At 70.1% G+C, this 55,077-nt stretch carries 55 protein-coding genes (2 of these 55 cut by a window edge); 24 read left to right on the top strand and 31 right to left on the bottom strand.

What is annotated here, in order from left to right; all coding sequences use genetic code 11:
• Both HGN31_RS16550 and HGN31_RS12285 read left to right on the top strand, forming a co-directional pair.
• On the top strand, window positions 1-220 hold the 3' portion of the coding sequence (locus tag HGN31_RS16550) for a hypothetical protein (RefSeq protein WP_036700123.1). The gene continues 29 nt to the left of window position 1, outside the view; 220 of the gene's 249 nt are visible here — the last part of the coding sequence; the start codon falls outside the window, past its left edge; it ends in the stop codon at window positions 218-220.
• Window positions 221-222: 2 nt separating this feature from the next.
• Window positions 223-1,452: a UbiH/UbiF family hydroxylase gene (locus HGN31_RS12285; protein ID WP_244961006.1), complete on the top strand. Its 1,230-nt coding sequence runs from the start codon at window positions 223-225 to the stop codon at window positions 1,450-1,452.
• A 56-nt stretch (window positions 1,453-1,508) separates the two neighbouring features.
• Here the strand turns inward: HGN31_RS12285 and HGN31_RS12280 are convergent, their stop codons facing one another.
• The gene (locus HGN31_RS12280; protein WP_168783373.1) at window positions 1,509-2,231 is read right to left on the bottom strand and encodes a hypothetical protein; all 723 of its coding nucleotides are present in this window, start codon (window positions 2,229-2,231) and stop codon (window positions 1,509-1,511) included.
• Between the two features lie 158 nt (window positions 2,232-2,389).
• On the opposite strand from HGN31_RS12280, the gene ilvC reads away from it, so the two are divergent.
• Both ilvC and HGN31_RS12270 read left to right on the top strand, forming a co-directional pair.
• Complete coding sequence (gene ilvC, locus HGN31_RS12275) at window positions 2,390-3,412, top strand: ketol-acid reductoisomerase (RefSeq protein WP_168783372.1); 1,023 nt, start codon at window positions 2,390-2,392, stop codon at window positions 3,410-3,412.
• Between the two features lie 142 nt (window positions 3,413-3,554).
• Window positions 3,555-4,187, top strand: coding sequence for a heme-binding beta-barrel domain-containing protein (locus HGN31_RS12270; protein ID WP_168783371.1), 633 nt, complete (start codon window positions 3,555-3,557; stop codon window positions 4,185-4,187).
• Window positions 4,188-4,191: 4 nt separating this feature from the next.
• Here HGN31_RS12270 and HGN31_RS12265 read toward each other — a convergent pair whose 3' ends face one another.
• On the bottom strand, window positions 4,192-4,446 hold the full coding sequence (locus HGN31_RS12265; protein WP_036700129.1) for a DUF333 domain-containing protein: 255 nt from the start codon (window positions 4,444-4,446) through the stop codon (window positions 4,192-4,194).
• A 52-nt stretch (window positions 4,447-4,498) separates the two neighbouring features.
• Window positions 4,499-7,975, bottom strand: coding sequence for a DNA polymerase III subunit alpha (gene dnaE, locus HGN31_RS12260; protein WP_168783370.1), 3,477 nt, complete (start codon window positions 7,973-7,975; stop codon window positions 4,499-4,501).
• Between the two features lie 115 nt (window positions 7,976-8,090).
• Between dnaE and HGN31_RS12255 the strand changes: the two genes are divergently transcribed.
• From HGN31_RS12255 to HGN31_RS12240, 4 genes are read left to right on the top strand one after another with little or no spacing between them, the layout of a single operon-like run.
• Complete coding sequence (locus HGN31_RS12255) at window positions 8,091-9,671, top strand: ABC transporter ATP-binding protein (RefSeq protein WP_168783369.1); 1,581 nt, start codon at window positions 8,091-8,093, stop codon at window positions 9,669-9,671.
• Window positions 9,658-10,746, top strand: a complete 1,089-nt coding sequence (locus tag HGN31_RS12250; protein ID WP_168783368.1) for an ABC transporter permease — start codon at window positions 9,658-9,660, stop codon at window positions 10,744-10,746. The genes HGN31_RS12255 and HGN31_RS12250 overlap by 14 nt, the downstream gene beginning before the upstream one ends.
• Window positions 10,743-11,630, top strand: coding sequence for an ABC transporter permease (locus HGN31_RS12245; protein ID WP_036700139.1), 888 nt, complete (start codon window positions 10,743-10,745; stop codon window positions 11,628-11,630). The genes HGN31_RS12250 and HGN31_RS12245 overlap by 4 nt, the downstream gene beginning before the upstream one ends.
• 22 nt (window positions 11,631-11,652) lie before the next feature.
• On the top strand, window positions 11,653-12,759 hold the full coding sequence (locus tag HGN31_RS12240; RefSeq protein WP_036700141.1) for a BMP family ABC transporter substrate-binding protein: 1,107 nt from the start codon (window positions 11,653-11,655) through the stop codon (window positions 12,757-12,759).
• Between the two features lie 132 nt (window positions 12,760-12,891).
• Here HGN31_RS12240 and dps read toward each other — a convergent pair whose 3' ends face one another.
• The 5 genes from dps to ndk form a co-directional block, all read right to left on the bottom strand.
• Window positions 12,892-13,365 (bottom strand): DNA starvation/stationary phase protection protein Dps, encoded by a 474-nt coding sequence (gene dps, locus HGN31_RS12235; protein ID WP_168783367.1) that lies wholly within the window; start codon window positions 13,363-13,365, stop codon window positions 12,892-12,894.
• A gap of 167 nt (window positions 13,366-13,532) precedes the next feature.
• A complete protein-coding gene (locus HGN31_RS12230) occupies window positions 13,533-13,769 on the bottom strand; it encodes an acyl carrier protein (RefSeq protein WP_036700146.1) in 237 nt (78 codons plus the stop codon).
• 162 nt (window positions 13,770-13,931) lie between these two features.
• Entirely contained in the window at window positions 13,932-14,669 is a 738-nt protein-coding gene (fabG, locus tag HGN31_RS12225; RefSeq protein ID WP_168783366.1) for a 3-oxoacyl-ACP reductase FabG, read from the bottom strand.
• A gap of 62 nt (window positions 14,670-14,731) precedes the next feature.
• The gene (gene fabD / locus HGN31_RS12220; RefSeq protein WP_168783365.1) at window positions 14,732-15,658 is read right to left on the bottom strand and encodes an ACP S-malonyltransferase; all 927 of its coding nucleotides are present in this window, start codon (window positions 15,656-15,658) and stop codon (window positions 14,732-14,734) included.
• A 189-nt stretch (window positions 15,659-15,847) separates the two neighbouring features.
• Window positions 15,848-16,270, bottom strand: coding sequence for a nucleoside-diphosphate kinase (gene ndk / locus HGN31_RS12215; protein ID WP_036700154.1), 423 nt, complete (start codon window positions 16,268-16,270; stop codon window positions 15,848-15,850).
• A gap of 231 nt (window positions 16,271-16,501) precedes the next feature.
• On the opposite strand from ndk, the gene HGN31_RS12210 reads away from it, so the two are divergent.
• Both HGN31_RS12210 and HGN31_RS12205 read left to right on the top strand, forming a co-directional pair.
• The gene (locus tag HGN31_RS12210) at window positions 16,502-17,020 is read left to right on the top strand and encodes an HdeD family acid-resistance protein (RefSeq protein WP_036706484.1); all 519 of its coding nucleotides are present in this window, start codon (window positions 16,502-16,504) and stop codon (window positions 17,018-17,020) included.
• A gap of 155 nt (window positions 17,021-17,175) precedes the next feature.
• Entirely contained in the window at window positions 17,176-18,483 is a 1,308-nt protein-coding gene (locus tag HGN31_RS12205; protein WP_168783364.1) for a glycerophosphodiester phosphodiesterase family protein, read from the top strand.
• 115 nt (window positions 18,484-18,598) lie between these two features.
• Here the strand turns inward: HGN31_RS12205 and HGN31_RS12200 are convergent, their stop codons facing one another.
• The gene (locus HGN31_RS12200; RefSeq protein WP_036700160.1) at window positions 18,599-18,805 is read right to left on the bottom strand and encodes a cold-shock protein; all 207 of its coding nucleotides are present in this window, start codon (window positions 18,803-18,805) and stop codon (window positions 18,599-18,601) included.
• A gap of 231 nt (window positions 18,806-19,036) precedes the next feature.
• Here HGN31_RS12200 and HGN31_RS12195 point away from each other — a divergent pair, with 231 nt between their 5' ends.
• From HGN31_RS12195 to HGN31_RS12180, 4 genes are all read left to right on the top strand, one after another.
• Entirely contained in the window at window positions 19,037-20,884 is a 1,848-nt protein-coding gene (locus tag HGN31_RS12195; RefSeq protein ID WP_168783363.1) for an ABC-F family ATP-binding cassette domain-containing protein, read from the top strand.
• A 115-nt stretch (window positions 20,885-20,999) separates the two neighbouring features.
• Window positions 21,000-21,752 (top strand): MipA/OmpV family protein, encoded by a 753-nt coding sequence (locus HGN31_RS12190; protein ID WP_036703985.1) that lies wholly within the window; start codon window positions 21,000-21,002, stop codon window positions 21,750-21,752.
• Between the two features lie 88 nt (window positions 21,753-21,840).
• The gene (locus HGN31_RS12185; RefSeq protein ID WP_231555372.1) at window positions 21,841-22,218 is read left to right on the top strand and encodes an SUF system Fe-S cluster assembly protein; all 378 of its coding nucleotides are present in this window, start codon (window positions 21,841-21,843) and stop codon (window positions 22,216-22,218) included.
• A 32-nt stretch (window positions 22,219-22,250) separates the two neighbouring features.
• Window positions 22,251-22,775 (top strand): sugar O-acetyltransferase, encoded by a 525-nt coding sequence (locus HGN31_RS12180; RefSeq protein ID WP_168783933.1) that lies wholly within the window; start codon window positions 22,251-22,253, stop codon window positions 22,773-22,775.
• Here HGN31_RS12180 and HGN31_RS12175 read toward each other — a convergent pair.
• Genes HGN31_RS12175 through HGN31_RS12145 form a run of 7 tightly spaced genes read right to left on the bottom strand, consistent with a single transcriptional unit; the run spans window position 22,772 to window position 29,831 of the window.
• Window positions 22,772-23,461 carry a DUF1523 family protein gene (locus tag HGN31_RS12175; RefSeq protein ID WP_168783362.1) on the bottom strand — a complete coding sequence of 230 codons (690 nt, stop codon included), beginning with the start codon at window positions 23,459-23,461 and terminating at the stop codon, window positions 22,772-22,774. The two genes, HGN31_RS12180 and HGN31_RS12175, sit on opposite strands and share 4 nt — an antisense overlap.
• A gap of 12 nt (window positions 23,462-23,473) precedes the next feature.
• The gene (locus HGN31_RS12170; RefSeq protein ID WP_231565609.1) at window positions 23,474-23,755 is read right to left on the bottom strand and encodes a hypothetical protein; all 282 of its coding nucleotides are present in this window, start codon (window positions 23,753-23,755) and stop codon (window positions 23,474-23,476) included.
• Window positions 23,742-25,160: a DUF6638 family protein gene (locus tag HGN31_RS12165; protein WP_168783361.1), complete on the bottom strand. Its 1,419-nt coding sequence runs from the start codon at window positions 25,158-25,160 to the stop codon at window positions 23,742-23,744. The genes HGN31_RS12170 and HGN31_RS12165 overlap by 14 nt, the downstream gene beginning before the upstream one ends.
• Window positions 25,157-25,678, bottom strand: a complete 522-nt coding sequence (locus HGN31_RS12160; protein ID WP_168783360.1) for a HEPN domain-containing protein — start codon at window positions 25,676-25,678, stop codon at window positions 25,157-25,159. The genes HGN31_RS12165 and HGN31_RS12160 overlap by 4 nt, the downstream gene beginning before the upstream one ends.
• A gap of 14 nt (window positions 25,679-25,692) precedes the next feature.
• The gene (locus HGN31_RS12155) at window positions 25,693-27,618 is read right to left on the bottom strand and encodes an AAA family ATPase (protein WP_425325321.1); all 1,926 of its coding nucleotides are present in this window, start codon (window positions 27,616-27,618) and stop codon (window positions 25,693-25,695) included.
• Window positions 27,618-28,751 carry a hypothetical protein gene (locus HGN31_RS12150; RefSeq protein ID WP_168783359.1) on the bottom strand — a complete coding sequence of 378 codons (1,134 nt, stop codon included), beginning with the start codon at window positions 28,749-28,751 and terminating at the stop codon, window positions 27,618-27,620. The genes HGN31_RS12155 and HGN31_RS12150 overlap by 1 nt, the downstream gene beginning before the upstream one ends.
• Window positions 28,752-29,831: a hypothetical protein gene (locus HGN31_RS12145; RefSeq protein ID WP_168783358.1), complete on the bottom strand. Its 1,080-nt coding sequence runs from the start codon at window positions 29,829-29,831 to the stop codon at window positions 28,752-28,754. It abuts the gene before it with no gap.
• Between the two features lie 123 nt (window positions 29,832-29,954).
• Between HGN31_RS12145 and HGN31_RS12140 the strand changes: the two genes are divergently transcribed.
• The 5 genes from HGN31_RS12140 (at window position 29,955) to HGN31_RS12120 (ending at window position 35,672) form a co-directional block, all read left to right on the top strand.
• Window positions 29,955-31,253 carry an acetylornithine deacetylase/succinyl-diaminopimelate desuccinylase family protein gene (locus tag HGN31_RS12140; RefSeq protein ID WP_168783357.1) on the top strand — a complete coding sequence of 433 codons (1,299 nt, stop codon included), beginning with the start codon at window positions 29,955-29,957 and terminating at the stop codon, window positions 31,251-31,253.
• Between the two features lie 29 nt (window positions 31,254-31,282).
• Window positions 31,283-31,624, top strand: coding sequence for an FtsB family cell division protein (locus HGN31_RS12135; RefSeq protein WP_168783356.1), 342 nt, complete (start codon window positions 31,283-31,285; stop codon window positions 31,622-31,624).
• A 140-nt stretch (window positions 31,625-31,764) separates the two neighbouring features.
• Window positions 31,765-32,829: a pyruvate dehydrogenase (acetyl-transferring) E1 component subunit alpha gene (gene pdhA / locus HGN31_RS12130; RefSeq protein ID WP_244961004.1), complete on the top strand. Its 1,065-nt coding sequence runs from the start codon at window positions 31,765-31,767 to the stop codon at window positions 32,827-32,829.
• An 11-nt stretch (window positions 32,830-32,840) separates the two neighbouring features.
• The gene (locus tag HGN31_RS12125; protein WP_168783355.1) at window positions 32,841-34,283 is read left to right on the top strand and encodes a pyruvate dehydrogenase complex E1 component subunit beta; all 1,443 of its coding nucleotides are present in this window, start codon (window positions 32,841-32,843) and stop codon (window positions 34,281-34,283) included.
• Between the two features lie 12 nt (window positions 34,284-34,295).
• Window positions 34,296-35,672 (top strand): pyruvate dehydrogenase complex dihydrolipoamide acetyltransferase, encoded by a 1,377-nt coding sequence (locus tag HGN31_RS12120; protein ID WP_168783354.1) that lies wholly within the window; start codon window positions 34,296-34,298, stop codon window positions 35,670-35,672.
• A 101-nt stretch (window positions 35,673-35,773) separates the two neighbouring features.
• Here HGN31_RS12120 and HGN31_RS12115 read toward each other — a convergent pair whose 3' ends face one another.
• From HGN31_RS12115 to HGN31_RS12105, 3 genes are all read right to left on the bottom strand, one after another.
• Window positions 35,774-38,836: an efflux RND transporter permease subunit gene (locus tag HGN31_RS12115; RefSeq protein WP_168783353.1), complete on the bottom strand. Its 3,063-nt coding sequence runs from the start codon at window positions 38,834-38,836 to the stop codon at window positions 35,774-35,776.
• Window positions 38,833-40,161 carry an efflux RND transporter periplasmic adaptor subunit gene (locus tag HGN31_RS12110; protein WP_168783352.1) on the bottom strand — a complete coding sequence of 443 codons (1,329 nt, stop codon included), beginning with the start codon at window positions 40,159-40,161 and terminating at the stop codon, window positions 38,833-38,835. The genes HGN31_RS12115 and HGN31_RS12110 overlap by 4 nt, the downstream gene beginning before the upstream one ends.
• A gap of 154 nt (window positions 40,162-40,315) precedes the next feature.
• Entirely contained in the window at window positions 40,316-41,092 is a 777-nt protein-coding gene (locus HGN31_RS12105) for a division plane positioning ATPase MipZ (protein WP_036702781.1), read from the bottom strand.
• Between the two features lie 151 nt (window positions 41,093-41,243).
• On the opposite strand from HGN31_RS12105, the gene HGN31_RS12100 reads away from it, so the two are divergent.
• A complete protein-coding gene (locus HGN31_RS12100) occupies window positions 41,244-42,137 on the top strand; it encodes an MBL fold metallo-hydrolase (RefSeq protein WP_168783351.1) in 894 nt (297 codons plus the stop codon).
• Between the two features lie 62 nt (window positions 42,138-42,199).
• On the opposite strand, the gene rpmE is transcribed toward HGN31_RS12100, so the two are convergent.
• The 10 genes from rpmE to ffh all read right to left on the bottom strand — a co-directional run bounded on the left by rpmE (window position 42,200) and on the right by ffh (window position 48,215).
• Window positions 42,200-42,421 (bottom strand): 50S ribosomal protein L31, encoded by a 222-nt coding sequence (gene rpmE / locus HGN31_RS12095; protein ID WP_036702784.1) that lies wholly within the window; start codon window positions 42,419-42,421, stop codon window positions 42,200-42,202.
• A 9-nt stretch (window positions 42,422-42,430) separates the two neighbouring features.
• Window positions 42,431-42,829 (bottom strand): 50S ribosomal protein L19, encoded by a 399-nt coding sequence (gene rplS / locus HGN31_RS12090; RefSeq protein WP_036702785.1) that lies wholly within the window; start codon window positions 42,827-42,829, stop codon window positions 42,431-42,433.
• The gene (gene trmD, locus HGN31_RS12085; RefSeq protein WP_168783350.1) at window positions 42,813-43,694 is read right to left on the bottom strand and encodes a tRNA (guanosine(37)-N1)-methyltransferase TrmD; all 882 of its coding nucleotides are present in this window, start codon (window positions 43,692-43,694) and stop codon (window positions 42,813-42,815) included. Before trmD ends, rplS begins: the two co-directional genes overlap by 17 nt.
• Entirely contained in the window at window positions 43,691-44,125 is a 435-nt protein-coding gene (locus HGN31_RS12080; protein ID WP_168783349.1) for a hypothetical protein, read from the bottom strand. The genes trmD and HGN31_RS12080 overlap by 4 nt, the downstream gene beginning before the upstream one ends.
• Complete coding sequence (gene rimM / locus HGN31_RS12075; protein ID WP_168783348.1) at window positions 44,122-44,619, bottom strand: ribosome maturation factor RimM; 498 nt, start codon at window positions 44,617-44,619, stop codon at window positions 44,122-44,124. The genes HGN31_RS12080 and rimM overlap by 4 nt, the downstream gene beginning before the upstream one ends.
• 152 nt (window positions 44,620-44,771) lie before the next feature.
• Window positions 44,772-45,221: a 30S ribosomal protein S16 gene (gene rpsP / locus HGN31_RS12070; RefSeq protein ID WP_168783347.1), complete on the bottom strand. Its 450-nt coding sequence runs from the start codon at window positions 45,219-45,221 to the stop codon at window positions 44,772-44,774.
• 25 nt (window positions 45,222-45,246) lie between these two features.
• Complete coding sequence (locus HGN31_RS12065; RefSeq protein WP_052171833.1) at window positions 45,247-45,588, bottom strand: chorismate mutase; 342 nt, start codon at window positions 45,586-45,588, stop codon at window positions 45,247-45,249.
• Complete coding sequence (locus HGN31_RS12060; protein WP_168783346.1) at window positions 45,581-46,198, bottom strand: GNAT family N-acetyltransferase; 618 nt, start codon at window positions 46,196-46,198, stop codon at window positions 45,581-45,583. Before HGN31_RS12060 ends, HGN31_RS12065 begins: the two co-directional genes overlap by 8 nt.
• Complete coding sequence (locus HGN31_RS12055; RefSeq protein WP_168783345.1) at window positions 46,195-46,719, bottom strand: GNAT family N-acetyltransferase; 525 nt, start codon at window positions 46,717-46,719, stop codon at window positions 46,195-46,197. Before HGN31_RS12055 ends, HGN31_RS12060 begins: the two co-directional genes overlap by 4 nt.
• The gene (ffh, locus tag HGN31_RS12050; protein WP_168783344.1) at window positions 46,719-48,215 is read right to left on the bottom strand and encodes a signal recognition particle protein; all 1,497 of its coding nucleotides are present in this window, start codon (window positions 48,213-48,215) and stop codon (window positions 46,719-46,721) included. The genes HGN31_RS12055 and ffh overlap by 1 nt, the downstream gene beginning before the upstream one ends.
• A 160-nt stretch (window positions 48,216-48,375) precedes the next feature.
• Between ffh and HGN31_RS12045 the strand changes: the two genes are divergently transcribed.
• Window positions 48,376-48,984 (top strand): peroxidase-related enzyme, encoded by a 609-nt coding sequence (locus HGN31_RS12045; protein WP_168783343.1) that lies wholly within the window; start codon window positions 48,376-48,378, stop codon window positions 48,982-48,984.
• A 59-nt stretch (window positions 48,985-49,043) separates the two neighbouring features.
• Window positions 49,044-49,586, top strand: coding sequence for a fasciclin domain-containing protein (locus tag HGN31_RS12040; RefSeq protein ID WP_168783342.1), 543 nt, complete (start codon window positions 49,044-49,046; stop codon window positions 49,584-49,586).
• A 63-nt stretch (window positions 49,587-49,649) separates the two neighbouring features.
• Here the strand turns inward: HGN31_RS12040 and HGN31_RS12035 are convergent, their stop codons facing one another.
• The gene (locus HGN31_RS12035; RefSeq protein WP_168783341.1) at window positions 49,650-51,608 is read right to left on the bottom strand and encodes a protein meaA; all 1,959 of its coding nucleotides are present in this window, start codon (window positions 51,606-51,608) and stop codon (window positions 49,650-49,652) included.
• A gap of 288 nt (window positions 51,609-51,896) precedes the next feature.
• Here HGN31_RS12035 and ccrA point away from each other — a divergent pair, with 288 nt between their 5' ends.
• Window positions 51,897-53,192: a crotonyl-CoA carboxylase/reductase gene (gene ccrA / locus HGN31_RS12030; RefSeq protein ID WP_036702800.1), complete on the top strand. Its 1,296-nt coding sequence runs from the start codon at window positions 51,897-51,899 to the stop codon at window positions 53,190-53,192.
• A gap of 845 nt (window positions 53,193-54,037) precedes the next feature.
• On the opposite strand, the gene HGN31_RS12025 is transcribed toward ccrA, so the two are convergent.
• Window positions 54,038-54,595: a lipocalin family protein gene (locus HGN31_RS12025; RefSeq protein ID WP_168783340.1), complete on the bottom strand. Its 558-nt coding sequence runs from the start codon at window positions 54,593-54,595 to the stop codon at window positions 54,038-54,040.
• A 108-nt stretch (window positions 54,596-54,703) separates the two neighbouring features.
• On the opposite strand from HGN31_RS12025, the gene HGN31_RS12020 reads away from it, so the two are divergent.
• Window positions 54,704-55,077, top strand: partial view of an ATP-dependent DNA helicase gene (locus tag HGN31_RS12020; RefSeq protein WP_168783339.1) — the 5' portion only. The gene runs 1,198 nt beyond the window's last position; the window shows 374 of its 1,572 coding nt (coding positions 1-374); the start codon lies at window positions 54,704-54,706; its stop codon lies off the right edge, out of view.

The following is a 55,077-nucleotide window of genomic DNA, read 5'->3' as shown; positions in this document are numbered from 1 at the left end:
CACCGCCGAAGCGATGACCCATGCCGTCAGCGGCGACGAGGCGATGCAGACCAGGCGCGAGCGCCAGATCGCCGGCCGGCTGCTGATCGGCGTGGTGCTGGCGGCGGTGCTGGTGGCGGTACTGGTGGTGCTGTTCGGCCTGCCGGCGCTGACCATGGTCGGGCTGGTCGCCACCGTGCTCGTCTTCGTGGTGCTGATCGCCTACGCCACAGGGTACTGACCGTGGCCGCGCCGGGGGCCACCGCCCCCGCGGGGACGGCCGGCAGCACCGACACGGTCGACGTGCTCGTCTCGGGCGGCGGCGTCGCGGGACTGGCCGCGGCCGCGGCTTTCGGCGCGCAGGGGCTGTCGGTCGTCTGCGTCGACCCCGCCCCGCCGGTGACCGAGGAATCCGCCGCCGGTGCCGACCTGCGCACCACCGCCTTCCTGCAACCCTCGGTCGCGCTGCTCAGGCGCATCGGGCTGTGGGACCGTCTGGCCCCGCACGCCGCCCCCCTGCAGGTCATGCGGATCGTCGATGCCGGCGGGGCCGAGCCCGTCGCCCGGCTGACGCGCGAGTTCGACGCGTCCGAGATCTCGGGCGAGCCGTTCGGCTACAACCTGCCCAACTGGCTGCTCCGGCGCGAGATGACCGCGCAGCTGGCCGAGCTGCCGGGCGTCAGCTTCCGTCCCGGTACCGGCACCGCGGGGCTGGCCGTGCGCGAGGATGCGGCGCTGGTCGATCTGTCGGACGGCGCCCGTGTCCGGGCGCGGCTGGTCGTCGCCGCCGACGGGCGCAACTCGGCTGTGCGGCAGGCGCTGGGGATCGGCGTGAGCACCCTGCGCTACGGGCAGAAGGCGCTGGCCTTTGCCGTCACCCATGAGCGCCCGCACGACAATATCTCGACCGAGATTCACCGCTCGGGCGGCCCCTTCACGCTGGTCCCGCTGCCCGACCGCGACGGGCGCCCCTCGTCGGCGGTGGTCTGGATGGAGCGTGGCCCCGAGGTCGCACGGCTGCGCGCCCTACCGCGCGCGTCGTTCGAGGCGGCGCTGAACGACCGCTCGGCGGGGGTGCTGGGGCGGCTCACGCTTGCCACCGGGCTGACCGAGTGGCCGATCATCAGCCAGATCGCGGATGCCTACACCGGCCCCCGCACCGCGCTGATCGCCGAGGCCGCCCATGTCGTCCCGCCGATCGGGGCGCAGGGGCTGAACATGAGCCTCGCGGACCTGACCGCGCTGCTGGACCTGATGGGGCCGGACCCCGGCGATGCCGCGGCGCTCGACGCCTATGCCCGCGCGCGGCGGCCCGAGGCGCTGGCGCGGCTGATCGGCATCGACGCGCTGAACCGGGCCAGCATGATGCGCCTGCGGCCGCTGCGCGACCTGCGGGCGGCGGCGCTGGGGGGGCTTTACGCGCTCGCCCCGGTGCGGCGGACCATGATGCGGGCGGGGCTGGGGCTGCGCTGAACCGGCGACGACGGTCCCCGCCGGGGCCGTCGCCGGATGTTGGGACAGACAGTCGCCTAGAGGTCGCGCAGCAGCGCATCGAGCTGGCGCCGCCGGGCGCCCTCGACCTGCGGCAGGGGGGCGTCGCCGCGCAGCATCGCCAGCCGGCCGATCACCGTGTCGTCCGAGGTCAGGCGCTGGACGATCTCGGCCACGAAGGGGGTGACGGCCAGCGCCGCGGCCTCGGGGTCGTCCAGCAGGTCGCCGATCCGGCCCAGCAGGTTGTCGACCATGTCGCCGCGCCCGGGCCAGAACGCCTTGAGCCCGTCGAACATCTCATGCCCGGTGGCAAAGCGCTGGCGCGGCGGCCAGGGGCGCGGCGGGTGATAGATGCGGCGCTCCGTCTCGGCCAGCTTGACGAGGTTGGCGAGCCCTGCCCCCAGCATGGCCAGCGTACACTCGGCCAGCGCCCGGCCCGGCAGGTCGGCCACCGTGTCGCAGACCGAGATCAGCCAGCGCAGGCTGAGATCGGCGGCGAGGGGGGCGCCGAGTTCGGCCATCAGCCGCCCAAACAGGGCGGCCGCATGGGCGTCGCCCGGATCGCGGCGCAGTATCACGATGGTGCGGGCCAGCAGATACGCCGCCTCTGAGCGGTCGCCAAACTCGGGCCGCAGCCGGTCGAGATGGGCGGAAAGGTCCCGCTCGCGCCCCGGCCAGCCCTTGGCCCGCGGCCCCGGCAGCCGGCGGGCAATGAGCGCCGCAAGGTCGCAGTCGGGGGACGGCAGATGGGGATGGGTCATCGGCGGATCGGGCTCTCAACGGCGGCGCGGTCGCGGCGCGGGGGCCGTGAAACCCGGCATTTTGCAACCATTGCCGGGCCGGGCGTTCTGGACACCGAAAGTTGCGCGGTGTAGGCGCTCTGCCGACACATCCGAAACCGAAGGGGCGAGATAAGACCATGCGCGTGTATTATGACCGGGATTGCGACGTCAACCTCATCAAGGACAAGAAGATCGCGATCCTCGGCTATGGCTCGCAGGGCCACGCCCACGCGCTGAACCTGCGCGATTCGGGCGCCAAGAACGTCGTGGTGGCGCTGCGTGAGGGCTCGCCCTCGAAGGCCAAGGCCGAGGGCGAGGGCCTGCAGGTCATGGACATCGCCGACGCGGCGAAATGGGCCGACCTGATCATGTTCACCATGCCCGATGAGCTGCAGGCCGAGACCTACAGGAAATACGTCCACGACAACCTGCGCGAGGGTGCCGCCATCGCCTTTGCCCACGGGCTGAACGTGCATTTCGGCCTGATCGAGCCGAAGAAGGGCGTCGACGTCATCATGATGGCGCCGAAGGGCCCGGGCCACACGGTGCGCGGCGAATACGTCAAGGGCGGCGGCGTGCCGTGCCTCGTCGCGGTCCACAACGACGCCTCGGGCAAGGCGATGGACCTCGCGCTGAGCTACTGCTCGGCGATCGGCGGCGGCCGCTCGGGGATCATCGAGACCAACTTCCGCGAGGAATGCGAGACCGACCTGTTCGGCGAACAGGCGGTGCTGTGCGGCGGTCTGGTCGAGCTGATCCGCATGGGCTTCGAGACGCTGGTCGAGGCGGGCTATGAGCCCGAGATGGCCTATTTCGAGTGCCTGCACGAGGTAAAGCTGATCGTGGACCTGATCTACGAAGGCGGCATCGCCAACATGAACTACTCGATCTCGAACACCGCCGAATACGGCGAGTATGTCTCGGGCCCGCGCATCCTGCCCTACGACGAGACGAAGGCGCGGATGAAAGAGGTGCTGCGCGACATCCAGACCGGCAAGTTCGTGCGCGACTTCATGCAGGAGAACGCGGTCGGCCAGCCGTCCTTCAAGGCGACCCGCCGGATCAACGACGAGCACCAGATCGAGCAGGTCGGCGCCAAGCTGCGCGAGATGATGCCGTGGATCTCGAAGGGCAAGATGGTGGACCGCGCCCGGAACTGATCCGGCGGGACCGAGGGGGCCTCGCGCCCCCGGCCGCTCACACCCGGCCAGGAACGAGGGGCGCCCGCCGTGGCGCCCCTTTGCCTTGCCGGGCGGGCGCGGGGGCGGCAAGCTGGCCGGACGAGCGCAGCCGAGGACCGCCATGACCCTGACCCAGCCCCCTCACCCCGGCATCTTCGACGAGCCGCCCGTCGCGGCCGACACGCTGTCCCATCTTGGGCCGCTGCGCGGTCTGGCGGGGCGGTGGCAGGCGGCGAAGGGCGTGGACACCAGCCCGAAGGCCGACGGGCCCGAGACGAAGCCCTATGTCGAGCACGCGAGCTTCGCGGTGATCGACGGCCAGACGAACGGCCCGCAGCTCTTCTACGGGCTGCGCTATCACATGCACATCAACACGCCCGACGAGAAGATCACCTTCCACGACCAGATCGGCTACTGGCTGTGGGAGCCCGCGACCGGGCTGCTGCTGCAAAGCGTGACCATCCCGCGGGGCCAGGCGCTGCTGGCGCAGGGGCACGCCGGCGCAGACGACCGCAGCTTCACGGTCGAGGCGGTGCGCGGGGCCACGACCAACGGCATCGCGTCGAACCCGTTTCTGGACCAGAACTTCCGCACCGACCGCTACCGCTGCGCGATCACGCTGCACGACGATGACAGCTGGTCCTATCGGCTGGACACCACGCTGATGGTCGAAGGCAAGGCGTTCGACCACCACGACACCAACCGCCTGCGCCGGGTCGGGCCGCCGCAGCCGAACCCGCTCGCCGCGGGGTGAGGCGTCACAGGTCGTTGTGGCTGTTGAGCAGCTCGGCGGCCGAGACGGTGCGGCCGTCGCTCATCCGGCACAGATCGGCGCGGCGGCCGCCCGAGGTGCGGTGGATGACCGTCCCGCCCGTCCCCTGACAATAGAGCGCCGCCGGATCGACGATGGCCGACGAGGTCACGCTGCGCTGGGTCGTGGTGGGGGCCGGGGCCCCGCAGGCGGCGAGCGTCAGGACTGCGGCGGCAGTAACGAGGGAAGCGGGGGCGCGCATCGGGTTCCTCCTGCAAGATATCCCTGTCCCAACCGCGCGGGCGGGGAAAGGTTCATTCCTCGGTGACGTCGATCACGCCCTCGACCGCGCGCAGCGTCTGGCGCATCCGCGGCGTCACCGGCACGTCGTCGCCCACGGCGATGTCGTAGACCCGGTGCCCCTCGCGCACCCGCAGCAGCAGCGGCCCGCGGCCCTTGGCCGAGACGGCGATCTCGGCCGAGGCCGCGCGCAGCCGGTCGAGCACCGCGACGGCGGTGGGCGCGTCCGCAACCTCGACGGCCAGCTTGCCCGAGCCCGCATCCGCCACCGCATCCTCGAGACGCTGCACCCCGCGGGCCAGCATCTTAACCTGATCGCCCGAGGGCTCGGCATTGACCGTCAGCAGCACGTTCTGCCCCGGCTCCAGCAGATCGCGGTGGGCGTCGAGCGTGTCCGAGAACACCGTCGCCTCGTAAAGCCCGGTCGGGTCCGAGAGCGTGACGAAGGCATAGCGCGTGCCCTTGGCGGATTTCTTCTCGGCCCGCGCCGCCACCGTCCCGGCGATCTGGGCCGCCAGCGGCCCGTCGAGCGACGCCGCCTGCACCTCGGCCAGCGTCATCGCCCCCTTGCGCCTGAGCGCCGGCAGATAGTCGTCAAGCGGGTGGCCCGAGAGGTAGAACCCGACCGCCAGCCGCTCTTCGGCCAGCTTCTCGGCCGGCATCCAGACCTTGGCGAGCGCCGGGCGTGGCGGCGGCAGGTCCTCGCCCCCGCCGAACAGCGAGGACTGGTTCGAGACCTCGGCCGCCTGCACCGCCGCCGACCACGCCATCAGCCCGTCGAGCGAGGCGAGCACCCGCGCCCGGTTCGCGTCGAGCGCATCGAAGGCGCCGGCGCGGGCCAGCATCTCGAGCGCGCGCTTGCCGATCTGCTTCATCGGCACGCGGCGGGCGAAATCGTTCAGGTCGCGGAAGGGCGTGTCGCCGCGCGCCGTGACGAGGACGCGCATCGCCTCGACCCCCACGTTCTTCAGCGCGCCGAGCGCATAGACGATCCGCCCCTCACTGACCGAGAAGGTCGGCTGCGAGACGTTGACCGAGGGGGCCACGATCTCGATCCCCATCCGGTCCACCTCGCGGCGATAGACGGCGAGCTTGTCGGTCAGGTGGATGTCGCAGTTCATCACCGCGGCCATGAACTCGACCGGGTGGTTCGCCTTGAGCCAGGCGGTCTGGTAGCTGACCACCGCATAGGCGGCGGCGTGCGACTTGTTGAAGCCGTAGTTGGCGAACTTCTCGAGCAGGTCGAAGACCTCGCCGGCCTTCTTGGCGTCCACCCCCTGCGCCACGCAGCCGTCGACGAACTTCGGCCGTTCCTTGGCCATCTCTTCGGCGATCTTCTTGCCCATCGCGCGGCGCAAGAGGTCCGCGCCGCCGAGCGAATAGCCCGCCATGACCTGCGCGATCTGCATCACCTGTTCCTGATAGACGATGATGCCCTGAGTCTCGGCCAGGATGTGGTCGATGGTCGGATGGATCGATTCGAGCGGCCGGACCCCGTTCTTGACGTCGCAATAGGTCGGGATGTTCTCCATCGGACCGGGACGGTAGAGCGCCACCAGCGCCACGATATCCTCGATGCAGGTGGGCTTCATGCGCCGAAGCGCGTCCATCATCCCCGAGGATTCCACCTGGAACACCGCCACCGTGCGGGCGCTGGCGAACAGGCGATAGGACGCCTCGTCGTCCAGCGGGATCAGGTTGATCTCGTCCACCGCCCCCTCGGGCGGGTCGTAGAGGCGGCGCCCGTCCGCCGCGATGTGCAGGTGGCGGCCGCCCGCGCGGATCAGGTCGACGGCGTTCTGGATCACCGTCAGCGTCTTGAGGCCGAGGAAGTCGAACTTGACCAGCCCCGCCTGCTCGACCCACTTCATGTTGAACTGCGTCGCCGGCATGTCCGAGCCGGGGTCGCGGTAGAGCGGCACGAGCTGGTCGAGCGGCCGGTCCCCGATCACCACGCCGGCCGCGTGGGTCGAGGCGTTCCTGAGCAGCCCCTCGACCTGGCCCGCATAGTCGAGCATCCGGCGGACGTTCTCCTCGGCTGCCGCGGCCTCGCGCAGGCGCGGCTCGTCGGCCAGCGCCTTGGCGATCGAGACGGGCTTGACGCCCTCGACCGGGATCATCTTCGACAGCTTGTCGCGCTGCGGGAACCCCATGCCGAGGACGCGGCCCACGTCGTGCACCGCCGCCTTGGACAGAAGCGCGCCGAAGGTGATGATCTGCCCCACCTTCTCGCGGCCGTATTTCTGGCAGACGTAGTCGATCACCTCTTCCCGGCGGTCCATGCAGAAGTCGATGTCGAAGTCCGGCATCGACACCCGCTCGGGGTTCAGGAACCGCTCGAACAGCAGCGAATAGCGCAGCGGGTCGAGGTCGGTGATGGTCAGCGCATACGCGACCAGCGACCCGGCCCCCGAGCCGCGGCCCGGCCCCACGGGGATGCCCTGCGCCTTGGCCCATTTGATGAAGTCGGCCACGATCAGGAAATAGCCGGGGAAGCCCATCTGCTCGATGATCCCCAGCTCGAAGTCGAGCCGCGCCTCATACTCGGCCACGCTGACCGAATGCTCGATCACCGCCAGCCGGGCGGCCAGCCCCTCGCGCGCCTGGCGGCGCAGCTCGTCCACCTCGTCCTCGGCGAAGCGCGGCAGGATCGGCTTGTGCTTGGCGACCGCAAAGGCGCAGCGGCGGGCGATCTCGACGGTATTCTCCAGCGCCTCGGGCAGGTCGGCGAACAGCGCCGCCATCTCGGATTCGGACTTGAAGTCGTGGTTGGCGGTCAGCCGCCGCCGGGGCGCGGCCTGATCAACCAGCGCCCGCTCACGGATGCAGATCAGCGCGTCATGGGCGCCGAACATCGCCGGATCGGGGAAATGCACGTCGTTGGTGGCGACCAGCGGCAGACCCAGCGCATAGGCCAACTCGATCATCCCCGCCTCCGAGGCGACCTCGGCCGGCATCATCTGGCCGTTGTCCATCATGTGCCGCTGCAACTCGACGTAAAGCCGGTCGCCGAAGGCGGCGGTCAGGTCGCGCAGATGCGCCTCGGCATCCGCGCGATGGCCGGCCGCCACCATCTGGCCCAGGGGACCGCCCGCGCCGCCGGTCAGGCAGATCAGCCCGCCCGCGTGGGCCGCAAGCTCTGCCATCGTTACATGGGGAAAGTCGCGGGGCGGCGTGACGTAGAGGCAGGTCGACAGCGCCATCAGGTTCGCCCAGCCCGCCGCGTCCTGCGCCAGCAGCACCACCGGCCCGCAGGCGGGCCCGGCGTCGAGCGTCATCTGGCAGCCGACGATCGGCTGCACCCCCTCGTCCATCGCCTTGACCGAGAACTCGAGCGCCGCGAACAGCGCGTTGGTGTCGGTCAGCGCGACGGCGGGCATCCCCTTCTTCGCGGCCAGCCCGGCCAGCTTCTTGACCGGGATCGCCCCCTCGAGCAGCGAGTGTTCCGAGTGGCAGCGCAGGTGGATGAATCGGGGGGTGTCGGTCGGCATGGGGGATGACTAGCACCCCGGCCCCCGGGGCAGAAGGGGCGGGGGGCCGGCACCTGACCCGCCCGCGCCACGTAAACTCTTTACGCCGCGGCAGAGGCTTGGCAGGACCGCGAGGATGATTGTGCCGCAGCGTTTTCGGGCTAACGTGGGCGGGTTCGACGGCGGGGCTCTCGTGACGACAGACGTGCTTTTCCGGGCCGAGGGCCTGACCAAGACCTATCCGGGCGTGCGCGCCAACGACGCCGTGTCGTTCGACGCGCGCCCCGGCGAGATTCACGCGCTTCTGGGCGAGAACGGCGCGGGCAAGTCCACGCTGGTCAAGATGATCTACGGTCTCGTGCGCCCCGATGCAGGCACCATGACGCTGGGCGGCCAGCCCTATGCCCCGGCCGATCCGCGGGCGGCGCGGGCGGCGGGCGTGGGGATGGTGTTCCAGCATTTCAGCCTGTTCGACGCGCTGAGCGTGGCCGAGAACGTCGCGCTTGGCATGGACGCGCCGCCGCCGCGATCGGAACTCTCGCGCCGGATCGCGGACGTGAGCGCCGCCTACGGCCTGCCCTTGAACCCCGCCCGGCGCATCGCCTCGCTGTCAGCCGGGGAACGCCAGCGGGTCGAGATCGTGCGCTGCCTCTTGGGCGGGCCGCGGCTTCTCATCATGGACGAGCCGACCAGCGTGCTGACACCGCAAGAGGCCGAGATCCTGTTTGCCACCCTGCGCCAGCTGGCCGACCAGGGCACCGCGATCCTCTATATCTCCCACAAGCTCGAGGAAATCCGCACCCATTGCGACCGCGCCACGATCCTGCGCAACGGGCGCGTCGTGGGGACCGTCGATCCGCGCGCCCACTCGGCCCGCGACCTCGCGGCGATGATGGTCGGGGCCGAGATGCGGGTCGTGGACCGCTCGGGCCGCAAGGCGGGGGCCGAGATGCTGGCGGTGTCCGGGCTGACCTCGGCGGCCGGCATCGACGGCACGCCCTTGCGCGACGTGGGGTTCGCGGTCCGCGCGGGCGAGATCCTCGGGATCGGCGGCGTGGCCGGCAACGGGCAGGAGGAGCTGATCGCCGCGCTCTCGGGCGAGACGACCGGCCGGCCCGGCACGGTGACGCTGGCGGGCGCGGATGTGTCGGCGCTCGGCCCCGAGGCGCGCCGGCGCGCGGGGCTTCTGGCGGCGCCCGAGGACCGGCTGGGCCACGCGGCGGTGCCCGAGATGAGCCTGACCGAGAATGCCATCCTGACCGCCGCGACCCGGCAGGGGCTGGCGAAGGGCGGGATGATCGACCACGCCGCGGCGCGCCGCTTTGCCGAACGCGTCATCGCGGGCTTCGACGTGCGGACCCCCGGCCCCTCCACCGCCGCGGGGGCGCTGTCGGGCGGCAACCTGCAGAAATTCGTCATCGGCCGCGAGATCATGCAGGAGCCGCGCGCGCTGATCGTGAACCAGCCGACCTGGGGCGTGGACGCCTCGGCTGCCGCGGCGATCCGGCAGGCGCTCCTGGACCTCGCCGCGCGCGGGGCGGCGGTGGTGGTGATCAGCCAGGACCTCGACGAGCTGCTGGAACTCAGCGACCGCTTCGCGGCACTGAACGAGGGGCGGCTGTCGGCCCCCGTGCCGACCGAGGGGCTGACGCTGGAACAGGTGGGCCTGATGCTCGGCGGCGCGCACGGGATGGAGGTCGCCCATGTTGCGGCTTGAGCCTCGGACCAACGCGCCCTGGTGGCTGGGCATCGCCACGCCGGTCATGGCGGTGCTGGCGACGATGATCGCCGGCGGCCTGCTCTTCGCGCTGATGGGCTTCGACCCGGTGGCGGCGATCCGCACGATCTTCTGGGACCCGCTCTTCGGGCAGGCGGCCGCCTATTCGCGCCCGCAACTGCTGGTCAAGGCCGGGCCGCTGATCCTGATCGCCTGCGGCCTCGCCATCGGCTTTCGCGCCGGGATCTGGAACATCGGCGCCGAGGGCCAGTACATCGTCGGCGGCATCTGCGGGGCGGCCGTGGCGCTGGCCGCCTATCCAGCCGAGGGGGCCTGGATCTTCCCGGCGATGGTGATGGCCGGCGCGGCCGGCGGCTGGGCCTGGGGGATGATCCCGGCGGTGCTCAGGAACTGGTTCGGCGCCTCCGAGATCCTCGTGTCGCTGATGCTGGTCTATGTCGCGCAGCGGCTGGCGGCGTGGATGGCCTTCGGCCCGATGCGCAACCCCGAAGGGTTCGGGATGCCCGGCTCGCGCAACCTTCAGCAATACCCGCCCGCCGCCAACCCCGAGCTGATCGCCGGGACCGGCATCCACTGGGGCGTGATCGCGGCCGCGGTGGCGGTCGTCGTGACCTGGGTGCTGATGACCCGCCACATCCGCGGCTTTCACATCCGCGTCGCGGGCCTCGCCCCCCGCGCCGCCCGCTTCGCGGGCGTGCGGCCCGAGGCGCTGGTCGCCTTCTGCCTCGGGCTGTCGGGCGCGCTCGCCGGGATGGCGGGGCTGTTCGAGGCCGCCGGGCCGGGCGGGCAGATCACCGACAGCTTCGGCTCGGGCTACGGCTTCACCGCGATCATCGTGGCCTTCCTCGGGCGGCTGCACCCCTTGGGCATCCTGCTCGCCGGGCTGCTGCTCGCGCTGACCTACATCGGCGGCGAACTCGCGCAGCTCATGCTGTCGCTGCCCGCTGCGACCGTGCAGGTGTTCCAGGGGATGCTGCTCTTCTTCCTCCTGGCCTTCGACACGCTGGGCCGGTTCCGCATCCGCTGGGGACGACCGGGGGAGGCACGGGCATGATCCTCGACTGGACCACATTGCTGCTGCTGATGTCGGCGGCGACCCCGATCCTGCTCGCCGCCCTGGGCGAGGCGGTGGTCGAGCGCGCGGGCGTCCTCAACCTCGGGGTCGAGGGGATGATGATCACCGGCGCGCTGGCCGGGTTCGCGCTGGCGCACGCCACCGGCTCGCCCGCGCTGGGGTTTCTGGGCGGGGCGCTGGCCGGGGCGGCGCTGTCGATGATCTTCGCGGTGCTGACCCAGTATCTGCTGACCAACCAGGTGGCGACGGGGCTGGCACTGACGCTCTTCGGCCTCGGCCTCACGGCGATGTTCGGCAAGCCCTACGAGGGGGTCAAGGCGCCCACCATGCCGGGCGGCCCGCTGGGGATCAACTGGGTGATCTGGGCGGGGCTCGCCCTCGTGCCGCTGATCTGGCTGGCGCTGAACCGCACCCGACCCGGCCTGATCCTGCGCGCGGTGGGCGAGAACCACGACGCCGCCCACGCGCTCGGCTACAAGGTCCGCGCGGTGCGCGTGGCGGCGATTGCCCTGGGCGGGGCGCTGGCGGGGCTCGGCGGGGCCTATGTCTCGATCGCCACGGTGCTGCAATGGACCGAGGGGATGACCGCGGGCGCGGGCTGGATCGCGCTTGCCATCGTCGTCTTCGCGGGGTGGAGCCCGTGGGGCGTTCTCGCCGGTGCCTGGCTTTTCGGCGGCGTGACCGTGATGCAGCTTCGCCTGCAGGCCGCGGGCGTCGCGGTGCCGGTGCAGCTGCTCTCGATGGCGCCTTATCTTGCCACGATCCTCGTCCTCGTGGTCATATCGGCGCGGCAGAAATACGCGCGCTCGGCCAGCGGCGCGGCCCCGGGATCGCTGGGCCGCAGCTTCCACGCGACGCGATAAGCACCCGACAGAGGAGATCACGATGACCCGCAGACAACTTCTGGCCTCGGCCGCCGCGCTGGCTGTGGTGGCCATGCTGCCCGCCCTGCCCCACGGCGCCGCCGCCGCGACCCCGATCCCCGAGGGCGAGAAGCTCAAGGTCGGCTTCATCTACGTGGGCCCGGTGGGCGACGGCGGCTGGTCCTTCCAGCACGACCAGGGCCGGCAGGCGATCGAGAAGGAATACGGCGACCGGGTCGAGACGACCTTCATCGAAAGCGTGCCCGAGGGCGCCGACGCCGAGCGCGCGCTGACCCAGCTCGCGCTTGCCGGCAACAAGCTGATCTTCGCCACCTCGTTCGGGTTCATGGACGCGGTCATCAACGTGGCCAAGAAGTTCCCGGACGTGAAGTTCGAGCACGCGACCGGCTACAAGCGGGCCGACAACGTGGCGACCTATGACGCGCGCTTCTACGAAGGCCGCGCGGTGATGGGCACCATCGCGGGTCGGATGACCAAGTCGAACAAGATCGGCTACATCGGCTCGTTCCCGATCCCCGAGGTGGTGCAGGGCATCAACTCGTCCTTCATCCACGCCCGCAAGGTGAACCCGGCGGTCGAGATGAAGGTGGTCTGGGCCTACACCTGGTTCGACCCCGCGAAAGAGGCCGACGCCGCATCGGCCCTGATCGCCGAGGGGGTGGACGTGATCCTGCAGCACACCGACTCGACCGCGCCGATGGGCAAGCTGCAAGAGGCGGGCGGGATCGGCTTCGGCCAGGCGTCCGACATGGCGGCGTTCAAGCCGACGCCGCGGGTCAGCGCCATCATCGACAACTGGGCGCCCTACTACGTCAAGCGCGTGGGCGAGGTGCTGGACGGGACCTGGACCAGCTCGGCCACCTGGGCCGGCATCGGCGAGGGCGAGGTCGAGATCGGCGAGATCACCGATGCGGTCCCCGCCGAGGTCAAGGCCGAGGCCGAGGCCCTGCGCGACAGGATCGGCAAGAAGGAATACCACCCCTTCACCGGCCCGCTGAAGAAGGCGGACGGCAGCGACTGGCTGGCCGAGGGGAAGGTGGCGACGGACGAGGAGCTGTCGCAGATGAACTTCTTCGTCGAGGGGATCACCGCCCAGATGCCGAAGTAGGCGCGGGCGGCGCCGCCGGACCGGGGCTCTGCCCCGGACCCCGGGATATTTGGGACAAAAGAGAAAGGGGGGTCGGCGAACCGGCCCCCCTTTTGCTGCGCCGTGTGGCGAGCGCATGACGCAGTCTCGGCGTTATTCGAGGTGGCTCTCGATGAACCACAGGTCCTTGTCGGCCTGCTGCGAGGCGGCCGTCAGGATGTCGGCGGTGTCGGCGTCGCCCGCCTCGTCGGTGGTGTCGATCGCCTCGCGCACCCGCGCGCCATACTCGCGCAGCCGGGCCGAGATCTCGCGGATATGGTCGGCCGACTTGGTGAGGTCGGTCGGATAGGGCTTGAGCTTGGTCGCCTTGGCGACCTCTTCCACGGTGCCGACGGCCACGCCGTCGAGCTGCTGGACGCGCTCGGCGATCGCGTCGATCTGCGGATCGAGCCGCGCCTTCACGGCGTCGAACAGCTCGTGAATGGCGATGAAGTTCGGACCCTTGACGTTCCAGTGCGCCTGCTTGAGCGCCATCGACAGCGACGCCGCATCGTTCATGCAGTTCTGCAGTTCGGTGATCGCGGTCTTGCGGGCGTTGTCCTTGAGACCCTGAAGATTGACGGCCATGTCATGCCTCCTTGAATTGGGACTGTCCCTTAATCAACGGCCCCCCGGCGCCGGGGTTCCGGGCGCATGGCGGCCATGCAGGGCCGGCCCGCCGCCCCAGCCCGCCCCAAAGTGAACGGCGCCCCCCTTGCGGGAGGCGCCGTCGAAAGCATCGCCGAGGCCGAGGATCAGGCCGTGGCGGTCTGGATGAACTTAACCGCGTCGCCGAAGGTCTGGATGGTCTCGGCGGCGTCGTCGGGGATCTCGATCCCGAACTCTTCCTCGAAGGCCATGACCAGCTCGACCGTGTCGAGCGAGTCGGCGCCCAGATCGTCGATGAAGGAAGCGGTCTCGGTGACCTTCTCTTCCTCGACGCCCAGGTGCTCGACGACGATCTTCTTCACGCGATCAGCGATATCGCTCATGTCTCGTTCCTCAGTTGCGGGCGCTCCGCCCGGATGTTGCCGATCCCTGAACCGGCGACAGCCGCGGGCGGTTCCGCGCGGCCTTGGCCTCGGGATATAGCACCGCTCGTCCCCTCTGCAACTGGTTTCACGACGGCGCGATGCGGGCGGCCGGACGGCCGATCAGAGCATCGCCATGCCGCCATTCACGTGCAGCGTGGCACCGGTGACATAGCCCGCCGCGGGGCTGGCGAGATAGACGACGGCGGCCGCGATGTCGTCGGCCGACCCCATCCGCCCGGCGGGAATCTGGGTCAGGATGCGGGCCTTCTGCTCGTCGTTCAGCTTGTCGGTCATGGCCGTCTCGATGAAGCCGGGGGCGACGCAGTTCACGGTGATCCCGCGGCTGGCGACCTCATAGGCCAGCGACTTCGACATGCCCACCAGCCCGGCCTTGGCCGCGGCATAGTTGCCCTGCCCCGGGTTGCCCGTCGCGCCCACGACCGAGGTGATCGAGACGATCCGCCCCCAGCGCGCCTTCATCATCCCGCGCAGCACGCCGCGCGCCAGCCGGAAGGACGAGGTGAGGTTCACGTCCAGCACCTCGGCCCATTCCGCGTCCGACATCCGCATGAACAGGTTGTCGCGGGTGATGCCGGCGTTGTTGACCAGGATGTCGACCGCGCCCATCGCCTCGGCTGCCTTCTTCGGCAGCGCCTCGACCTCGGCCGCGTCGCCCAGATTGGCGGTGACGACATGGGCGCGATCGCCCAGCCGCTCGGCCAGCTCGCGCAGCGGCGCCTCGCGGGTGCCCGAGAGCGTCACCTGCGCCCCCGCCTTGTGCAGCGCGGCCGCGACGGCGCCGCCGATGCCGCCCGAGGCGCCGGTGATCAGAGCCGATTTTCCGGTCAGGTCGAACATCGCGGGTCCCTTTCTTTCTTGTTCAAATATCCCGGGGTCCGGGGCAGAGCCCCGGTCCGACCTCAGCCCCTGAGGGCCGCCAGATCCGCCGGCGCGCCGAAGTTGCGCGTCACCGCGCCCGGCACGATGCGCTTGATCATCCCCGACAGCGCCTTGCCGGCCCCGATTTCCCAGAACTCGGTCACGCCCTGCTCGGCCATGAACGCGACCGACTCGCGCCAGCGCACGGCGCCCGTCACCTGCTCGACCAGAAGTTGCCGGATCGCGCCGGGCTGCAGCACCGCCTCGGCCCGCACGTTGGCGACCAGCGGCACGGCGGGTTCGTGGATGTCCACGCCGGCCAGCGCATCGGCCATCACCGTCGCCGCCGGCTGCATCAGCGCCGAGTGGAAAGGCGCCGAGACCGGCAGCATCAACGCCCGCTTGGCGCCGCGCTCCTTCGCCAGCGCGGCGGCGCGTTCCACCGCGGCCTTGTGGCCCGAGATCACCACCTGCGCGGGATCGTTGTCGTTCGCGGCCTGGCAGACCTCGTCCTCGGCCGCCTCGCGGGCGATCTCGTCCACGGTGGCGAAGTCGAGCCCGAGGATCGCGGCCATCGCCCCCTGCCCGACCGGCACCGCCTCCTGCATGGCCGTGCCGCGGATCTGGAGGAGCCGCGCCGTGTCGCTGAGGCTGATCGCGCCGGCCGCGCAGAGCGCCGAGTATTCGCCGAGCGAGTGCCCCGCGACAAACGCGGCATCGGTGATCGCAAATCCCTCGGCCTCGAGCACCCGCATCGCCGCGACCGAGGTCGCCATCAGCGCCGGCTGGGCGTTGCGGGTCAGCGTCAGGGTCTCGATGTTCCCCTCCCACACCAGCGCCGAGAGGTTTTCGCCCAGCGCCTCGTCCACCTCGTCAAACACCGCGCGGGCGGCGGGATAGGCCTCGGCCAGCTCGCGGCCCATGCCGATGGTCTGGGCCCCCTGGCCCGGAAAGACGTATGCGCGCATCTGTGGCTCCATTGGATTTGCCCCGGGCATAGCTTTTGCGCGCCCGGCAGGCAACGTCCGCGCGCGGCGGCCAAGGTCGCAGGGGGGCGTCGCCCCCGTCCCTGCGGGCCTTCCCCCACGGGTATTTCGGCCACGAAAAAGGCCGCCCTCGCGAAAGGGCGGCCGCAGCGTCTTACGGGTTGGGCGGGATCAGCCGACCAGTTCGAGGCCCGAGAAGAAGAAGGCGATTTCCTCTTTCGCGGTCTCGGCGGCGTCCGAGCCGTGGACCGAGTTCTCGCCGACCGAGAGAGCGTATTCCTTGCGGATGGTGCCCGCGTCGGCGTTGGCCGGGTTGGTCGCGCCCATCACTTCGCGGTTCTTGGCGATCGCGTTCTCACCCTCGAGCACCTGCACCACGACCGGCTCCGAGGCCATGAACTCGACCAGCTCGCCGTAGAAGGGGCGATCCTTGTGGACCTCGTAGAACTTGCCGGCCTGGGCGGGCGACAGGTGGATGCGCTTCTGCGCGACGATGCGCAGGCCGGCATCCTCGAATTTCTGGTTGATCTTGCCGGTCAGGTTGCGACGCGTCGCGTCGGGCTTGATGATCGAGAGGGTGCGTTCGACAGCCATGATGTCCTCGGGAAAAATGTCGGGGTTGCGATTGCGCGGCGCGGTATCACGCGCGCCGGGGGATGGAAACCCCGCCGGCAGGGGCCGCGCCGCCGCGCGCGGGGCGCGCCTTTGCCGCCACAACCGCGCGGTGAAAGCCGCCGCGACGTTACGGTGCAGGTTGAACCAGAGCGGTGACGGGCCGTTACTCTCGAAGGACCGACCGTTCACAACCGGAACTGGAGTGACCTCATGAGAAACTGGGGACTTTGGCTGGCCGCGGGCATCATTTCGCTGCTCGGCGGCATCTTTGCCCTGGCCAACCCGCTGGCGGCGACGCTGACCGCCACGCTGCTGGCCGCCTGGGCGTTCATCGTCGTGGGCATCCTGACCATTGCCTCGGCCTTCGCCGATCAGGGCTGGGGCGGGCGCATCGCCGCCATCCTGCTGGGCATCCTCATGGTGCTGCTGGGCGTCAACCTTGCCGGCGACCCGCTGGCCGGGACGCTGTCGCTGACCATGGCCACCGCCATCCTGCTGGTGGTGCTGGGCATCGTGCGGATCTCGCTGGGGTTCAGCTTCCGCACGCCGGGCGTGCGGTTTCTGCTGATCATGTCGGGGGCGCTGTCGCTGCTGCTCGCGTTCATGATCTACAGCAACTGGCCGCAGTCGGCGGCGCTGGTGCTGGGCCTGTTCCTCGCCATCGAGCTGATCTCGAACGGCATCTCGCTGATCGTGCTGGCGATGGACCGCAAGGGCCACATCGCCTGACCTGCCCCGTTCGGGGCCGAGGCGTGCATCGCCCGGCCCCGAACTTTCGGGTCCGCGCGGGGCGGACCGTCAGGAAGCCGTCACAGCAATGACGTCGATCCGTCATGCGGGACCGTTAGTGCCTCGGGCATCTCAACATGACGAGGCGACTTCCGATGATCTCTCCCCTCTTCCGCTCGGCCGCGCTGGCGGCGTTGATCCCGGCCGCGGGCCTGGCCCAGACGGCGCCGGCCCCGGCCGCGCCCGCGGCCACCGAAACCCCGGCCGCGACCGCCACCCCCGCGTATGACTTCGCGGCGGCCAAGCGGGACGCGTTGACCTACGGGCCGCGGCCGTTCTATCTGATCGACCGGCTGCCGGCGGGGGCGCTCAAGGACAAGCTCAACGCCTGCCGCGGACAAGCGCCGAAAGTCTCGTCCTTCTCGATCGGCCACCGCGGCGCGCCGATGATGTTCCCCGAGCATACGGTGGAATCGAACCTCGCCGCGGCGGCGATGGGGGCGGGCGTGCTGGAATGCGACGTGACCTTCACCAAGGACAAGACGCTCGTCTGCCGCCACGCGCAGAACGACCTGCACACGACGACGAACATCCTGGCCACGCCGCTGGCGGCGAAATGCGTGACCCCCTTCGCCCCGGCGGCCGAGGGCACCGACGCCAAGGCCGAGTGCCGCACCGCCGAGCTGACGCTGGACGAGTTCCGCAGCCTGTCCCCCAAGATGGACAGCGCCGACAAGACCGCCACCACGGTCGAGGCCTACATGAAGGGCAACCCGGGCTGGCGCACCGACCTCTATTCGGACGGCGCGCACCTGATGACCCACGCCGAGTCGATCCAGCTCTTCAAGGCCCTGGGCGCCAAGTTCACGCCCGAGCTTAAAGAGGCGATCGCCGAGATGCCCTTCGACGGCTGGACGAACGAGGATTACGCCCAGGCCATCGTGGACGAGTACAAGGCCGCCGGCATCCCGCCCGCGGACGTGCACCTGCAGACCTTCGAGATGGTCCACATGGACCACTGGCTGAAGGCCGAGCCCGAGTTCGCCAAGACCGCCGTCTATCTGGTCGATCCCGACCGCGTGGACGGGTTCGACCCCGAAAAGCCCGAAAGCTGGGGCGAATACGCGCCGCAGCCGCTGGCCGACAAGGGCATCCGCACGCTGGCCCCGCCGCTCTTCGCGCTGGTCGCGCCGGGCGAAGGGCACGACATGGTGCCCTCGGCCTATGCCAAGGCGATCAAGACGGCGGGGATGGACATCATCACCTGGTCGCTCGAGCGCTCGGGCCCCATCGGGCGCGGCAATGGCGGCTGGTACTACGGCAGCGTCAAGAGCGTGGCGACGGACGACGGCGCGATCTACGAGATGGTGGACACGCTGGCGCAGGAAGTGGGCGTCAAGGGCATCTTCTCGGACTGGCCGGCGACCGTGACCTATTACGCCAACTGCATGGGCATCGAGTGATCCGACACGGGACAGGGCAGCCCCCGGGCTGCCCGACCTCAAACGAAAACGGGCAGCCCCGCAGGGCTGCCCGTCGATCGTTCCACCGAGCCCTCAGGCTCGCAGCGGCTCAGGCTCAGACGAACGCGAGGTTGATCGCCGATTCGCGGCCGTCGCGGCCACGCTCGAGGTCATAGGTGACCTTCTGGCCGTCGGCCGGGGCCGAAAGACCCGCGCGCTCGAGCGCCGAGACGTGCAGGAACACGTCGCGGTTGCCGTCCTGCGGCTGGATGAAGCCGAAGCCTTTGGTGGGGTTGAACCATTTCACGGTGCCGTTGGCCATCGTGAGATCTCCTGTCGTGATGCCGCCCGCGGAATGCGGCGGCCCGGCGCAGTCAGGTCGTAAAAGCAGCCTGCAGCCGGGTAACGGAGACAGAAGGCAGATAGTCGGTAACGTTGCCCGACCCACATGGACCCGTTCGCCAGGGATTACAAGGGGCGTCGCGTTCGCCGACCCCGAGCCCCCCCCCCCGGGCCCGTTGACGCGGCCCTGCGCGTGCGGCAAGGCGCAGCCATGCTGCGGATCGAAGACATCTCCTACTCCATCGCCGGCCGGCCGCTGTTCGAGCAGGCGAGCGCGGTCATCCCGGACGGCCACAAGGTCGGCCTCGTCGGCCCCAACGGCGCCGGCAAGACGACGCTGTTCCGGCTGATCCGGGGCGAGCTGGGGCTGGACGGCGGCGCCATCACCCTGCCCGCCCGCGCCCGGATCGGCGGGGTGGCGCAGGAAAGCCCGGCCACTGACGTCACCGTGCTGGACACGGTGCTGGCCGCCGACACCGAACGCCACGCGCTGATGGCCGAGGCCGAGACCGCCACCGACCCCCACCGGATCGCCGAGATCCAGACGCGGCTGGCCGACATCGACGCCTGGTCGGCCGAGGGGCGGGCGGCGGCGATCCTGCAGGGCCTCGGCTTCTCGACCGAGGATCAGGCCCGGCCGACCGGCGACTTCTCGGGCGGCTGGCGGATGCGGATGGCGCTGGCGGGGGTGCTGTTCGCACAGCCCGACCTGCTGCTGCTGGACGAGCCGACCAACTACCTCGACCTCGAAGGGGCGTTGTGGCTGGAAGGCTATCTGGCGAAATATCCCCACACGGTCATCGTCATCAGCCACGACCGCGGGCTGCTGAACCGCGCCGTGGGCTCGATCCTGCATCTCGAGGATCGCAAGCTCACACTCTATTCCGGCGGCTACGACAGCTTCGCCCGCATCCGCGCCGAGCGCCGGGCCCTGCAGGCCGCCGAGGCCAAGAAGCAGGAGGCCCGGCGCGCCCATCTGCAAAGCTTCGTGGACCGTTTCCGCGCCAAGGCAACCAAGGCCGCGCAGGCGCAGTCCCGCCTCAAGGCGCTGGCGAAGATGGAGCCGATCGCCTCGCCCGAAGAGGCGAAGTTCCACCGCTTCACCTTTCCGCAGCCTGACCAGCTCTCGCCGCCGATCCTGTCGCTTGACGGCGTGTCGGTCGGCTACGGCGACCGCGCGGTGCTGAAGCGCCTCAACCTGCGGCTGGATCAGGACGACCGCATCGCGCTGCTCGGCCGCAACGGGCAGGGCAAATCGACGCTGGCCAAGCTGCTGGCCGGGCGGCTCGAGCCGATGGAGGGGCGGCTGGTCCGATCCGGCAAGCTCCGGGTCGGGTATTTCGCCCAGCATCAGGTGGACGAGCTGCATCTGGACGAAACCCCGCTCGACCACGTGCGCAGCCTGCGGCCCGACGAGGCGCCGGCGCGGCTGCGCGCCCGGCTCGCGGGCTTCGGGCTGATGGAGGCGCAGGCCGAGACGCGGGTGGCCTCGCTTTCGGGCGGGCAGAAGGCGCGGCTGTCGCTGCTGCTCGCCACCATCGACGCACCGCACCTCTTGATCCTCGACGAGCCGACCAACCACCTCGACATCGAAAGCCGCGAGGCGCTGACCGAGGCGCTGAACGACTATACCGGCGCGGTGGTGCTGGTCAGCCACGACATGCACCTGCTGGAGCTGGTGGCGGACCGGCTGTGGCTCGTCTCGGGCGGGGCGGTGACACCCTATGCCGACGATCTGGAAACCTATCGCCGCAGCCTGCTGACCGCCGACGAGCCCGAGCGCCCGCGTGAGGCGGCGAAGCCCGCCTCGCGCCGGCCGAGCCGCGACACCGTGCTGGAACTGCGCGCCGAGGCGCGGCGCTGCGAAGAGCGGGTCGAGAAGCTGACCGACATGCTCGACCGGATCGCGGCGAAGATGGCCGACCCCGCGCTTTACGACGACCCGGCCGAGGCCGAGAAATGGGGCCGCAAGCACGCCGAGGCGACCGAGGCGCTGCCGCGCGCCGAGGCGCTGTGGATGGACGCGCTGGAACGGCTCGAGGCGGCCGAGCGGGGCTGAGGCGGGCGGGCTCGGCTGGAATGAGCCGATGCCGTCGCCCCACCCCGCACCATCGCTGGACAGGCGGCCCGGCAGCCGTCAGATTCCGCGCCAAAACCTGACCGAGGGACAGCCCATGCCAAACCATCTCGCCGCGCTCGCGGCTCTCGCCGTGCTCGCGGCCTCGCCCGCCCTCGCGCAGGAGGGGTGGGGCGTCGCGGCCGACATCGGCCTTGGCGCCGAGGTCGAGCCGGACTGGCTCGGCGCCAAGGACATGAGCACCGGACCGTGGGTGATCTTCCGCAACTTCGACGTGACCGCGCCGGGCGAGACGGCGGGGGACGAGGGGACCGCGGACGGGTTCCGGGTCGGCCCGACGCTCAACTGGCGCGGCGGCCGCAAGGCGGACGATTCGGACGCGCTCGCCGGCCTTGACGACATCGACGGCACGGTCGAGGCCGGGCTGCGCTTCCGCTATACGCAAGGGCCGGCCAGCGCCTATGTCGTCGTCCGCAAGGGCTTCGGCGGGCACGAGGGGATTGCCGGGGCGGTCGGGGCCAAGCTGCGGATGACGCCGCGCGAGCGGCTGACCCTCTGGCCGGGGATCGAGGCCAAGTTCGGCAACGACCAGTTTGCCCGCACCTGGTTCGGCGTCACCGCCGACGAGGCGCAGCGCAGCGGTTATGCCGAGTATTCGCCCCAGGGCGGCATCTATGCCGCCGGCGTCAAGCTTGAGGCGCGCTATGCGCTGACCGACAGCCTCGCGCTGGTGGGTGAGGCCGAATACGCCCGGCTCGTCGGCGATGCCGCCGACGCGCCCTTCATCGAGGAAAAGTCGCAGCCCTCGCTGCGGCTGGGCGTTGTCCACCGCTTCGACCTGCGGTTCTGACCGCGCCTGCCATGCAGCGGCCGGGGGTTTCCCCGGCCCGGCGGGTCCCCTATATAATCCCTCAGCTATTCGAGGGGAGCCGTCCCGCATGACCCAGCAGGCCCAGAAACAGGTCGAACCGATGATCGAAGGCGCGCCGCTGATCGCGCCCTCGACGACCGACCATCCGCTTTACGACAGCGTGGTCGAGGCCTGCCGGTCCGTCTACGACCCGGAAATACCGGTCAACATCTTCGATCTCGGGCTGGTCTACACGATCACCATCGACGACACCGACGCGGTACGGGTGATCATGACGCTGACCGCGCCGGGGTGTCCGGTCGCGGGCGAGATGCCGGGCTGGGTCGCGGATGCCGTCAACGCCCTACCCGGCGTGCGGCAGGTGGATGTCGAGATGACCTTCCAGCCGCCCTGGGGGATGGAGATGATGTCCGACGAGGCCCGGCTGGAACTGGGGTTCATGTGACCCCTGCTCCGCCCGGCCCCGCCCGTCGGGCGATGCTCGCCGGCGAGGCCTATGACGCCGCCCACCCCGAACTCGTCGCGCTGCGGCAGCGCGCCCAGCGCCTGACCGCTGCGAGAAACGGGGTCGAGGGCGACCCCGACGATGCGGCGATCCTGTCCGAGCTGCTCGGGACATGGAACGGGGCGGTGATCCGCGCGCCCTTCGCGGTCGATTATGGGCTGCACATCCACTTCGGTCCCGGCTGCTTCGTCAACTACAACTGCGTGTTCCTCGACGTGGCCGAGATCCGGCTCGGCGCGCGGGTGCAGGTCGGGCCGGGGGTGCAGCTTCTGACCGCCGACCACCCCCGCGACGCGGCGCGCCGCTCGACGGGGGAAGAGAGCGGCCGTCCGATAAGCATCGGCGACGACGTGTGGATCGGCGCCGGGGTGCTGGTCCTGCCGGGGGTAACGGTGGCGGACGGCGCGATCCTCGGCGCCGGGGCCGTGGTCACCCGCGACGTGGCGCCGGGCGCGACGGTCGTGGGGAACCCGGCCCGCCCGGTCGGAACGGCTTAACGGCCGCGCGGCCCGCGCCAGCTATCTACCCAGTTCCGCATCCGGCCCGCGGCCTTGCGGGTGTTCGCCACCACCTCGGCCTGCGCGGCATCGGCGCGGGCGTCGATGTGCTCGATCACCCGGCCCGCGCGGCGGGTCCGCGGCTCGATGCTGCGCTCGTGGAACTGGTTCCACATCCGCCACAGCAGCAGCAGCAGCGCCCCCATCACCCCCAGGATCACCAGCGCCGGCCAGTTGAGCGGCCGGTCGCCCGGCCCCGCCACCTGCCGCATCGAGATCGCGTTCGGGTAGATCGTGGCCCATGACACCCGCCACCCGTACGAGGTGACGTTCATCCACCGCGGCGCGTCGGCGGTCGAGACGCTGTCGGCGGCGATCGCGTGCAGGTTCGAGCTGTCGTATTTGAAATACGGCGGCCAGATCCAGCCGGTGTCCTCGTTGCGATAGACATAGGGCCGCCCGTTGGGCTGCACCGTGGCGATATAGCGGATGTCGCGCCGCCCGTCGGCCGTCTGCACCGTGCCGGTGTCGGGCGAGGCGTAGAAGATGCCGTTCCAGCCCAGGTCGGTGATCTGGTTGTAGACGTTCGTCACCCGCACCGTGTGGCGCGAGGGCAGCGCGTAGTCGAGGAACAGGAACACCAGAACCCCGAAGATGACGCCGAGGGCGACCTGAAGATTGCGCACCAGAGGGGCTCCTTACCGATGGTAGTTCACGAAATAGATGATGACCATCAACGCCACGGTGGGCAACACGAACACCAGCGCGACGAGGCGGGCACGCAGCGTCCGCTCGAACCCCACCATCGAACGCCGCACGAAGACCCGGCGTTCCGGGCTGTCGCCGGCGCGGTCGGGGTGGCGCTCGTCCCACGTCTCTTCCAGCCGCTCGCGCTGCAGCGAGCGCAGGTAGAGCGAGATCAGCACGTAGAACAGCGCCTCGATGGCGATGAGGATGGCGGCAAGCCTAATGATGGCCATCAGCGTGCCGCCCCCACGGCCCGGGCGCGGCGGCCCGCTCGGTCAGGTTCACGCGCGCGGGGCCCGCCGCACGGCCCCACGGGCCGGCCGCGGGCACCGCCGGGGCACGGCGGTCGGGCGCGCCCGGCTCACCCATCCCCGGCTCGGGGCCGAACAGGGCCTCGCGCGTGCCCTCCTTGTCGATCTGGTATTCGCGGGCGAGTTGATCGGCGACATAGCGCTGCTTGGCGGCATCCCACGACTGGTAGCGGCGGTAGAACACCGGCTTGTTGAGGATGAAGAGCGCCCGCACGTCATGGGGCGCCAGTTCCGCGAGGAGCTGGTTCACCGCATCCCGCCACGGCCCGGCGGTGGCGCGCAGCGCGTAGAAATAGGCGGCGTTGCCCGAGTCGATCACCGGCCAGTCGCCCCCCGCCTCGACATAGCGCAGGATCGCCGAGAGGCCGCGCAGTTCGGCCGGCATCTCGGCCGGGTCGAGCCGCGCCGCCGCGCGCCGCAGCGCCGCCCGGCTGCCGTCGCCAGGGTCGATCCCCGCCCGCGTCGCGGCATCGACGAGGATGAAGTCGATCTTCTGGCGCAGCACCGCCGCCGTGTCGGCGCCAGGTGCCGAGGCGATCGGCTCGGCAAGACCCGCGCGGGCGAGCCAGGCGGCGATCTCGTTGCGGTCGTCGAGCGTCATGCTGCGGACGCCCGGCAGCGCGACCCGCTGCGCGGGATCGGTGAACACCACCCCCGGCTCGCGCCCCGAGCGGATCACGTAGACGCCGCCGAAGGCCGGCGTCCAGAAATCCGGCACGTCGAAGCTGGTGTGCGCGAGCCGCACCGGGTTGCGGGTCACATCGCCGGATTTCTTCGCCTGCTCGATCATCTCGGCGATCAGCACGTCGTCCCACCAGGCGTCGGGCTGGCTTCGGAACCGCTCGATCATCGCGGTCAGGCGGTCGGCCTCGGCGACGTGGTTGCCGGTGGTGTCGGCGCTGATCCGCACCTTGCGGATGTCGAGAAGATCGGCCGGCGCGGCGACCTGCCAGACCTCGTCGTCAATCTCGCCCACCACGGCGTCGCGGGCGGTGAGGCTGAAGAGCTGGCTTTCGTTGTCGGCGATGAAGCGGCGCAGGATCGCGCGATAGACCGAGAGGTCCGCCGACAGCATCGGCGCGGTCTTCTGCTCGGTCGTGAGCAGGATGAACTGCCGGTTGCCGCCCTTCGGGTTGAGATAGTCCAGATCGCCCATCTCGTCCCCGATCTCGGGCGAGAGGCCGGTGAGGTCGATGTGGAACTCGGTCAGCGCGGTGGTCTTGCCGGTCAGTTTCTCCAGCGCCCGGTTATAGAGCGCGACCCAGGCGGGGGAGTCGACCCGCAGCAGGTTTCCGAACATCAGGCCGCGTTCGATGAGGAGGTTCATGGAAACTTGCTCAGCGCATGGGCAGGAAACTTCTTTCCAAACTGCTCAAGAGAAGCTCTCCAAGAAGATATTCTAGAAAGTGAAAGGTTAAACGGCTTTCCTCCGATCTTAAGAGCGGCACCATGTGCGATGCAATTCCTGACTTGGTTTATTTCATCCAGTTTCCGCTTCATTGCCGCGGTTGGGTGGCGCTGCCATTGCAACCCGTCAAAAACGTCATCCAATCCCAACCTAAGGAACAAAGATTGAATATTCGACGGGCTAGGGTTGCCCCACTTACTCCAGGTCGCTCGATAGGAGGCGAGCTGCTTATCATTGAAGTTGCGTCCAAAAGCTTTCTTCGAACATTCTAGGAAAACATCTTCGACGAATGCCTGCGTAGCAGCAGAAAGCAATACTACACACGCCTTGTTGAGCGACGCTCCCTCTCTTGATCCATCCTCAAGCTTTATCGGCGCTCCCTTTCCGCCTCCGTGCAGCGTCTTTCGAGCGACGATTATTTCGTCAACCGAACTCAACACGAGCCTAGCACTCACCCCTCACCCCCCTCATACCTTCTCTTCGCCTCGGCCATCCGCTCCATCCCGCGCACGGTTTCCTCGATGGCGCTTTCATCCGCTGTCTCGGCATAGCGCCATTCGCTGTCGGCGTAGCGGTTGATTTCCTGCACCACCATCGCGGGGGTGATCGGCTGGCGCAGCGCTGCGATCATCTCGAGCTTCACCGCGTAGGGCTGGTGCAGGAACGGCTCGGGCGAGGTGAACCACTCGTCCGGCATCTCGAAATCCATTGCGCGCGTCTTGATCGCGTCGGTGATGTTCTTGACGGCGCGGCCGGTGAAGCGCGGCTCGGCCTCGGCGATGGCGTGCAGGTAGGTGCCGATCTCGGCCAGCGTGTCGACCGGGCCGAGCCGGGCCGACACCTCGTCCCAAATCGCCGCCAGCGAGGCCTCGGCCGGGCGGTCGTGGCCGGCATAGCCCTCGCGCACCGCGGTGCGGATTTCCTGCGCCTTCATCAGTCCGTGCTCGCCCACGGGGATGTCGTGGCGCTTGCCCAGCAGCAGGGCGAAGATATCGATGTAGTCCTCGCGCGTCTTCGGGCCGTCGATCAGGAAGCGGGCACCGGCGCGCTGGCGAAGGGCGTCGTCGATGGACTCGGCGTGGTTGGAAAACATCCCGAAGGTCGCGTTGCCGCGCACCACGGTGCCCGCGCCGGCGAAGGCGTCCATCAGCACCGCCGTGATCTCTTGCTGGCCGGAGGAGGACTGGCGGTCGCCGCGGCGCCCCGCCACCTGGTCGATGTCATCGATGGTGCCGAAGCCGATCACCGCGGGGTCGATCACGCTGTCGATGAAGGCCCGCGCGTTCTGCCCCGACTTGCCCTGATAGCTGTCGACGTTGTCAATGCCGAGGTTCGCATAGCGGAACGGGTAGCCCGCGACGGTGCAGTAGTCGTTGATGAGCCCCGCCATCATCTGGATCAGCGTGGTCTTGCCCGTCCCCGGCCGCCCGTCGCCGAGGAAGGTGAAGATGAACCCGCCGAGTTCCACGAACGGATTGAGCCGCCGCTCGAAGTCGTAGGCGACGAGCATCCGGGCGAGCCGCATCGCCTGGTGCTTGGCGATGGCGTTGCCGACGACCTCTTCGGGGCGCTTGAAGGCCATCTGCACCGGCTTGCCGCGGGCCCGGGTGGCCGGCGCGAAGCCCGCGATGGGCAGGTCGTCGGCCGCCACCCGCCAGCGGGCGCCGGTGAAGGCCTGGGTGCGCGGCGCGGTCTCGGCGCGGGCGCGGACGGCGGCGGCAAGCGCCTCGGCGAAGGCGAGCGTGATCGCGGCCACCGCCTTGTCGTCGGGGGCGGCGGTCAGTTTCTGGTCCAGCTCCCATAGCGCGCCTTGCAGGGCGAGGTGGGGGGCGTCGGTCAGGATCTCGGCCACCCCGCCGATGTCGGGGGTCTCGGCGCCCGCGTGCTCGGCCAGCAGGAAGCCGGTGGCGTTCGCCAGCACCGACAGCACCGCGAGCGACTCGGCGGCCAGCATCTCCTTGAAGGCGCCGGCCTGCTCGGGGGGCAGGCGGTTCTCCAGATTGGCGCGCTTCAACTCGGCCGCGCCCGAGCGCGCCGACACCTCGTCCCCCACGGCGAGCGCAATGGCGAGCGCCCGGCGCAGGGCGCGCAGCACCGTCGCCGACAGCGCCGAGGGCAGGTCGTCGCCGCCCGCCCGCTCGATCCGCTCGACCAGCCGCACCGCGCCGGGCCGCTGCGTGGACAGCCCCGCCAGCCCCGGCGTCGTGGACCGGAAGCGCGAGGTGCGCGAGATGCCGGGCGAGCGCTCGGCCTCGGCCAGCGGCGCGGCCGTCCCCAGCCGCGGCGCGTGGTCGAAGCCGGTCAGCAGCCCCAGCGCCTGCGGGTAGTGGGCGCGGACGCGTGCCTCGGGCAGCTCCATCTCGTCGCGGGTTTCCATCAGTTCACCCCCATCACCCGCCCGTCGGGCATCGGCACGTATTTGCGGATGCCCCGGAAGCCCGGCGGGTCGAGCCGCGCCAGCGCCTGATAGGGCCGTTGCGGAATGACGAGCAGCCGCTGCGCCGCGGTCAGCCCCAGCCCCATGCCATGCGTCTCGGCCGTGTCGATCCTGTAGACCTGCTTTTCCACGACGCTGAACAGCCCCGCGTTCTGCATTTCGACGCGGGCCGATTGCAGATCCTCGACCGCCATCGCCAGCGCCCAGTCCTCGCCGGCGCTGGCATGGGCATCCTCGAGCACCGACTTGATCGGCCCTTCCTGCACGGTGAACTCGCGCGAGTGGATCGGCCCCAGCGTCACCCGGCGCAGCCGCCACGGGTGCAGCGTGTCGAAATCCGCGTCGAACCCCTGCGCGATGGTCAGAAGCTGCAATGCCCCGACCGACTGCGCCAGCAGATGCGCCTGCGCCTCGGGCCAGCGCTTGGCGTCGTCGGGCAGCGGCCGGCGGCCGGTGTCGTCGCAGTCCATCAGATAGACGACCGGCAAGTTCTGGCGGCTGTCATAGACGCCCCAGTGGATCAGCCAGCGCCGCCGGTGCCCCTCTTGCCCCAGCCCCAGCGCCATCGGGTGCATCTGCGGCCAGAAGAGGCCCCCCGCCGCCAGCGCCTCGTAATACATCCGCTGCGAGAGCGCATATTGCAGCTTGGTCGGGTGCCGCAGGTCCGAGACGATCTCGCGGATCATGTCGTCCTTGATCGCCTCGGCGGTGGGGGTGCGGGCCAGTTGCTCGCCCGCCTGCGCGGCATCGGCGGCGGTCTGGGCGACCTCCTGCCAAATGGGGAAGCCCGAGTCGTGGATGTCGATCACCAGCCGGCGCGACAGCGGCCCCTCGACGCGCGAGGCGACGAGATACTTCATCGACAGCGCATCGACGCTAGCGAGCAGCGCCCGCAGGTAGCCCTGGATCACCTGCGTGTCGGTCGGGCCGAACACCCGGTCGCGCACCATCTCGGCCAGCGCCGGGGGCAGCGCCGCCGCCACCCGCCGCAGCTGCAGGAAATAGCCGCGCGCGATCAGGTCGTCCGCGATCTCGCGGTGGTCGGCAGAGAGGCCGGCGGCGGGATTGCTCACTTACGAGCCCGAATACAGGTTCTTGTCGTGCTTCTCGACGATCTGGGCGAAGCGGCGGGCGAAGCGTTCGTCGGCCTTCGCCTTTTCCTCGAGCACCTTGCGGGCGAACACCATATGCTCGCCGTGGGCCTCGAGCATGTCGGCCATCTTCTCGTTCGTCGCCGCCCCGATGCCGGCCATCGCGGTCGCGGCCTCCTGATCCGTCCTGACGCCGATCTCGTTGATGCGGTGGGCGATGTCCTGCTGCTGGGCGGTCTTGAGCGACTTGGTCAGCGCGTCATAGAGGACCACCCGCTGCTTGGTGTCGGTCTGCAGCTTGTTGATCAGCACCATCTGGGTCGCGGCCTGGTTCTGCAGGCTGTCCACCCAGGTCTTGCCCGACTCGATGTAGCGTTCGAGCGTCTGGCTGCGGGCCAGCGCCACCTGCTCGGCCTGCACCAGCTCGTTGTGGTCCTTGTTGGCGTTCGCGAGCTCGGTTTCCAGCTTGGTCCGGTCGCTCGGATCGACGGTGCTCGCCACCTTGCTCTCGAGCTCGATCAGGCGGGGGTCCATCGCCTTGATCCGCTCGCGCAGGCTTTCCAGTTCCGCCACCGCCGCCTCGCGGTCGGCGAGCGTCTGGGTCAGGTTGCCCTCGACCTTCACCTGCTGGTCCTTGAGCAGCGCCAGCTGGTCCTGCAGCAGCCGGGTGATGACGTCGGACTTGGAAATGAGGTCCTGCAGCTTGTCGTCGATCGAGGCGTGGCGCAGCCGCTCCTGCCGCATCGACTCGGACTTGCCGCGGGCGAAGATGCCGACGAAGCTCTCCCACCCGGTCTTCGAGCGCATCTGCTCGAAATCCTTGGAAAACCCCGCCGTCACGTCGTCCAGACCCATGATCAGTTCGGCGATGTTGGCGTTCATCGCCTCGGTGTGCTTGTGCACGTCGGCCAGCGTCGCATTGGCGATGTCGAGCGAGGGGGCGTTCACCGCAGTATCCGTGCGCACCATCCGATCCAGCGTGGTGCCGATCTCGGTGATCTTCGATTGGGTGGCAGCCACCTCGCGCTGGCTGTCGATGATCTGCTGGTCGAGGCTGGCCATGCGGGAAGACTCCGTTCACTGGGGCGGCGCAAGTAACGCGCGGAAAACACGCGCATGGCAAGGGTGGTTCCGGGGACGGGCGCGGTCATTGCGCGCGCCCCGCCCCGCGCCTAGGGTCGGCGCATGGACCCGCTGCACCACGCCATCGCCGCCCGCCGCGACGCGCTGATCGCGCTGACGCAACAGCTCATCCGCATCCCCACGCTGAACCCGCCGGGGCGCCACTACCGCGACATCTGCGAGGCGATTGCCGCGCGGATGGAACCGCAGGGCTGGCGGTGCGAGCTGATCCGCGCCCACGGCTCGCCCGGCGACAGCGAGGCCTATCCGCGCTGGAACGTGGTCTGCACCCACGACGCCGGTCGGCCCGGCGACACGGTCCATTTCAACAGCCACCACGACGTGGTCGAGGTCGGCCACGGCTGGACCCGCGACCCGTTCGGCGCAGAGTTCGTGGAGGACGAGGACCGCATCTACGGCCGCGGCGCCTGCGACATGAAGGGCGGCCTCGCCGCCAGCATCATCGCCGCCGAGGCCTACGTGGCGCTCAACCCCGACCACGCCGGGCGCATCCAGATCAGCGCCACCGCGGACGAGGAATCGGGCGGCTACGGCGGCGTCGCCTATCTGGCCGAGCACGGGCATTTCGCCGACGTCCAGCACGTCATCATCCCCGAGCCGCTGCACAAGGACCGCATCTGCCTTGGCCACCGCGGCGTCTGGTGGGCCGAGATCGAGACCCGCGGCCGCATCGCCCACGGCTCGATGCCGTTCCTGGGCGACTGCGCGGTGCGCCACATGGGCGCGGTGATCGACGAGATGGAGCGCACGCTCTACCCCCTTCTCGCCGGCAAGCACACGGCGATGCCGGTGATCCCCGAGGGGGCGCGGTCCTCGACGCTGAACATCAACTCGATCCACGGCGGCGCGCGCGAGCCCGAGGACGGCTACACCGGCCTGCCCGCGCCCTGCGTCCCCGACCGCTGCCGCATCGTCATCGACCGCCGCTTCCTGATCGAAGAGCAACTGACCGAGGTGAAGGCCGAGGTGCGCCGCCTGCTCGAAAAGGTCAGGGCCGAGCGGCCGAGTTTCTCCTACGAGATCCGCGACCTCTTCGAGGTGATCCCGTCGATGACCGAAAAGGACGCGCCCGTGGTCCGCACCACCGCCGCGGCGATCGAGCGCGTGCTGGGCATCGAGGCGGGCTATGTCGTCAGTCCCGGCACCTACGACCAGAAGCACATCGACCGGATCGGCAAGCTCAAGAACTGCATCGCCTACGGGCCGGGCGTGCTCGACCTCGCCCACCAGCCCGACGAGTGGATCGGGGTCGGCGACATGATGGACAGCGCCCGGGTGATGGCGCTGGTGCTGTCGGACCTGCTGGGGACGGATTCCCATTCCCCCGCGCCCGTGGCATGATCGCGGCGCAACCACCCCGAGGCGCCCCGATGGCCCGTCCGACGCAGAACCTGACCCCCTCCGCCGCGCGCCCTGCCGCGCGTGCCGGGCTGCCGGTCGGGTCGGTGGTGTTCTTCCTGCTCGCGCTGCTGCTCGGGCTCTACTTCGCCTTCGCCGCGGTGCAGGGGCCGTCCGGCATCCTTCGCCGGGTGCAGCTCGAAGCCGAGACCGCCGACCTCGTGGCCGAACGCGACCGGCTGACCGCGCAGGTGGCCGAGATGCGCAACCTGACCCGCCGGCTCTCGGACGACTACCTCGACCTCGACCTGCTGGACGAGCGCGCCCGCGACGTGCTGGGGCTGGTCCGGGCCGACGAGCTGATCGTCCGCTAGGCAGACGCGGGCCCGTGCGGACCCCGCGCCTGACCCCGCGTCACAAAACACCTTGCACCTGCCACGGGCCCGCGTCAGGAATGGTTCAACGTTGAACCACCTTGCCCGCACGGTCCTTTCCAGTTCCCCGGAGGAAACGCATGGCCCGAAAACCGCACCCGACCCCCGCCGCTGACACCCCCGCCCCGGACAGCGACAAGGCCCCCGCCGAGGCGCGGACCGACGCCCCGGCCAACGTCTCGCGCGACGATCTGCTCAAGTACTACCGCGAGATGCTGCTGATCCGCCGGTTCGAGGAGAAGGCCGGCCAGCTTTACGGCATGGGCCACATCGGCGGCTTCTGCCACCTCTACATCGGGCAGGAGGCGGTGGTCGTCGGCCTCGAGGCGGCGGCGAAAGAGGGCGACAAGCGCATCACCTCGTACCGCGACCACGGCCACATGCTCGCCGCCGGGATGAGCGCGCGGGGGGTGATGGCCGAGCTGACGGGCCGCGAGGGGGGCTACTCGAAGGGCAAGGGCGGCTCGATGCACATGTTCTCGAAAGAGAAGCATTTCTACGGCGGCCACGGGATCGTCGGCGCCCAGGTGCCGCTGGGCGCGGGGCTTGCCTTCTCGGACAAGTACAAGGGCAACGACAACGTCACCTTCGTCTATTTCGGCGACGGCGCCTCGAACCAGGGGCAGGTCTACGAGACCTACAACATGGCCGAGCTGTGGGACCTGCCGGTCGTCTTCGTGATCGAGAACAACCAGTACGCCATGGGGACCAGCATGAAGCGGTCCACCAAGTCCACCACGCTCTATGGCCGCGGCGAGGCGTTCGGCATCCCCGGCGAGCAGGTGGACGGCATGGACGTGCTGGCCGTCAAGGCGGCGGGCGAGAAGGCGGTCGCGCACTGCCGGGCCGGCAAGGGGCCCTATATCCTCGAGGTGATGACCTACCGCTACCGCGGCCACTCGATGTCGGACCCGGCGAAATACCGCACCCGCGAAGAGGTGCAGAAGATGCGCGACGAGCGCGACGCCATCGAGCACGTCCGCCAGCTGCTCTTGCAGGGCAAGCACGCGACCGAGGACGACCTCAAGGCGATCGACAAGGAAATCAAGGACATCGTGAACGACTCGGCCGAATTCGCCAAGGAGTCGCCCGAGCCGGCCGAGGCCGAGCTGTGGACCGACATCTACGCCGACGCCGACGTGTGAGGGGGAGAGACATGGCAACCGAGATCCTGATGCCCGCACTGTCCCCGACCATGGAGGAGGGGACGCTCGCCAAGTGGCTGGTGAAAGAGGGCGACACGGTGAAATCCGGCGACATCCTCGCCGAGATCGAGACCGACAAGGCCACGATGGAGTTCGAGGCCGTGGACGAGGGCACCATCGGCAAGCTGATGGTGGCCGAGGGGACGCAAGGGGTGAAGGTCAATACCCCCATCGCGCTGCTTCTGGACGAGGGCGAGGACGCCAGCACCGCCGCGGCGTCCGGCGGCTCCTCGGATAAGGCCGCCGCCAAGGCCCCCGACGCCGAACCGCCCGCCCGCGCGGGCGAGGGCGAGAACAGCCGCGACGAGGCGGGCGAGGCCCCCGACACCGCCCCCGCCGCCGCGAAATCCGCCGTCGAGGCAGTGGACACCCCCGAACCCGACGCCGAGCCCGACTGGCCCGAGGGCACCGAGGTCCGCCAGATGACCGTGCGAGAGGCGCTGCGCGAGGCGATGGCCGAAGAGATGGAACGCGACGAGACGGTGTTCCTCATGGGCGAGGAGGTCGGCGAGTACCAGGGCGCCTACAAGATCAGCCAGGGCCTGCTCGAACGGTTCGGCCCGCGCCGGATCGTGGACACCCCGATCAGCGAGATGGGCTTCGCCGGCATCGGCGTCGGCGCCGCCTTCGGCGGGCTGCGCCCGATCGTCGAGTTCATGACCTTCAACTTCGCCATGCAGGCGATCGACCACATCATCAACTCGGCCGCCAAGACGCTCTACATGTCCGGCGGCCAGATGGGCGCGCCGATGGTGTTCCGCGGCCCGAACGGCGCCGCCGCCCGCGTCGCGGCCCAGCACAGCCAGGACTTCGCCGCCTGGTACGCCGCCATCCCCGGACTCAAGGTCGTCCAGCCCTATTCGGCCTCGGACGCCAAGGGGCTGCTCAAGACCGCGATCCGCGACCCGAACCCGGTGATCTTCCTCGAGAACGAGATCCTCTACGGCCGCAGCTTCGACGTGCCGGTGATGGACGACTTCACCATCCCCTTCGGCAAGGCCCGCATCGCCCGCAAGGGCTCGGACGTGACCATCGTCAGCTTCGGCATCGGCATGGCCCACGCGCTCGAGGCAGCCGAGACGCTGGCCCAGGACGGGATCGAGGCCGAGGTGATCGACCTGCGGACGCTGCGCCCGCTCGACTACCCCACGGTCCTCAAGTCGGTGCAGAAGACCAACCGCTGCGTGACCGTCGAGGAAGGCTTCCCGGTCGGCTCGATCGGCAACCACCTGTCGGCCTGGCTGATGGAGAACGCCTTCGACTGGCTCGACGCGCCGGTGATCAACTGCACCGGCAAGGACGTGCCGATGCCCTACGCCGCGAACCTCGAACGCCTCGCCTTCGTGACCGCCGCCGAGGTGGTCGAGGCGGTGCGCAAAGTCACCTACCGGTAAGGAGCGCGCGACATGGCCACCGAGATCCTGATGCCCGCGCTGTCCCCGACGATGGAGGAAGGCACGCTCGCCAAATGGCTGGTGAAAGAGGGCGACACGGTCAAGTCCGGCGACATCCTTGCCGAGATCGAGACCGACAAGGCCACGATGGAGTTCGAGGCCGTGGACGAGGGCACCATCGGCAAGCTGATGGTGGCCGAGGGCACGCAAGGGGTGAAAGTCAACACCCCCATCGCGCTGCTGCTGGAGGAAGGCGAGGACGCCAGCGCCGCCGAGGCCGCACCGTCGAAGCCCGCGGCCGCCAAGGCGGAGGCGCCGAAGGACGAGGCCAAGGCCGAGGCCAAGCCTGAGACGAAATCCGAGCCCGCCAAAAGCGACGCCGGCGCGGCGAAGCCCGCGGAGGCCCCGGCCCGCGGCAAGGGCGAGCGCATCTTCGCCTCGCCCCTCGCCCGCCGGATCGCGGCCGAAAAGGGGATCGACCTTGCCGGGCTGACCGGCTCGGGCCCCAAGGGCCGGATCGTCAAGGCCGACGTCGAGGGGGCGAAGCCCGGCGCGGCCCAACCGGCCGCCCAGCCGACCGCCGCGAGCCAACCCGCCGCGGCCACCGAGGCCCCGAAACCCGCCGCCGCCCCGCAGGCCGCCCCCGCGGCCGCCCCGCAGGGGATGTCCTACGCCACCGTCGCCAAGATGCTCGAGGGCCGCGAGACCGAAGAGGTCGCGCTCGACGGGATGCGCCGTACCATCGCCGCGCGCCTGTCCGAGGCCAAGCAGACCATCCCGCATTTCTACCTGCGGCGGTCCGCCAAGCTCGACGCGCTGATGGAGTTCCGCGGCACGCTCAACACCCAGCTCGAGGCGCGCAAGGTGAAGCTGTCGGTCAACGACTTCATCATCAAGGCCTGCGCGCTGGCCCTCCAGCAGGTGCCGGACGCCAACGCCGTCTGGGCCGGCGACCGGATCATCAAGCTGAAACCCTCGGACGTGGCGGTGGCCGTCGCGGTCGAGGGCGGGCTCTTCACCCCGGTCCTCAAGGACGCCGACAAGAAGACGCTCTCGGCCCTTTCGACCGAGATGAAGGACCTCGCCGCCCGCGCCAAGACCAAGAAGCTGGCCCCGCACGAGTATCAGGGCGGCAGCTTCGCCATCTCGAACCTCGGGATGTTCGGGATCGAGAACTTCGACGCGGTCATCAACCCGCCGCATGGCGCGATCCTCGCGGTCGGCGCCGGCATCCCGACCCCGGTGGTCGAGGACGGGCAGGTGGTCATCCGCACCATGATGTCGATGACCCTCTCGGTCGATCACCGCGTCATCGACGGCGCGCTCGGCGCGCAACTGCTCGAGGCGATCGTAACCCATCTCGAGAACCCGGTCGGGATGCTGGCCTGACCTCCCCCCACCGCAAACCCGAAGGGCTGCCCGCACCGGCAGCCCTTCTTTCTTGCCCAAATATCCTGGGGTGAGCGCCGCAGGCGCGAGGGGCGAAGCCCCTACTCGGCCGCCTCGCCCTTCGGCGCCCGGTTCAGCCCCACCATCCGCTGCGCGAAGCGCCCGAGCCGCCCCTGCCCGCCGTGCAGCAGCGAGAACAGCGACGGCACGAAGAGCAGCGACAGCAGCGTCGAGAGCAGCAGCCCGCCGATCACAGCAATCGCCATCGGGGCCCGGAACTCGGACCCCTCGGCGGTCGAGATGGCCGAGGGCACCATCCCCGCCGCCATGGCGATGGTCGTCATCACGATCGGCCGCGCCCGCTTGTGCACCGCGTCGAGGATCGCGTCGCGCTTGGCCGCGCCCGCGTCCATCGCGGCCAGCGCGAACTCGACCAGCATGATCGCGTTCTTGGTCACGATCCCCATCAGCATCAGGAAGCCGATCACCACCGGCATCCCGATCGCATAGCCGGTCAGGTACAGCGCGAACATCGCCCCGCCGATGGCCAGCGGCAGCGACAGCAGGATGGCGATCGGGGTGACGAAATTGTGGAAGAGCAGCACCAGCACGACATAGACGAGCAGGATCCCCGACCCCATCGCCGCCGCAAAGGCCGAGAACACCTCGCCCATGATCTCGGCGTCGCCGGCGGTCTGGAACTCGGTCCCCGGCGGCAGGGCAATCTTCCCCTGCAACGCCTTCACCTCGGCCGCCACCGGCCCGAGGATCGCCCCGTCCACCAGGTTCGCATCCACCGTCGTCCGGTAGCGGCGGTCATAGCGCGAGATCTCCGTCGCCCCGGCCGAGAAGCTGACGTCCGCCACCGCCGCCAGCGGCACCTGCCCCGCCTGCGAGGGCACGCGCAGGTTCCGCAGCTCCATCAGGTCGTTCCTCGCCTCGGCGTTCAGCCGCACGAGGATCGGGATCTGCTCGTCGCCGGCGTTGAACTTGGCAAGGTTCGCCTCGCTGTCGCCCAGCGTCGCCACCAGCAGCGTCTGCGCCATCGCGCTGGCCGAGACGCCGAGCTGGGCGGCCAGCTGGGTCTTGGGCGCGATCTGGATTTCCGGGCGCTGCAGGTTCGCCGACGAGGTCACGCTTTCCAGCGACGCCATCTTGCGCATCTCGGCCACCAGCAGGTTGGCGGCCTCGGCCGCGCCGTCCTCGGTGTCGCCCAGCACGCTGATGGTCAGGTCGTTGCCGCCCTGCTCGTTCTGGAAGTTCAGCCGCACGTCCGGGGTGCCGGCCAGCTCGTCCTTGAGCTGCGCCTCGATCTCGAACTGGCTGCGGTCGCGGTCCTCCTTGCGGCCGTAGTTGATCATCAGCCGCGACTTGGTCACCGAACCGGTGCCGCCCATGACGAAGACCGACTGCACCTCGGGGATCTCGGCCACCCGCGCCGAGAGGCTGCGCGAGATCGCCTCGTTCGCGTCGATGGTGGCGCCGGGCGGCAGCTCGACCTGCACCTGGCTGCGGCCAACGTCACCCGCGGCGATGAACTCGGTCGGCAGCAGCGTGGCCGAATAGATCGAGCCCGCGAACACCCCGAAGCCCATCAGCAGGGTGAGGAAGCGGTGCCGCATGGTCCAGCGCAGCGTGCCCATCAGCCCGCGCATCACCCGACCGTCCTCGGGCTCATGCGCGCCGCCCGCGCCGCGCATGAAATAGGCGGCGAGCATCGGCGTGATGATCCGCGCCACCAGCAGCGAGAACAGCACCGCCACCGCGACCGTCAGGCCGAACTGCTTGAAATACTGCCCGGCGATCCCGCCCATGAAGCTGACCGGCGCGAACACCGCGACGATCGACATCGAGATGGCGATGACCGTGGTGCCGATCTCGGTCGCGGCATCCTCGGCGGCCTGATAGGGGTCGACGCCCATGTGGATGTGGCGGACCACGTTCTCGATCTCGACGATGGCATCGTCGACGAGGATGCCGGTCACCAGCGTGATTCCCAGCAGGCTGATGCCGTTGAGCGTGAACCCCAGCATGTCCATGACGAAGAACGTGGGGATGACCGACAGCGGCAGAGAGATCGCGGCGATCAGCGTCGCGCGCCAGTTGCGCAGGAACAGCATGACGACGATCACCGCGAGCGCCGCGCCCTCGTAGAGCGTCTCCATCGCGTTGTGATAGGACTGCGAGGTGTAGGTCGTGGCGTCGTCGATGAGCGTGATGCGCAGGTTCGGATGCTGGGCGCCGATCTCGGCCAGCCGTGCCTTGGCGCCGTCACCGGCCACGAGGTCGGACTTGCCGGTCGCGCGATAGACCCCGAAGGCCACGACCGGCCGCCCGTCCAAGAGCGCGAAGCTGCGCTCTTCGCTCGGCCCGTCGATCACCGTGCCGAGCTGGTCGAGCCGCACCGTCCGCCCGCCCGCGCCGAGCAAGATCGGGGTCGCCGAAAGCTGCGCCACCGTGTCGGCCGAGCCCAGCGTGCGGATCGAGTATTCCGTCCCGGCAAGGTCGCCGCGCCCGCCGCCCATGTTGATGTTCTTGGCCCGCAGCTCCTGGCTGACGCCGGCGGCGGTCAGGCCCAGAGCCAGCAGCCGGTCGGGGTCCAGCGCCACCTCGATCTGCCGGTCGGCGCCGCCGATGCGGCTGACCTGCCCCACCCCGTCCACGGTCGAGAGCTGGCGGCCGATCACGTCCTCGACGAACTTCGACAGCTCCTCGATCGAGCGGGTCGGGTCGCTGACCGCATAGGTCAGGATCGGCATCCCGGTCACGTCGAGCCGCCGCACCAGCGGCTCGGTGATCCCCTCGGGCAGGTCCGAGCGGACGCTCGCCACCGCGTCCTTGATGTCGTTCAGCGCCCGGTCGCTGTCGGTCTCGAGCGTGAACTCGACGGTCACGCTGGCCGCCGAATCGCCGGCGGTCGAGGTCATGTGCCGCACGCCGGTGACGTTGGCGATGGCGTCCTCGATCGGCTTCACGACCTGGCTCGTCAGCTCGGACGGCGCGGCGCCGGGCTGGCCGACGCTGACCGAGATGATCGGCAGGTCGATGTTCGGCATCGCCGTGACCGGCAGGTTCAGGAAGCTGTAGATGCCGACGATGATGAGGACGAGGAAGATCGCGATTGGCGGAACCGGATGGCGGATGGACCAGGTCGAGAGGTTCATGGCCGCGCCTCGCCCGAGGCCGGGGGCGTGCCCGCGGCGACCGCCGGAGTGACGGCCTGCGCTGCGGCGGCGGGTGCGGCCGCAGCCGGTGCCGGGGCCACGGGGTCAGCCGGCGCGGGGGCTGGGGCCGCGGGCGCAGCAGGCGCAGCCTCGGCCGGCATCTCGACCAGCGACACCGCGTCGCCGGTGGCGAAGAACGCCCCGGCCCGCGCGATCACCGTCTCGCCCTCAGAGAGCCCCTCGAGCACCTCGCGCCGCCCCTGCCACAAGAGCCCGGCGTTCACGGGGCGGGATTCCACCACGCCGCCCGCGACCACCTGCACCCGGTCGCCGCGGTCGTCCGACAGCACCGCCGTTGCGGGCACGGTCAGTGAGCGGCGGCGCAGCGTCACGATGTCGCCGCTGGCAAAGAGCCCGGTCAGCAGCCGGTCGTCGTCGGGCAGCGCCACCCGGACGAGGCCGAGGCGCGTGACCGGATCGACGGCGGCAGGCAGCTGCCGCACCTCGCCACCGACCGGGCCGACGCCCGCCACGTTCAACTGCGTCTCCTGCCCGATCTTCAGCTCGGGCAGCGCGGCCTCGATCACCTCGCCCTCGAACTCGACACTGCCATCGGCGATCAGCGTGAACATCGGCTCGCCCGCCGGGCTAGCGATGCCGCCGAGCTGCGCGGCCCGCGCCGTCACCCGCCCGTCCACCGGGGCCACGATCCGCGTCCGGTCGAGGTTCAACTGCGCGAGGTCCAGCGCCGCCTGCGCCTGCGCGCGGCTCGCCTCGGCCACCGCCAGCCCGTCGCGGGCCGAGGCCGCCGCCGCCTGCGCCGCCGCCTCGGCGGCCTCGGCCTGGTCGAGCGCCGCCTGCGTGCCCGAGCCCGAGCGGCGCAGCGACCGGGCGCGGTCGCCCGCGGCCACGGCCTGGCGCTGCGCGGCCTCGGTGCTGGCGATCTGGCTTTGGGCCTGGCTGACGCCCGCCACGGCGCGCTGCAGCTCGGCCTGCGCCTGCGCGAGCTGCGCCGACAGCGTGGCATCGGCCAGCCGCGCGAGTTCCTGCCCCTTCTCGACCCGGTCGCCGGCCTCCGCCCCGAGCGCCACGATCTCGAACCCCGAAACCTGCGGATAGACCTGCACGATCTGCCGCGCGACGAGCGTCCCGCTGAGCGGCACCCGCGCCTCGACATCGGCCATCTCGGCCACCGCGGCGGTGACCGTGGGGGCGGTGGCGGCCCCCTGCGGGGCGGCGGGGGCGTCGGCGGCCCGCGCGGGAACGGCCCCCGCCATCGCGGCGGCGGCCACCATCAGCGCGGTCAGGATCGGCGGCAGGCGCATCGGACGGCATCCCCGGTCTTCTGCCCGGACGGCCCATGCCCCCGGGGTCGGACCGTCACGACGGCCCTGCCGGCCCCGCGGCGGGGCCGGATCAGGCTTCTCACATAGCTTTCCTTGGCCTCGACAACAATGCACCAGCCCGTGCGCGGCCCGGTTACAGCCGGATGCTCGTCACCCCCGGCAGCCGCAGCTCACCCAGCAGGTCGCGCAGCTCCTGCCGGGCCGCGACGTTCGAGAGCGACAGCGCCTGCGTGCCCACGTCGCGCAGGTCCAGCAGCGTCAGGCCGCGCGGGAAGAGCTCGCGGAACACCACCCGCTCGGCAAATCCCGCCGCGACCCGGAACCCGATCCGCCGCGACAGCCGGTCCAGCGCCTCGCCGACCTTCCGCTTGTTGTGCATCTCGGTCGTGCCGAGCCGGTTCCTGAGCACGATCCAGTCGATCGGCCCCGCGCCGGCCTGGCCGCGCAACTGCCGGGCCGACCACACCATCTCGGCATAGATCGAGGGGCCCAGCACCTCGCCCTCGGGCGACATCCGCGCCAGCAGGTCGAAGTCGATGAAGCTGTCGTTCAGGGGCGTCACCAGCGTGTCGGCCAGCGTGTGGGCCATCTGGCTCAGCTTGGTGTGCGAGCCGGGGCAGTCGATGACGATGAAATCCTGCTGCGCGTCCATCTCTCCCAGCACGTCGGACAGGGGATCGGCGCTGTCGCGGGGCAGTTCGGCCAGCGCCGGCGTCGGCAGCGCCAGCCCCTCGCGCGCCATGAACGCGGCGCGGTTCTCGAGATACCGCCCGAAGCTGCGCTGCCGCACGTCGAGGTCGAGCGCGCCGACCCGGTGCCCCATCCGCGCCAGCGCGGTGGCGACGTGCATCGAGGTCGTGGACTTGCCCGATCCGCCCTTTTCGTTGCCCACGACGATGATATGCGCCACGAATCGCCCCTGATGCCTCTCGGCCGCAGGCTAACCGCCCCGTCCGGCGGTGTCAGGCCGCGGCTGGCAATCAGTTGTGGACAAAGAGCCCGTTGACCAACCTCGCGGCCCGACACATATTCCCCGCGAAGAATATGAACAGGAGGCACCCATGCCCCCCTCTGCCCCCCGCGCGCCCATCGTCAAGCCGTTCTTCGACCGCCCGACCGGCAGTCTGCAGTACGTCTTCCACGATCCCGAGACGATGCACGGCGCGATCGTCGATCCGGTCTGGAACTTCTGCCCCCGCGCCGCCCGGACCTGGACCGCGGACGCCGACCGCATCCTCGCCTATGTCCGCGAGATGGGGATCACGGTCGACTGGGTGCTCGACACCCACCCCCATGCGGATCACCTGTCGGCGGCCGTCTATCTCTCCGAACAGCTCGGCGGGGTGCCGCGCGGCATCGGCGCCAAGGTGACCGAGATCCAGGCGCTGTGGCGCGAGATCTACAACGACGACAGCCTGCCGCAGGACGCGAGCCCGTGGGACCGGGTGTTCGAGGACGGCGACGAGTTCATGGTCGGGTCGATCCCGGTGCGGGTGATGCTGTCGCCCGGCCACACGCTCGCCTCGGTCACCTATGTCGCGGGCGACGCGGCCTTCGTGCACGACACGCTGATGATGCCCCCCTCGGGCAGCAGCCGCGCCGATTTCCCCGGCGGCAGCGCCGAGGTGCTGTGGCGCTCGATCCGGGCGATCCTCGACCTGCCGGCCGAGACGCGGCTCTTCATAGGCCACGACTACCCCGAGGGCGGGGACGCGCCGCGCTACATGGCGACGGTGGCCGAGCACCGGCTGACCAACCAGCACGTCAAGGACGGGGTGCAGGCGGCCGAGTTCATCGCCCTGCGCGAGGCCCGCGACCGGACCCTGTCGCTGCCGGTCCAGATCCTGCACGCGCTGCAGGTGAACCTGCGCGGCGGCCGCCTGCCCCCGGCCGAGGACGACGGGCGGTCGTATTTCAAGATCCCCGCGAACTACTTCGACCGCCCGAAGGGCTGAGGCCGAAACGCAGAACGCCGCCCCTCGGGGCGGCGTTCGCAGTCGGTGCGAGGGCGAAGGGCTCAGAAGCCCAGGCCCGCGTATTTGTTCTTGAAGCGCGAGACGCGCCCCCCGGTGTCCATCAGCTTCGCCGAGCCGCCGGTCCAGGCCGGGTGCGACGTCGGGTCGATGTCGAGCGACATGGTGTCGCCCTCTTTGCCCCAGGTCGAGCGGGTCTGATAGGTGGTGCCATCCGTCATCTTGACGGTGATCATGTGGTATTCGGGATGGGTTTCGGCTTTCATCGCGGCACCTCAGGCGTTCGGGTTGGCGTCGGCCTTGGGGGCCTTCGGCTTGTAGTTCTGCACTTCGGCGATCCGGGCCGATTTGCCCCGGCGATCACGCAGATAGTACAGCTTGGCGCGGCGCACGCGGCCGCGGCGGACGACCTCGATCGACTCGATGTTGGTCGAGTAGAGCGGGAAGACGCGCTCGACGCCTTCACCGAACGAGATCTTGCGCACGGTGAACGAGGCGCCCAGCGTCTCGCCGCCCTTGCGGCTGATGCACACGCCCTCATAGTTCTGGACGCGGCTCCGGGTGCCCTCGGTCACCTTGAAGCCGACGCGCACGGTGTCGCCGGCCTTGAAATCCGGGATGGTCTTGCCGAGGGCCGCGATCTGTTCGGCCTCGATTTCAGCGATCAGGTTCATCGCCCTGGTCCTTTCGTTGCTCGCGGCGGTCCCGCGATTGGTGTGATGCGCCCGAGAGCTGCCGGTCCTTAGCCGAGTCCCCACCGTCGAGATGGGCCCGCCACAGATCGGGGCGACGTTCCTTGGTCAGCCTTGCGGCCTCGTCCGCCCGCCATTGCGAAATGGCCGCGTGATGGCCGGAGAGCAGAACCTCCGGTATCCTGCGGCCTTCCCATTCGGCGGGCTTCGTGTACTGCGGATGTTCAAGCAGGCCGGAGGAAAAGGATTCCTCGGCCAGGGACGCCTGATTCCCCAGCACGCGCGGTATAAGGCGGACGGTCGCATCGATCAAGACCTGCGCGGCCAGCTCTCCGCCGGTCAGGACATAGTCGCCGATGCTGAGCTCCTCGATGCCGCGGGCGTCGAGGATGCGCTGGTCCACCCCCTCGAAGCGGCCGCAGATCAGCGTGACGCCCGGGCCTTCAGCCAGCGCCCGGGCCCGCGCCTGCGTCAGCGGCGCCCCGCGCGGCGAGAGATAGACCACCGGCAGCCCCGGCGGGGTCCGGTCGAGCGCCGCGGCCAGCACGTCGGCGCGGATCACCATGCCCGCGCCGCCCCCCGCGGGCGTGTCGTCCACGTTGCGGTGCCGGCCGATGCCGTGCTCGCGCAGGGCGACGGTCTCGAGCCGCCACAGCCCCTCGGACAGCGCCTTGCCGGTCAGCGAGAGGCCCAGGACGCCGGGGAACGCCTCGGGGAACAGCGTCACGACATGCGCCGTCCAGGCGCCGGCGACCTCGGGCGGCTCCATCAGGTCGCGCGGGCGGACGCTGGCGCGGATGGCCACGCGGCCGTGCGAGCGGGGGGTGGCGGGCGCGTCGTCGGTCATGGCCGCGGCCCCTCGTCGTCGTCGCGGGTCAGGCGACCCGCGTCGTCCAGCATCCCGTTCACCGCCGCGTCGCGGCGCGCGGACCAGAGCTGCACCGAGAGCCCCGTCCCCGCCAGCGCCAGCAGCACCGGCGGCAGCGCGCCCCAGCGTGGGGTCCAGCCGGTCGCGCGGGAGACCCAGATCCCGAGGCCCCAGAGCGCGCCCGCGACCGCCGCGTTGACCGCCACGCCGAGCGCCGGGATCGCCGGATGGGACCAGCGCGCCGGGTCGGTGGTCAGCATGTAGCGGGCGGCAAAGATCGCCGCGAAGATGCCGACGCTGTAGCCCCCGGCCCCGCCCAGCCCGGCGAGGAACGGCGTCGCCAGCACCACGAACCCCGCCAGCATGAGCAGCCGCAGGCGGGTGGCGAGGGGGGCGAGCGGGTCGCTCATTCGTCGCTCTCGGGCGGGTCGGCGACGATGCGGCGGGCGCTCAGGTCCACCGTCGGCACCGCCGCGCGGGTGAAGGGCACCAGCAGCGTGCCGGATTGTCCATGAATCTCAAGGATGTCGCCCGCGCCGTGGTCATGGATCGCCCGCACCCGGCCAAGGCTCGCGCCGCCGGTGTCGACGACCTCGAGGCCGATCAGGTCGGCGTGGTAGAACTCATCGTCGCCCAGCGCTGGCAGGGCTGCGCGGTCGGCCCAGAGGGTCACGCCCCGCAGCGCATCGGCCTGTTCCTTGGTCTCGACGCCCGAGAGCCGCGCCCCGAGCCCGCCGTTGACCGGCCGGGTCAGGGTCACGGCAAACCGCCGGGTGCCGTCCTCGGTGGTCAGCGTCCCGTAGGTGGCGATGTCCTCGGCGGTCGTGCAGAAGCTCTTGAGCCGCACCTCGCCGCGGACGCCGAAGGCCCCGGCGATGGCGCCCACGCAGGTCTTGTCGGTCATGGCGAACGCCCCTCGTGCTCAGGGAAAGCTCTGGAAAAGCAAGTCGTTGCGGCCGGTTGGACCGCAGCGGCGCGGGGCGGGCCTGTGCGCGCCCCGCGCCGGTGCTGTGCGGCCCGCGCCCCGGGGTGGTCCCCCGGCGCGGGCCGGACGGATCACTCGTCGGCCTTGGCGGCGTCGGCGGCAGCCTCGTCGGCAACCTCGACCGAGGTTTCCTCGGCGGCGGCGGCGGGGGCGTTCTTCGCCTCTTCCGCGGCGGCGCGGGCGGCTTCCTCGCGGTCGGCGCGCTTCTTCGCGCGCTCTTGCGCGGCCTTGCCGGGCTCACCCTTCTTGGGGTTGGCGCGGTCGGATTTCTCTTTCACGCCAGCGGCTTCGAGGAAGCGGGCCACGCGGTCGGTGGGCTGGGCGCCCCGCGACAGCCAGTGCTGCACACGCTCCATGTCCATCTTGATGCGGTCCTCGCTGTCCTTGGGCAGCAGCGGGTTGTAGGTGCCCAGCTTCTCGAGGAAGCGGCCGTCGCGCGGCATCCGGCTGTCCGAGGCGACGATCGAGTAGTGGGGGCGTTTCTTGGACCCGCCGCGGGCGAGCCGGATCTTCATGGCCATGAGGTATCTCCTTGGTATGGCTTGGTTATTTTTGCAGTTGCTCGTGATGCCGGATCACTTCCGAGATCACGAAGTTCAGGAACTTGCGCGCGAAGGCCGGGTCGAGGTCGGCCTCGCGCGCGAGCCGTTCGAGCCGCTCGATCTGGGCCGCCTCGCGCGCCGGGTCCGAGGGCGGCAGCGCGTGTTCGGCCTTGAGCCGGCCCACGCCCTGGGTGTGCTTGAACCGCTCGGCGAGGGTGAAGACGAGCACCGCGTCGAGCCGGTCGATCGAGGCCCGGTGCTCGGCGAGGATCGCCGCCGCCCGCACCGCCGGATCGGCCGAGGTGGCGTCTGCATCGGGGGCGATGTTCGTCTGCGGTTCATGCATCGTTCGTGCACCGTTCATGCGAATGCCGTTCATACGAGTCCGCTGCGGACGCCGCCGCCGCGACTGCGCCCATCGGATGCCGCCAGACCCCCAGCGCGCCGCCGTCGGGGTGGGCGGGGGGCACCGCGGCGTCCGGGTCGCGGACCGCGCCCAGCCGCTCGGACAGCGCGATCGAGCGGGCGTTCTCGAGGTCGATGTAGCTGACCGCGGTCGCCCAGCCGAGATGGGTGCGGGCGTGGTCGCGGACTGCCGCCGCGGCCTCGGCCGCGAGCCCCTGGCCCTCGTGGGCGTCGTCCCACAGCATCCAGCCGATCTCGTGCTCGGGCCAGGTGTCGGGGAACCACGGGCCGGCCATGCCGATGGCGCGCTCGGCGCCGGTGCGGCTGTCGCCCCGGACGATGGTGAAGGGGCCGAAGCCGCGCAGCACCCAGTGCCCGAGGAGCGTGCCGAAGGCCCGCCACGCGCGCCCCGGCTCGGTTGTGCCGCCGACGAAGCGGGCCCGGTCCGAGCCGAGGAAGGCGCAGAACGGCGCCGCGTCCCAGGGCTCGGGCGCGCGCAGGATCAGGCGCTTGGTATGGATCACGGGGGTGCCGGTCAGGGTGACGGTCATGCCGCGCCCTCCGCGGGGTGGCGCCAGACGAGGCAGGGGGCGCCGCGCAGGATGATCTCGCGCTCGGGCACCGCGCCCAGCCGCTCGGCCAGGCGGATCGAGCGGGTGTTGCCGGGGTCGATCAGCGAGATCGGCGCCGGGTGCCCCTGCCCGCGCCACCAGCGGCGGACGGCGAGCGCGGCCTCATGCGCCAGCCCACGGCCCTCGAACCCGTCGAAGAGGTGCCAGCCGAGTTCCGGCTCGGGCCAGTCGATGTGGTGGCCGATGCCGAGCCGGCCGGCGGTCGCGCCGGTCGCGCGATCCTCGGCCGTCCACCAGCCGAAGCCGCGCAGCAGCCAGTGGCCGAGCATCCCGCGCAAGCCGTCCCACGCCGCATACGGCGCCGGGTTCGCCCCGCCGACGAAGCGCGCCCGGTCCGAGGCCGCGAAGGCGCCGAAGGCCGGCAGGTCGGCCATGCGCGGCTCGCGCAGGACCAGCCGCTCGGTCTCGATCACCGGAATCTCGACGGACAGCACCGGCATCACTTCTTCCCGAACAGCCCCGAAAGCCCGCCGGGCAGGTTCAGCCCGCCGAGCTGGCCGCCCAGACCCTTCTGGTCCTGCAGCATCTTCGTCGCCTCGGCCATCTTGGCCGGATCGACATCGGCCAGATCCGGCAGTCCGCCGCCCTTGCCGGACATGGCGCGCATCGCCTGCTTCAGCATCGCGCCCTTGCCCATCTTGCTGACCTTCTTCATCGTGTCAGCCATCTGGCGCTGCATCTTCAGCAGCTTGTTCAGCTCGGCCACGTCCATCCCCGCGCCCGCGGCGATCCGCTTCTTCCGCGACGCCTGCAGCAGGTCGGGGTTGGCGCGTTCCTTCTTGGTCATCGAGTTGATCAGCGCGATCTGGCGGCGGATCATGGTGTCGTCGATGCCGGCGGCCTCGGCCTGCTTGGCCATCTTGCCCATGCCGGGCATCATGCCCATGATCGACTGCATCCCGCCCATCTTCTGCATCTGCTCAAGCTGCCCGCGCAGGTCGTTCATGTTGAACAGACCCTTGGCGAAGCGCTTCATCATCCGCTCGGCCTGCTCGATCTCGAGCGTCGCCTGGGCCTTTTCGACCAGCGCCACGATGTCGCCCATGCCGAGGATGCGGCCGGCCACGCGCTCGGCGTCGAACGCCTCGAGCGCGTCCATCTTTTCGCCCAGACCCACGAAGCGGATCGGCTTGCCGGTGACCGCGCGCATGGAAAGCGCCGCACCGCCCCGCCCGTCCCCGTCCATCCGGGTCAGCACCACGCCCGAGACGCCGACCTTGGCGTCGAACTCGGTCGCCACGTTGACGGCGTCCTGGCCGGTCAGGCCGTCGACGACCAGCAGCGTCTCGCGCGGGGAGGTCACGTCGCGGACCTGCTGGACCTCGTCCATCAGCGCCTGGTCGATGTGCAGCCGGCCGGCGGTGTCGAGCATGTAGACGTCATAGCCGCCGAGCGACGCCTGCTGCTTCGCGCGCCGGGCGATCTGCACCGCGCTCTCGCCCTTGACGATGGGCAGGGTGTCGACCCCGATCTGGGTGCCGAGGATCGCCAGCTGCTCCATCGCGGCGGGGCGGTTGGTGTCGAGGGAGGCCATCAGCACGCGCTTCTTCTCGCGCTCCTTGAGGCGGCGGGCGAGCTTGGCGGTGGTGGTGGTCTTGCCCGAGCCCTGCAGGCCGACCATCAGGATCGGCGCCGGGGGGTTGTCGATCCTGAGCGCGTCGGCCTCGCTCTCGCCCGAGAGCATGGCGATCAGCTCGTCGTGGACGATCTTGACGACCTGCTGGCCGGGGGTGATCGACTTGGTGACGGCCGAGCCGGTGGCCTTGGCGGTGACGGCGCGCACGAAGCTGCGCACCACGGGCAGCGAGACGTCGGCGTCGAGCAGCGCCTGGCGCACCTCGCGCATGGCGGCGGTGACGTCATCCTCGGTCAGCGCGCCCTGCTTGGTCAGGCGGTCGAAGACCCCGCCAAGGCGGTCGGACAGGTTCTCGAACATCGCGGGCCTCCGCAGCAAAACGACAGGACCCCCGTGGGCGCAACCGCGCTGACGGGGGGCGATCCCCGACCGGCGGGGACCGGAAGGACGTCCTTCCGGGAATCCGGGTGGACATTCCATCCCGGGCGGCGAGAGTCAAGCGCGCAAAGGAGACCGCCCCATGAGCCAGAACCCCGGCCTGAACCCCGCCCCGCCCGTCAGCCGCTTCACCGTCCCGAACCTGCGCGCCCTGCCCCCCGACATTCAGGAGATGATCCGCGCCGTGCAGGAGAAGTCGGGGTTCGTCCCCAACATCTTCCTGGCCCTCGCCCATCGCCCGGCCGAGTTCCGCGCCTTCTTCGCCTATCACGACGCGCTGATGGAGAAGGACGAGGGGCTCAGCAAAGCCGAGCGCGAGATGATCGTGGTCGCCACGAGCGGGCTGAACCGCTGCCAGTACTGCGTCGTGGCGCACGGGGCGATCCTGCGGATCCGCGCCAAGGATCCGCTGATCGCCGACCAGCTGGCGATCAACTGGCGCAAGGCGAACCTGTCGGACCGGCACTGGGCGATGCTGCAATTCGCCGAGCTGGTGGCGATGGACGCCGATTCGATCACCGAGGACGACCATCTGGACATGGCCGAGGCGGGGTTCTCGGCCGACGAGATCTGGGACATCGGCGCGATCGCGGCGTTCTTCGGGATGTCGAACCGGCTGGTGAACATGGCCGAGATCCCGCCGAACGAAGAGTTCTACATGCTGGGCCGCACGCCGCGCACGAATTCGTGATCGAACCATATCTTCGGACAGTTGTTGCAATCCAAGAAGAGCAACATGGAGGAAGTCTGATGATGATGCGTCACGCCTTGTTGGCCTCGGCATTCGCGTTCTGCGGGGTCGCTGCCCACGCCGCCACCGACACCATGGCCGGCGCGACGACGGCAACCGTGGTCGACGTGATCGTGGCCTCGGCCGATCACACCACGCTCGCCAAGGCCGCGACCACGGCCGGGCTGGTCGACACCCTGAAGGGTGACGGCCCGTTCACCGTCTTTGCCCCGACCAACGCCGCGTTCGAGGCCCTGCCGGCCGGTCAGGTCGACGACCTGATGAAGCCGGAAGGCAAGGACAAGCTGACCAAGCTGCTGGGCTGCCATGTGGTGGCCAGCAAGGCGATGGCAGCCGACGTGGCAAAGCTGATCACCGACGGCTCCGGTAAGGCCGAGGTCGAGACGGTGGGCGGCTGCAAGCTGCAACTGACCATGGACGGCCAAAAGGTGAAGGTCGGCGGGATGGATTCGACCACCAACGCCACCGTGACCGCTGCCGACCTGGCGGCGGGCAACGGGGTGGTGCACGTCATCGACGGGGTTCTGGTTCCTAAGATGTGACCGCAGGCACACGCGATATGCAAGCGGGCCGCCCCATCCTCGGGGCGGCCTTTTCGCATCACGTCAGGAGGCCTTGTCGGGCCGGTCCACCAGCGCCACCAGATCCATCATGATCCGGTTCAGCTCGAAATCCTTTGGCGTATAGACGCGCGCCACGCCCATCGCGGTCAGGCGCGTGGCGTCTTCGTCGGGGATGATCCCGCCGACGGTCACCGGGATATGCCCCAGCCCCGCGGCGCGCATCCGCGCCAGCACGTCCTCGACCAGCGGCAGGTGGCTGCCCGAAAGGATCGAGAGGCCGACGACATGAGCCTCCTGCTCCTGCGCGGCGGCGACGATCTCGGCCGGGGTCAGGCGGATGCCGTCATAGGTGATGTCGATGCCGCAGTCGCGCGCGCGGAAGGCGATCTGCTCGGCGCCGTTCGAGTGCCCGTCGAGACCCGGCTTGCCGACCACGAACTTGAGCCGCCGCCCCAGGCGAGCACTGACCGCATCGACGGCCTCGCGGATCGGCTCAAGCCCTTCGGTGCGGTTGCTGGGCGAGGGCGAGACGCCCGTCGGCCCGCGGTATTCGCCGTGCACCTGCCGCATCACCCCCGCCCATTCGCCGGTGGTGGCGCCGGCGCGGGCCGCGGCGATCGAGGCCGGCATCACGTTGCGCCCGGCCGCGGCGTCGGCGCGCAGCTGCGCCAGCGCCGCCTCGACCGCGGCGGTGTCGCGGGAGGCGCGCCAGTCGTTCAGCCGGGCGATCTGGTCGGCCTCGACCGCCGGATCGACGACCATGATCCCGCCGTCGCCCGCGGTCAGCGGCGAGGGCTCGCCCTGCTGCCAGCGGTTGACGCCGACGACGACCGTCTCACCCGCCTCGACCCGGTTCAGCCGGGCGGCGTTCGATTCGACCAGCCGCGCCTTCATGTAGTCGATGGCCGCGATCGCGCCGCCCATCTCGTCCAGAAGCTTCAGCTCGGCCCGGGCGCCGTCTTTGAGCGCCTCGACCTTCTCGGCCACCGCGGGATTGCCGTCGAAGAGGTCGCCGAACTCCAGCAGGTCGGTCTCATAGGCCATGATCTGCTGCATCCTGAGCGACCACTGCTGGTCCCAGGGCCGCGGCAGGCCCAGCGCCTCGTTCCACGCCGGCAACTGCACGGCGCGGGCGCGGGCGTTCTTGCTGAGCGTCACCGCCAGCATCTCGATCAGGATGCGGTAGACGTTGTTTTCCGGCTGCTGCTCGGTCAGGCCGAGGCTGTTGACCTGCACCCCGTAGCGGAAGCGGCGGTATTTCTCGTCCTCGATGCCGTAGCGGTCGCGGGTGATCTCGTCCCAGAGCTCGGTGAAGGCGCGCATCTTGCAGAGTTCGGTGACGAAGCGGATGCCGGCGTTCACGAAGAAGCTGATCCGCCCGACCATCGCCGGGAAGTCCTCGGGCGCGACCTTGCCCTTGAGGTCGTCGAGCACCGCAATGCCGGTGGCGAGCGCGTAGGCCAGCTCCTGCTCGGGCGTCGCGCCGGCCTCCTGCAGGTGATAGGAACACACGTTCATCGGGTTCCATTTCGGCAGATGAGCCTGGGTGTAGGCCGCGACGTCGGTGATCATGGCCAGGCTCGGCTTCGGCGGGCAGATATAGGTGCCGCGCGACAGGTATTCCTTGACCAGATCGTTCTGCACCGTGCCCTGCAGCGCCGCGATCTCGGCCCCCTGCTCTTCGGCCACCGCGATGTAGAGCGCGAGCAGCCACGGCGCAGTGGCGTTGATCGTCATCGAGGTGTTCATGTGCTCGAGCGGGATGGCGTCGAACAGCGCCCGCATGTCGCCGAGGTGGCAGATCGGCACGCCGACCTTGCCGACCTCGCCGCGGGCCAGCACGTGGTCGCTGTCATAGCCGGTCTGGGTCGGCAGGTCGAAGGCGACCGAAAGGCCCGTCTGCCCCTTGGCGAGGTTCGTGCGGTAGAGGGCGTTCGACTTTTCCGCCGTCGAGTGGCCGGCATAGGTGCGGAACAGCCAGGGTTTGTCCTTGGTGGCCATGACGGGCGCCCTTCGCAAGATTCTTTCGGTTGGGGCCAGATAACGGTCAGATTGCTGCGCCGTCAATTCGCCGCAGCGCGGCGAAACGCAGCGGCGTCAACCTGACCTTAACCTGCGCTGGGCTAGAGAGGCATGGGCCGGCGAATCGGCGCGGTGACGGAACGGCGGATCGGACATATTGTTGCGTGACCCTACGGCGGTCCTATTGCAATGTTGCGCGGCGGCGAATACCGCTGGGCGCCAAGACCGCGGCGATTCTGCACTGCGGCACGACATGAGGAGATGCCCATGGCCCTGGACGCCCCCAGCCCGATCGCGCCCTATGATGCGCCGCAAAAGGATCTCTACGAGATCGGCGAGATGCCGCCGCTCGGCCATGTTCCGAAGCAGATGTACGCCTGGGCCATCCGTCGCGAGCGTCACGGCGAGCCCGACAAGTCCTTCCAGGTCGAGGTCGTGGACACGCCCGCGATCGACAGCCACGAGGTGCTGGTTCTCGTGATGGCGGCGGGCGTCAACTACAACGGCATCTGGGCCGGTCTCGGCCAGCCGATCAGCCCCTTCGACGGCCACAAGCAGCCCTATCACATCGCCGGCTCGGACGCCTCGGGGGTGATCTGGGCGGTGGGCGACAAGGTCCGCAACTGGAAGGTGGGGGATGAGGTCGTCATCCACTGCAACCAGGACGACGGCGACGACGAGGAATGCAACGGCGGCGACCCGATGTATTCGCCGACCCAGCGGATCTGGGGCTACGAGACGCCGGACGGCTCGTTCGCGCAGTTCACCCGGGTGCAGGCCCAGCAGCTCATGCCGCGCCCGCGCCATCTGACGTGGGAGGAGAGCGCCTGCTACACGCTGACGCTCGCCACCGCCTACCGGATGCTCTTCGGTCACGAGCCGCATGAGCTGAAGCCGGGCATGAACGTGCTGGTGTGGGGCGCCTCGGGCGGGCTCGGGTCGTTCGCGATCCAGCTGATCAACGCGGCCGGCGCCAACGCCATCGGCGTGATCTCGGAAGAGGACAAGCGCGAGTTCGTCATGGGCCTCGGCGCCAAGGGCGTCATCAACCGCAAGGACTTCAACTGCTGGGGCGCGCTGCCCAAGGTCGGCAGCGAAGAGTACAAGCAGTGGTTCAACGAGGTTCGCAAGTTCGGCAAGGCGATCTGGGACATCACCGGCAAGGGCAACAACGTCGACATCGTGTTCGAGCACCCGGGCGAGGCGACCTTCCCGGTCTCGACCTTCGTCTGCAAGAAGGGCGGCATGGTGGTGATCTGCGCCGGCACCACCGGCTTCAACTGCACCTTCGACGTGCGCTACATGTGGATGCACCAGAAGCGCCTGCAGGGCTCGCACTTCGCCCATCTCAAGCAGGCGAGCGCGGCCAACAAGCTGATGCTCGAGCGCCGGATCGACCCCTGCATGAGCGAGGTCTTCCCCTGGGCCGAGATCCCCGACGCGCACACCAAGATGCTGCGCAACCAGCACAAGCCCGGCAACATGGCAGTGCTGGTGCAGGCGCCGGTGACGGGGCTGCGGACCGTCGAGGACGTGCTTGAGGCCGGGCCGACGAAGGGCTGAGCGGCTGGTTTTGCGGTGAAATGGGGAGAGGCCGGCAGTTTGCCGGCCTTTTTCTTTGGCCTGGGGCCGGGCCGGGGTGGCGCGCCGGTCAGGAGGGCCCTGCGCGGCAAGCGGATGGCGTCCCCGGCGGGCGCAGCCGGCTGCGCGCGCTGCGCGGCGCGTGCCTGCGCGCAGGACGGGCGCCGGGCGGCAGCGGTGAGCCTCGCGGGCGGGCCGATCCCCGGCAGGTGTGGCGCGGCGCCAGCCTCCCTCCCGCCGCACCGCCTCGCGGGCGGCACGGAGCTGCAAGCTAGGGGGAGCTCGCCGGCGGCAAGCCGATGGCGCTGACTAGGCGTGAACTACTGGACGGGGCGGCGCTGTTCGCCCCCCGGGCACGGCGTGCACGGCGTGATGAGGGCGATGACTCCGGCGGGGCGCCGGCGCGCCGCCAGTCTACCGGCGAGGCAGGGACGCAGGCCGGGCTACAGCCGCATGAACCGGGCGGGCGCCGGGCCTCCCACCCGCCGCTAGCCAAGGCGCCCCCAGCCCCTGGCGGCTCCAGAGCGCTGGCGCAGGGAAACGGTCGTCCTTTGCCCCCACATGAGCCTCGCCGCGTCGTGCGTAGGCCCAACACAGGTGACGCCGTGGCAGAGGCTTCCTGCGGGCTGCACAGGACCAAGCAGTACGACCCGACAGACGGCGAGCACGCCGGGACGGGCGGGCACAACTCATGCCGGCAATCTGCGGCAACCGCCGGGCAACACTAGCCCCGTTAACCCGCGCGAATCACTGAGGCGCACGCTTCGGCCCGCCTCCGGGCCAGCCCATCACCTCGGGCCACACCACGGGTTCAACCGCCGACCTGCTCACTCCCCCACTTTATAGCTCTCCGGCGGCGGCTGCGCGGTGTCCTTGAGCTGGCTCACATCCACGCCTGCCGTCTCCAACGCCTTGACCGCCTCGGCGCGGGTCGCGGCGTCGAGCTCGGGGGTGCGGGACAGGATCCAGCCGATGTTCTCCTCGGGCGAGCGGACCGCCGCCCACTGGTACTTCCCGTCCACCACGTCGCTGGCCGCGGCGACGGTGTAGTTCACGCCCTGGCTCGTGTCCCCGACCGGGAACTGCACGTCGAGGGTGTTGAAGTTGCCGCCCACCACCGTCGCGGTGCCCTCGATCGTCGCCACCGCGCCGCCGGGGCCGTCGCAGCGGTTCGTCACCGTCACCTTCTCGCCCGCCAGCGCATAGGTGGCGGTCACGCCGCCGCTGCACATCTCCTGGAACTTCGCCGGGGTGCGGGCGATCTCGTACCACGTGCCGACATAGGCCTCGGGGTCGATCTCGGTCTTCGCCACGGTGCCGGCGTCCTGCGCAAACGCGGGCGTCAGGGTCAGCAGCGACACTGCGAGGGCTTGGGCGATCTTCATGGCGGTCTCCTGTTCCGGGTTCGAGGCCCAACGCCCCCCTGCCCCCGCCGTTCCCCTCTCGCCGCCCTAGCCGGGTTGCCGCGGCGGCCGGGCGGGCTAGAAGGGGATATGACCCCGCCCCCCGACCCGGACCTCGCCCCGGCCGCCACGCTGCCGGTTGCGCCCACCCTCTCACCCGATCAGGCGGACGCCTGGGACGCGCTGGCCGAGACGCTGGCCGCGGCGGGCGTGGACCTCGTGGCGGAAGAGGTCAGGCCCGCGTCCGAAGGCAAGGGCCGGGTGATGGCGGTGCTGGGCAAAGCCGGCTCGGGCAAGACGCTGCTGCTGGCCGAGCTGACGCGGGCGCTGGCGGCGGCGGGCGTGCAGGTCGTCAGCGGCGACTATGAGGGGCGCCGGCGCAAGGACGCGCGGACCGTTGCGGTGCTGGCCCCGACCAACAAGGCGGCCTTCGTGCTGCGCACCCGCGGTGTGCCCGCGACCAC

It is taken from the genome of Paracoccus sanguinis, from assembly GCF_012689545.1.
Taxonomy (GTDB): domain Bacteria; phylum Pseudomonadota; class Alphaproteobacteria; order Rhodobacterales; family Rhodobacteraceae; genus Paracoccus; species Paracoccus panacisoli.
This window is presented reverse-complemented; position numbering and strand designations above follow the sequence as displayed.

Coding starts and splice junctions, on each gene's coding strand:
- HGN31_RS12110 (WP_168783352.1), bottom strand. CDS start 40,161: ATGCGCCTGCCGCCGATCCTGACCGCGCTGATGGTGGCCGCCGCCGCG.
- HGN31_RS12100 (WP_168783351.1), top strand. CDS start 41,244: ATGCCCCCCTCTGCCCCCCGCGCGCCCATCGTCAAGCCGTTCTTCGAC.
- HGN31_RS12165 (WP_168783361.1), bottom strand. CDS start 25,160: ATGAACCTCCTCATCGAACGCGGCCTGATGTTCGGAAACCTGCTGCGG.
- HGN31_RS12210 (WP_036706484.1), top strand. CDS start 16,502: ATGAGAAACTGGGGACTTTGGCTGGCCGCGGGCATCATTTCGCTGCTC.
- HGN31_RS12200 (WP_036700160.1), bottom strand. CDS start 18,805: ATGGCCAACGGCACCGTGAAATGGTTCAACCCCACCAAAGGCTTCGGC.
- HGN31_RS12120 (WP_168783354.1), top strand. CDS start 34,296: ATGGCCACCGAGATCCTGATGCCCGCGCTGTCCCCGACGATGGAGGAA.
- HGN31_RS12155 (WP_425325321.1), bottom strand. CDS start 27,618: ATGGAAACCCGCGACGAGATGGAGCTGCCCGAGGCACGCGTCCGCGCC.
- fabD (WP_168783365.1), bottom strand. CDS start 15,658: ATGCGCGCATACGTCTTTCCGGGCCAGGGGGCCCAGACCATCGGCATG.
- dps (WP_168783367.1), bottom strand. CDS start 13,365: ATGGCCGTCAATCTTCAGGGTCTCAAGGACAACGCCCGCAAGACCGCG.
- HGN31_RS12245 (WP_036700139.1), top strand. CDS start 10,743: ATGATCCTCGACTGGACCACATTGCTGCTGCTGATGTCGGCGGCGACC.
- ccrA (WP_036702800.1), top strand. CDS start 51,897: ATGGCCCTGGACGCCCCCAGCCCGATCGCGCCCTATGATGCGCCGCAA.
- HGN31_RS12270 (WP_168783371.1), top strand. CDS start 3,555: ATGACCCTGACCCAGCCCCCTCACCCCGGCATCTTCGACGAGCCGCCC.
- HGN31_RS12035 (WP_168783341.1), bottom strand. CDS start 51,608: ATGGCCACCAAGGACAAACCCTGGCTGTTCCGCACCTATGCCGGCCAC.
- HGN31_RS12255 (WP_168783369.1), top strand. CDS start 8,091: ATGATTGTGCCGCAGCGTTTTCGGGCTAACGTGGGCGGGTTCGACGGC.
- HGN31_RS12145 (WP_168783358.1), bottom strand. CDS start 29,831: ATGGCCAGCCTCGACCAGCAGATCATCGACAGCCAGCGCGAGGTGGCT.
- fabG (WP_168783366.1), bottom strand. CDS start 14,669: ATGTTCGACCTGACCGGAAAATCGGCTCTGATCACCGGCGCCTCGGGC.
- HGN31_RS12040 (WP_168783342.1), top strand. CDS start 49,044: ATGATGATGCGTCACGCCTTGTTGGCCTCGGCATTCGCGTTCTGCGGG.
- pdhA (WP_244961004.1), top strand. CDS start 31,765: ATGGCCCGAAAACCGCACCCGACCCCCGCCGCTGACACCCCCGCCCCG.
- ilvC (WP_168783372.1), top strand. CDS start 2,390: ATGCGCGTGTATTATGACCGGGATTGCGACGTCAACCTCATCAAGGAC.
- HGN31_RS12265 (WP_036700129.1), bottom strand. CDS start 4,446: ATGCGCGCCCCCGCTTCCCTCGTTACTGCCGCCGCAGTCCTGACGCTC.
- HGN31_RS12170 (WP_231565609.1), bottom strand. CDS start 23,755: ATGGCCATCATTAGGCTTGCCGCCATCCTCATCGCCATCGAGGCGCTG.
- HGN31_RS12190 (WP_036703985.1), top strand. CDS start 21,000: ATGCCAAACCATCTCGCCGCGCTCGCGGCTCTCGCCGTGCTCGCGGCC.
- rpmE (WP_036702784.1), bottom strand. CDS start 42,421: ATGAAAGCCGAAACCCATCCCGAATACCACATGATCACCGTCAAGATG.
- HGN31_RS12250 (WP_168783368.1), top strand. CDS start 9,658: ATGTTGCGGCTTGAGCCTCGGACCAACGCGCCCTGGTGGCTGGGCATC.
- HGN31_RS12230 (WP_036700146.1), bottom strand. CDS start 13,769: ATGAGCGATATCGCTGATCGCGTGAAGAAGATCGTCGTCGAGCACCTG.
- HGN31_RS12025 (WP_168783340.1), bottom strand. CDS start 54,595: ATGAAGATCGCCCAAGCCCTCGCAGTGTCGCTGCTGACCCTGACGCCC.
- HGN31_RS12060 (WP_168783346.1), bottom strand. CDS start 46,198: ATGACCGTCACCCTGACCGGCACCCCCGTGATCCATACCAAGCGCCTG.
- trmD (WP_168783350.1), bottom strand. CDS start 43,694: ATGACCGACGACGCGCCCGCCACCCCCCGCTCGCACGGCCGCGTGGCC.
- HGN31_RS12205 (WP_168783364.1), top strand. CDS start 17,176: ATGATCTCTCCCCTCTTCCGCTCGGCCGCGCTGGCGGCGTTGATCCCG.
- HGN31_RS12195 (WP_168783363.1), top strand. CDS start 19,037: ATGCTGCGGATCGAAGACATCTCCTACTCCATCGCCGGCCGGCCGCTG.
- rimM (WP_168783348.1), bottom strand. CDS start 44,619: ATGACCGACAAGACCTGCGTGGGCGCCATCGCCGGGGCCTTCGGCGTC.
- rpsP (WP_168783347.1), bottom strand. CDS start 45,221: ATGGCCATGAAGATCCGGCTCGCCCGCGGCGGGTCCAAGAAACGCCCC.
- HGN31_RS12180 (WP_168783933.1), top strand. CDS start 22,251: ATGCTCGCCGGCGAGGCCTATGACGCCGCCCACCCCGAACTCGTCGCG.
- HGN31_RS12065 (WP_052171833.1), bottom strand. CDS start 45,588: ATGCATGAACCGCAGACGAACATCGCCCCCGATGCAGACGCCACCTCG.
- HGN31_RS12125 (WP_168783355.1), top strand. CDS start 32,841: ATGGCAACCGAGATCCTGATGCCCGCACTGTCCCCGACCATGGAGGAG.
- HGN31_RS12115 (WP_168783353.1), bottom strand. CDS start 38,836: ATGAACCTCTCGACCTGGTCCATCCGCCATCCGGTTCCGCCAATCGCG.
- HGN31_RS12080 (WP_168783349.1), bottom strand. CDS start 44,125: ATGAGCGACCCGCTCGCCCCCCTCGCCACCCGCCTGCGGCTGCTCATG.
- ffh (WP_168783344.1), bottom strand. CDS start 48,215: ATGTTCGAGAACCTGTCCGACCGCCTTGGCGGGGTCTTCGACCGCCTG.
- HGN31_RS12045 (WP_168783343.1), top strand. CDS start 48,376: ATGAGCCAGAACCCCGGCCTGAACCCCGCCCCGCCCGTCAGCCGCTTC.
- rplS (WP_036702785.1), bottom strand. CDS start 42,829: ATGAACCTGATCGCTGAAATCGAGGCCGAACAGATCGCGGCCCTCGGC.
- HGN31_RS12240 (WP_036700141.1), top strand. CDS start 11,653: ATGACCCGCAGACAACTTCTGGCCTCGGCCGCCGCGCTGGCTGTGGTG.
- HGN31_RS12280 (WP_168783373.1), bottom strand. CDS start 2,231: ATGACCCATCCCCATCTGCCGTCCCCCGACTGCGACCTTGCGGCGCTC.
- ndk (WP_036700154.1), bottom strand. CDS start 16,270: ATGGCTGTCGAACGCACCCTCTCGATCATCAAGCCCGACGCGACGCGT.
- dnaE (WP_168783370.1), bottom strand. CDS start 7,975: ATGCCGACCGACACCCCCCGATTCATCCACCTGCGCTGCCACTCGGAA.
- HGN31_RS12140 (WP_168783357.1), top strand. CDS start 29,955: ATGGACCCGCTGCACCACGCCATCGCCGCCCGCCGCGACGCGCTGATC.
- HGN31_RS12185 (WP_231555372.1), top strand. CDS start 21,841: ATGACCCAGCAGGCCCAGAAACAGGTCGAACCGATGATCGAAGGCGCG.
- HGN31_RS12135 (WP_168783356.1), top strand. CDS start 31,283: ATGGCCCGTCCGACGCAGAACCTGACCCCCTCCGCCGCGCGCCCTGCC.
- HGN31_RS12055 (WP_168783345.1), bottom strand. CDS start 46,719: ATGCCGGTGCTGTCCGTCGAGATTCCGGTGATCGAGACCGAGCGGCTG.